Source organism: Achromobacter sp. (assembly GCF_050285565.1).
Lineage (GTDB): Bacteria > Pseudomonadota > Gammaproteobacteria > Burkholderiales > Burkholderiaceae_B > Achromobacter.
Genome location: NZ_JBLZXG010000002.1, coordinates 604973 through 662643, shown reverse-complemented (window position 1 = coordinate 662643; position 57671 = coordinate 604973). Strand labels below are relative to the sequence as shown.

The 57671-nt window shown below is 68.6% G+C and carries 47 protein-coding genes (1 of these 47 cut by a window edge); 14 read left to right on the top strand and 33 right to left on the bottom strand.

The genetic code is table 11. The annotated features are described in order from the left end of the window. The 4 genes from ACN6O8_RS06045 to ACN6O8_RS06030 form a co-directional block, all read right to left on the bottom strand. Window positions 1-420, bottom strand: partial view of a DUF1177 domain-containing protein gene (locus tag ACN6O8_RS06045; protein WP_427990146.1) — the 5' portion only. The gene continues 510 nt to the left of window position 1, outside the view; only the first 420 of its 930 coding nucleotides appear in the window; its start codon is at window positions 418-420; the stop codon falls past the left edge of the window. Then, window positions 417-1121, bottom strand: coding sequence for a dipeptidase PepE (pepE, locus tag ACN6O8_RS06040; RefSeq protein ID WP_427990145.1), 705 nt, complete (start codon window positions 1119-1121; stop codon window positions 417-419). The genes ACN6O8_RS06045 and pepE overlap by 4 nt, the downstream gene beginning before the upstream one ends. Window positions 1122-1209: 88 nt before the next feature. After that, a complete protein-coding gene (locus ACN6O8_RS06035; protein WP_427990144.1) occupies window positions 1210-1977 on the bottom strand; it encodes an IclR family transcriptional regulator in 768 nt (255 codons plus the stop codon). A 191-nt stretch (window positions 1978-2168) separates the two neighbouring features. Beyond that, the gene (locus ACN6O8_RS06030; RefSeq protein WP_427990143.1) at window positions 2169-3209 is read right to left on the bottom strand and encodes a metal-dependent hydrolase; all 1041 of its coding nucleotides are present in this window, start codon (window positions 3207-3209) and stop codon (window positions 2169-2171) included. A gap of 105 nt (window positions 3210-3314) precedes the next feature. Between ACN6O8_RS06030 and ACN6O8_RS06025 the strand changes: the two genes are divergently transcribed. The 3 genes from ACN6O8_RS06025 (at window position 3315) to ACN6O8_RS06015 (ending at window position 5253) form a co-directional block, all read left to right on the top strand. Next, the gene (locus tag ACN6O8_RS06025) at window positions 3315-3953 is read left to right on the top strand and encodes a DedA family protein (RefSeq protein ID WP_427990142.1); all 639 of its coding nucleotides are present in this window, start codon (window positions 3315-3317) and stop codon (window positions 3951-3953) included. Between the two features lie 11 nt (window positions 3954-3964). After that, window positions 3965-4507, top strand: a complete 543-nt coding sequence (locus ACN6O8_RS06020; RefSeq protein ID WP_427990141.1) for a hypothetical protein — start codon at window positions 3965-3967, stop codon at window positions 4505-4507. 119 nt (window positions 4508-4626) lie between these two features. Further along, window positions 4627-5253, top strand: a complete 627-nt coding sequence (locus ACN6O8_RS06015; RefSeq protein WP_427990171.1) for a dUTP diphosphatase — start codon at window positions 4627-4629, stop codon at window positions 5251-5253. 60 nt (window positions 5254-5313) lie between these two features. On the opposite strand, the gene ACN6O8_RS06010 is transcribed toward ACN6O8_RS06015, so the two are convergent. From ACN6O8_RS06010 to ACN6O8_RS05980, 7 genes are all read right to left on the bottom strand, one after another. Next, window positions 5314-6426: an NADH:flavin oxidoreductase/NADH oxidase gene (locus ACN6O8_RS06010; RefSeq protein ID WP_427990140.1), complete on the bottom strand. Its 1113-nt coding sequence runs from the start codon at window positions 6424-6426 to the stop codon at window positions 5314-5316. Between the two features lie 123 nt (window positions 6427-6549). Continuing rightward, window positions 6550-7320: an ectoine/hydroxyectoine ABC transporter ATP-binding protein EhuA gene (gene ehuA / locus ACN6O8_RS06005; RefSeq protein ID WP_427990139.1), complete on the bottom strand. Its 771-nt coding sequence runs from the start codon at window positions 7318-7320 to the stop codon at window positions 6550-6552. After that, window positions 7317-7988 carry an ectoine/hydroxyectoine ABC transporter permease subunit EhuD gene (ehuD, locus tag ACN6O8_RS06000; RefSeq protein WP_427990138.1) on the bottom strand — a complete coding sequence of 224 codons (672 nt, stop codon included), beginning with the start codon at window positions 7986-7988 and terminating at the stop codon, window positions 7317-7319. The genes ehuA and ehuD overlap by 4 nt, the downstream gene beginning before the upstream one ends. Further along, window positions 7985-8638, bottom strand: coding sequence for an ectoine/hydroxyectoine ABC transporter permease subunit EhuC (ehuC, locus tag ACN6O8_RS05995; protein ID WP_427990137.1), 654 nt, complete (start codon window positions 8636-8638; stop codon window positions 7985-7987). The genes ehuD and ehuC overlap by 4 nt, the downstream gene beginning before the upstream one ends. Window positions 8639-8647: 9 nt before the next feature. Further along, window positions 8648-9559, bottom strand: a complete 912-nt coding sequence (gene ehuB, locus ACN6O8_RS05990; RefSeq protein ID WP_427990136.1) for an ectoine/hydroxyectoine ABC transporter substrate-binding protein EhuB — start codon at window positions 9557-9559, stop codon at window positions 8648-8650. Between the two features lie 178 nt (window positions 9560-9737). Continuing rightward, on the bottom strand, window positions 9738-10910 hold the full coding sequence (locus tag ACN6O8_RS05985) for an ABC transporter substrate-binding protein (RefSeq protein ID WP_427990135.1): 1173 nt from the start codon (window positions 10908-10910) through the stop codon (window positions 9738-9740). A 37-nt stretch (window positions 10911-10947) separates the two neighbouring features. Then, window positions 10948-11892, bottom strand: a complete 945-nt coding sequence (locus ACN6O8_RS05980) for an ornithine cyclodeaminase family protein (RefSeq protein WP_427990134.1) — start codon at window positions 11890-11892, stop codon at window positions 10948-10950. A gap of 249 nt (window positions 11893-12141) precedes the next feature. On the opposite strand from ACN6O8_RS05980, the gene ACN6O8_RS05975 reads away from it, so the two are divergent. Both ACN6O8_RS05975 and ACN6O8_RS05970 read left to right on the top strand, forming a co-directional pair. After that, entirely contained in the window at window positions 12142-12567 is a 426-nt protein-coding gene (locus ACN6O8_RS05975; protein ID WP_049073122.1) for an OsmC family protein, read from the top strand. Window positions 12568-12690: 123 nt separating this feature from the next. Continuing rightward, window positions 12691-13980, top strand: a complete 1290-nt coding sequence (locus ACN6O8_RS05970) for an Nramp family divalent metal transporter (protein ID WP_427990133.1) — start codon at window positions 12691-12693, stop codon at window positions 13978-13980. A 68-nt stretch (window positions 13981-14048) separates the two neighbouring features. On the opposite strand, the gene ACN6O8_RS05965 is transcribed toward ACN6O8_RS05970, so the two are convergent. Together ACN6O8_RS05965 and ACN6O8_RS05960 are read right to left on the bottom strand one after the other, a co-directional pair. Next, on the bottom strand, window positions 14049-14270 hold the full coding sequence (locus tag ACN6O8_RS05965; protein ID WP_427990132.1) for an XRE family transcriptional regulator: 222 nt from the start codon (window positions 14268-14270) through the stop codon (window positions 14049-14051). A 194-nt stretch (window positions 14271-14464) separates the two neighbouring features. Then, window positions 14465-15085, bottom strand: coding sequence for a TetR/AcrR family transcriptional regulator (locus tag ACN6O8_RS05960; RefSeq protein WP_427990131.1), 621 nt, complete (start codon window positions 15083-15085; stop codon window positions 14465-14467). 132 nt (window positions 15086-15217) lie between these two features. Between ACN6O8_RS05960 and ACN6O8_RS05955 the strand changes: the two genes are divergently transcribed. After that, the gene (locus ACN6O8_RS05955) at window positions 15218-16501 is read left to right on the top strand and encodes an MFS transporter (protein ID WP_427990130.1); all 1284 of its coding nucleotides are present in this window, start codon (window positions 15218-15220) and stop codon (window positions 16499-16501) included. A gap of 66 nt (window positions 16502-16567) precedes the next feature. Here the strand turns inward: ACN6O8_RS05955 and ACN6O8_RS05950 are convergent, their stop codons facing one another. From ACN6O8_RS05950 to clpS, 13 genes are all read right to left on the bottom strand, one after another. Continuing rightward, entirely contained in the window at window positions 16568-17305 is a 738-nt protein-coding gene (locus ACN6O8_RS05950) for an ABC transporter ATP-binding protein (protein WP_427990129.1), read from the bottom strand. Next, window positions 17302-18102, bottom strand: a complete 801-nt coding sequence (locus ACN6O8_RS05945) for an ABC transporter ATP-binding protein (RefSeq protein WP_427990128.1) — start codon at window positions 18100-18102, stop codon at window positions 17302-17304. The genes ACN6O8_RS05950 and ACN6O8_RS05945 overlap by 4 nt, the downstream gene beginning before the upstream one ends. Beyond that, window positions 18099-19187 carry an ABC transporter permease subunit gene (locus ACN6O8_RS05940; RefSeq protein ID WP_054507238.1) on the bottom strand — a complete coding sequence of 363 codons (1089 nt, stop codon included), beginning with the start codon at window positions 19185-19187 and terminating at the stop codon, window positions 18099-18101. Before ACN6O8_RS05940 ends, ACN6O8_RS05945 begins: the two co-directional genes overlap by 4 nt. After that, complete coding sequence (locus tag ACN6O8_RS05935; RefSeq protein WP_427990170.1) at window positions 19184-20035, bottom strand: branched-chain amino acid ABC transporter permease; 852 nt, start codon at window positions 20033-20035, stop codon at window positions 19184-19186. Before ACN6O8_RS05935 ends, ACN6O8_RS05940 begins: the two co-directional genes overlap by 4 nt. 234 nt (window positions 20036-20269) lie before the next feature. Then, on the bottom strand, window positions 20270-21415 hold the full coding sequence (locus tag ACN6O8_RS05930) for a branched-chain amino acid ABC transporter substrate-binding protein (RefSeq protein WP_427990127.1): 1146 nt from the start codon (window positions 21413-21415) through the stop codon (window positions 20270-20272). Between the two features lie 191 nt (window positions 21416-21606). Further along, window positions 21607-25428 carry a trifunctional transcriptional regulator/proline dehydrogenase/L-glutamate gamma-semialdehyde dehydrogenase gene (putA, locus tag ACN6O8_RS05925; RefSeq protein ID WP_427990126.1) on the bottom strand — a complete coding sequence of 1274 codons (3822 nt, stop codon included), beginning with the start codon at window positions 25426-25428 and terminating at the stop codon, window positions 21607-21609. A 163-nt stretch (window positions 25429-25591) separates the two neighbouring features. Continuing rightward, window positions 25592-26284: a PqiC family protein gene (locus ACN6O8_RS05920; RefSeq protein ID WP_427990125.1), complete on the bottom strand. Its 693-nt coding sequence runs from the start codon at window positions 26282-26284 to the stop codon at window positions 25592-25594. A gap of 4 nt (window positions 26285-26288) precedes the next feature. Beyond that, window positions 26289-27953: an intermembrane transport protein PqiB gene (locus tag ACN6O8_RS05915; RefSeq protein ID WP_427990124.1), complete on the bottom strand. Its 1665-nt coding sequence runs from the start codon at window positions 27951-27953 to the stop codon at window positions 26289-26291. A 56-nt stretch (window positions 27954-28009) separates the two neighbouring features. Continuing rightward, window positions 28010-29326: a paraquat-inducible protein A gene (locus ACN6O8_RS05910; protein WP_427990123.1), complete on the bottom strand. Its 1317-nt coding sequence runs from the start codon at window positions 29324-29326 to the stop codon at window positions 28010-28012. Between the two features lie 4 nt (window positions 29327-29330). Continuing rightward, window positions 29331-31640 carry an ATP-dependent Clp protease ATP-binding subunit ClpA gene (clpA, locus tag ACN6O8_RS05905; RefSeq protein ID WP_427990122.1) on the bottom strand — a complete coding sequence of 770 codons (2310 nt, stop codon included), beginning with the start codon at window positions 31638-31640 and terminating at the stop codon, window positions 29331-29333. A gap of 55 nt (window positions 31641-31695) precedes the next feature. Then, entirely contained in the window at window positions 31696-33918 is a 2223-nt protein-coding gene (pbpC, locus tag ACN6O8_RS05900) for a penicillin-binding protein 1C (RefSeq protein WP_427990121.1), read from the bottom strand. Continuing rightward, window positions 33915-39053, bottom strand: coding sequence for an alpha-2-macroglobulin family protein (locus ACN6O8_RS05895; protein ID WP_427990169.1), 5139 nt, complete (start codon window positions 39051-39053; stop codon window positions 33915-33917). The genes pbpC and ACN6O8_RS05895 overlap by 4 nt, the downstream gene beginning before the upstream one ends. 233 nt (window positions 39054-39286) lie before the next feature. Further along, complete coding sequence (gene clpS, locus ACN6O8_RS05890; RefSeq protein ID WP_427990120.1) at window positions 39287-39601, bottom strand: ATP-dependent Clp protease adapter ClpS; 315 nt, start codon at window positions 39599-39601, stop codon at window positions 39287-39289. Between the two features lie 226 nt (window positions 39602-39827). Here clpS and ACN6O8_RS05885 point away from each other — a divergent pair, with 226 nt between their 5' ends. Together ACN6O8_RS05885 and ACN6O8_RS05880 are read left to right on the top strand one after the other, a co-directional pair. Continuing rightward, window positions 39828-40073: a cold-shock protein gene (locus ACN6O8_RS05885; protein WP_006220277.1), complete on the top strand. Its 246-nt coding sequence runs from the start codon at window positions 39828-39830 to the stop codon at window positions 40071-40073. Between the two features lie 100 nt (window positions 40074-40173). Beyond that, window positions 40174-40686, top strand: a complete 513-nt coding sequence (locus ACN6O8_RS05880; protein WP_427990119.1) for a DUF192 domain-containing protein — start codon at window positions 40174-40176, stop codon at window positions 40684-40686. Window positions 40687-40797: 111 nt separating this feature from the next. Here ACN6O8_RS05880 and pcaF read toward each other — a convergent pair whose 3' ends face one another. The 6 genes from pcaF to xseA form a co-directional block, all read right to left on the bottom strand. Then, complete coding sequence (gene pcaF, locus ACN6O8_RS05875) at window positions 40798-42003, bottom strand: 3-oxoadipyl-CoA thiolase (RefSeq protein WP_427990118.1); 1206 nt, start codon at window positions 42001-42003, stop codon at window positions 40798-40800. 120 nt (window positions 42004-42123) lie between these two features. Beyond that, a complete protein-coding gene (locus ACN6O8_RS05870; RefSeq protein ID WP_427990117.1) occupies window positions 42124-43545 on the bottom strand; it encodes a chloride channel protein in 1422 nt (473 codons plus the stop codon). A gap of 92 nt (window positions 43546-43637) precedes the next feature. Next, window positions 43638-45365 (bottom strand): methyl-accepting chemotaxis protein, encoded by a 1728-nt coding sequence (locus ACN6O8_RS05865; RefSeq protein ID WP_427990116.1) that lies wholly within the window; start codon window positions 45363-45365, stop codon window positions 43638-43640. A 288-nt stretch (window positions 45366-45653) separates the two neighbouring features. Further along, window positions 45654-46232 (bottom strand): superoxide dismutase [Fe], encoded by a 579-nt coding sequence (gene sodB / locus ACN6O8_RS05860; RefSeq protein WP_427990115.1) that lies wholly within the window; start codon window positions 46230-46232, stop codon window positions 45654-45656. A gap of 130 nt (window positions 46233-46362) precedes the next feature. Beyond that, window positions 46363-49629, bottom strand: coding sequence for an ankyrin repeat domain-containing protein (locus ACN6O8_RS05855; protein ID WP_427990114.1), 3267 nt, complete (start codon window positions 49627-49629; stop codon window positions 46363-46365). Between the two features lie 53 nt (window positions 49630-49682). Further along, on the bottom strand, window positions 49683-51047 hold the full coding sequence (xseA, locus tag ACN6O8_RS05850) for an exodeoxyribonuclease VII large subunit (RefSeq protein ID WP_427990113.1): 1365 nt from the start codon (window positions 51045-51047) through the stop codon (window positions 49683-49685). Window positions 51048-51402: 355 nt separating this feature from the next. Between xseA and ACN6O8_RS05845 the strand changes: the two genes are divergently transcribed. The 3 genes from ACN6O8_RS05845 to lpxK are packed head-to-tail and all read left to right on the top strand — an operon-like array spanning window position 51403 to window position 53461. Continuing rightward, on the top strand, window positions 51403-52020 hold the full coding sequence (locus tag ACN6O8_RS05845) for a MotA/TolQ/ExbB proton channel family protein (RefSeq protein ID WP_427990112.1): 618 nt from the start codon (window positions 51403-51405) through the stop codon (window positions 52018-52020). Further along, window positions 52017-52430, top strand: a complete 414-nt coding sequence (locus ACN6O8_RS05840) for an ExbD/TolR family protein (protein WP_427990111.1) — start codon at window positions 52017-52019, stop codon at window positions 52428-52430. The genes ACN6O8_RS05845 and ACN6O8_RS05840 overlap by 4 nt, the downstream gene beginning before the upstream one ends. Next, complete coding sequence (lpxK, locus tag ACN6O8_RS05835; RefSeq protein ID WP_427990110.1) at window positions 52427-53461, top strand: tetraacyldisaccharide 4'-kinase; 1035 nt, start codon at window positions 52427-52429, stop codon at window positions 53459-53461. The genes ACN6O8_RS05840 and lpxK overlap by 4 nt, the downstream gene beginning before the upstream one ends. 55 nt (window positions 53462-53516) lie before the next feature. On the opposite strand, the gene ACN6O8_RS05830 is transcribed toward lpxK, so the two are convergent. Next, window positions 53517-55757: an IgaA/UmoB family intracellular growth attenuator gene (locus tag ACN6O8_RS05830; protein ID WP_427990109.1), complete on the bottom strand. Its 2241-nt coding sequence runs from the start codon at window positions 55755-55757 to the stop codon at window positions 53517-53519. Between the two features lie 195 nt (window positions 55758-55952). Between ACN6O8_RS05830 and ACN6O8_RS05825 the strand changes: the two genes are divergently transcribed. The 3 genes from ACN6O8_RS05825 (at window position 55953) to adk (ending at window position 57660) form a co-directional block, all read left to right on the top strand. Then, entirely contained in the window at window positions 55953-56135 is a 183-nt protein-coding gene (locus tag ACN6O8_RS05825) for a Trm112 family protein (protein ID WP_427990108.1), read from the top strand. Window positions 56136-56146: 11 nt separating this feature from the next. Then, window positions 56147-56911 carry a 3-deoxy-manno-octulosonate cytidylyltransferase gene (kdsB, locus tag ACN6O8_RS05820; RefSeq protein WP_427990107.1) on the top strand — a complete coding sequence of 255 codons (765 nt, stop codon included), beginning with the start codon at window positions 56147-56149 and terminating at the stop codon, window positions 56909-56911. Window positions 56912-57003: 92 nt separating this feature from the next. After that, a complete protein-coding gene (adk, locus tag ACN6O8_RS05815) occupies window positions 57004-57660 on the top strand; it encodes an adenylate kinase (protein ID WP_427990106.1) in 657 nt (218 codons plus the stop codon). Window positions 57661-57671 lie beyond the last annotated feature (11 nt).

Genomic DNA, 57671 nt, shown 5'->3' with positions numbered 1-57671 from the left:
TTCGCGCATCGGGAACGGTGAACGCATCATCGGCACCGGGTGGTGCGGACGGGTGCCGGCGCGCGGGCAGATGTGGGTGCGGATGCGCACGGTGCCCGGCAGCACATCGCCCTGGCGCGCCATGGCCATGATCTTGAGCGCGGCGGCAATGGCGACCACGGCGCCGTCGCTGTCGGACACCAGGCCGGTAACGGCTGGCCGCGCGCCGATGCCGCCGAGGCGGCCGACGATGCCCAGTTGCGGCGCGTGGTCGTCGGCGCCCCGGATGACGATGGACAGGAAATCGGTGGCGGCGCCATCGCGCTCCAGCCGCGTGACCTCGACCTCGCAGTCGCCAGCCTGGCGCAGGTATTGCGCCACCGCCTCGCCCGTGATGTGGGCGGAGGACAGCAGTTCGATCGTGTCGATGACCTGCTTCATGCCCCGATCTCCACGGGGCCGGGCGCGAACAGGCGCGGTTCGGCCGCGCCGATGAACAGGGGCGCCGCATGCGGGCCGACCAGCGTGATGGCCGTGTCGCGCACGCGCAGCGCGGCGCCTTCGGGCAGGCCCAGCACCGGAACGGTCGGGTTCAGCGTGCAGAACTCGGCCAGGCGCTGCGCGCGCGTTTCGCCGCGATGGCCGGGCGGGTGGGCGTTGGTGTAGTGCGGATTGATCTGGAAGGACAGCAGGCCGAGCGCATCAAAGCCTTCGGGATCGGTGATCGGCATGTCGTTGGTGGTGCAGATGCTGGGACACGCCAGGTTGGAGCCGGCGCTCCAGCCCAGATAGGCGGCGCCTTCGCGCACGCGGCGGGCGATCACGCTCAGCAGGCCCTGGCGGCGCAACTGGCCGAGCAGGTTGAAGGTGTTGCCGCCGCCGACAATGATGACGGCGGCCTGCTCCAGCGCGGCCACCGGATCGGCGGCGCGGTGCAGCGGCTGGATGTCCAGGCCGGTGTCGGCCAGCGCCGTCGTGACCAGCGTGGCGTAGTCGTCCCAGTTGCGGGTGACGCCCGCGTACGGCACGAACACCGCCGGCGCGCCGGCCGGCAGCGCGGCGATCAGTTCGCGGATGTCGGGCAACGCGTGCGCCAGATAGCCGGCATCGCTGCTGGAATTGCTGAGAAGCAGGAGATTCATGAGTGGAGTTCCGTGGGATCGGTGAAAGCGGGGCGCCGCGCGCGCGGCCGGATAGGGCAATACGGTCAATCGGGTTCGCGGCGGCGCGTCACGCCAGCCAATAGGGATCGTTCAATTCGCGGCCCAGCGCCGCCACCTGCCGCGTCAGCGACTCGCGCAGCGCGGCCACGCGGGCGGCGTCGACCTGGAAGGACACGAAAGACAGGCACAGTCCGCGCAGTTCGCCGCTGTCGGGGTCCCGCACCGCCGCCGCCACCGCGCCGATGCCGGGCATGGCCTGGTCGATGGCGACGCCGTAGTGGTCGGCGCGGGTCTGCGCCACGCGCTGCGCCAGTTCGCCGACCGTGGCCGGGCAATCCTTGCCCTCCATCGGCAGGGGCCGATCCGGATCGGTGCCGTACAGCGCATCGAACTCATCCTGGGTCAGGCGCGACAGCAGCGCGCGGCCCATCGCCGTGCCCGAGGCGGCGCGGCGCGAGCCCGGCGGCGACAGCACCTGCACCGGGTGCGAGCCGTTCAGGCGCTGCAGCACCACGGTCTCGCGCTGGTTCAGGGTGGACAGGTAGGCGGTCAGCCCGCTGTCGTCTGACAGGCGCGCCAGCACCTTGCGGCAGGCCTCGTCCAGTGGTGTCGCGGCCTGGCCGGCGCGCACCGCCTGCGCCAACAGGGCGCCGGCGCGATAGCGGCGCGTGGCGGCGTCCTGGTCGAGCAGGCCGTAGTGCTGCATCTGGTTCAGCAGGCGCGAGGCCGTGCTCTTGGGCAGCGCCAGGCGCTGCGCCACGTCGGTGAAGCTCAGTTCCGCCGCGCCTTCCGCGTAGAGCGCCAGCACGCGCTGGACACCGTCGAGAATACTCATCTTTGTTCCATAAAACGGAACCATAGTTCCTTAATATCGAACAAGAATAATGCAACGGCCGATTTCAGGTCAATACGGGACGGCCCGGGTCATGCGCTTCACGCCGACGGCTCCGCTGCCTGTTCCGCGCCAGACGAAAAAAAGCCCGCCGACACTCGGGCGGGCTTGCCTGGAGGCGACGCGCAACCCGGCTAGCGCGTCGCGGTCTGGGCCCATTGCGCTAGCGGCAGCGGCGGCTGCGCGCGCAGGATGCGCGCCAGCACCAGCTTGAATTCCGCCCAGCCACCGCGTTCGCCCGCCCAACTGGACGGGGTCACCGGCCGCCAGCCGCCGTCGGCGTCGCGCTCGGCCATCTTGAAGCGGAAGTTGTAGTGCCCGGCCACGCCCATGCGCAGGTCGGTCACCACCAGCGCATCGCCCATGGCGTCATAACGCAGCCAATCATCGGTGAACCAGCGCAGGCGCTGAAGCAGCGGCGTGTCGGCCAGTGCCTGTCCCAGTTCCGGATGGAGCGGCAGGCGCAGCCATTCCGGCGGCTCGCGGTCGAACCAGCCGCTGACCGCCTCGTAGTAATGGCCATCGGGGGTCTTGGCTATGACGCGCCACAACAGCGTGTTGAGCGGCATCGGAATGGCCCGCAGTTCGGTGAAGGCGATGCCCTGCGCCAGCATCGCCTCGCGCACCCGGTGTTCGGCGGCGATGCGGCCGGTCAGGCCGAACCCCAGGTAGGCGGTGCTGAAGATCAGCGCCCCGGCCAGGAAGCGCCGGGCGTTGCGCGTCATGCCCGCGATCACCGCGTACACCGCGCCCAGCAGCAAGGGCACCGTATAGACCGGATCGATGATGAAAATGGCCGACCAGCTTTCCGGAATCGACGGCAGCGGCCAGAACAACTGCGTGCCGTAGACGGTGAAGGCGTCCAGCACCGGATGCGTCACCAATACCAACCACAAGGTGAGGAACAACCGCCTCGCGCTGTATTGCGCCTGCGGCCAGTACTTGCGTATCAGCCAGGTCAGCAGCGCCGCCAGGCCGGTCAGCACGAAGATCGAATGCGAAAAACCGCGGTGATAGGTCACCAGCGACACTGGATCCGGATAGCGCATCAGCACGTCCAGATCCGGCACCGTCGCCAGCGCCGCGCCGTAGATCAGCGCCCGCCGGCCCTGCACGCGCCCCAGCAGCGCCCCCTGTATGCCCGCGCCCAGCACGGCTTGTGTAACCGAATCCATAGAACTCCGACGATAGCCTTCGGTGGCGCGCCGCTTTCACGCGACGTCCACCATGCAGGCGTTAAGATACCCGATTGCGTTCAGCTAATTTTCAACTTCCGCCTCATGAACCAATACATCGACAAGATCGGCGTGCTGATCGAGACCAATCAGGCCTGGGCCGGCCCCATCACCTTCCTGCTCACGCTGGGGGAATCGATGGTGCTGCTGGGGCTGTTCATCCCCGCCACCGCATTGATGCTGCTGACCGGCGGTCTGATCGGCGCGGGCACGCTCGACCCGTGGCGCATCATGGCCTGGGGCATCGCCGGCGCCATCGTCGGCGATGCGCTGTCCTATGCGCTGGGCCGTTGGGCCGGCCCCAACGTGCTGCGGCGCTGGCCGCTCAAGCAGCAGCGCACCGCCGTGGCGCGCGCGCGGCTGTTCTTCTACCGGTACGGCTTCGCCTCGGTGCTGATCGGCCGCTTCCTGGGCCCGATCCGCTCCACCATTCCGACGGTGGCGGGCGTCATGGGCATGGCCCATGGCCGCTTCCAGATGGCCAACGTGCTCTCGGCGATTCTGTGGATGCCGCTGATGCTGGCGCCCGGCTACATCACCGCGCGCAGCCTGGGCGCGGCCGAAAACGCGCAACAGATCGCCATGATGATCGGCGCGGGACTCTCGGTGCTGCTAGGATGCGGACTCCTGATCGCGATGATGCGCAAGCGCCGGCAACCGGCGCGCATCCGTCGCGGCAATTAGCGGAGAACGGCATGGCCATCGACATGGAGCCGAAGAACGGCGACTTTGCGCGCTACATCGAGAATCTGTCGGGCGCGGGCGGCGCCACGCCCGGCCGGGTGCCGAGCAAGGCGCAGGCCAAGCGCCGGGCGGCGGCGCCAGGCGCCACGCCGATGCCGGCGCCCGTTCCGGGCCAGGACTCGCTCAATGACCTGACCTGGGGCAAGACGGCCCCGCCGCCGCTGCAGTCGCGCCGCGCCGACAGCGTGCCGCCCACGGTCGCCCCCGGCCAGACCGAGGCCGAGGCGGTTTCGCTGGCCAAGCGCGCGCGCCAGCGCAAGCAGGGCATCTTCCTGACCATCGCCGGCGCCGTGGCCGGGTGGGCGGCAGTCAACATCGCCTTCACGGCGCTGCGCGCGCCGCGCTTCGACCTGGACGACTTCATGCCGGCGGTGTTCCTGGGCTTTTTCGCCCTGATGCTGTTCAAGGCGGCCAGCGGCGCGCGCGACCCGCGCAAGCGGCCGCTGGAGAAGCTGCCGCCGCTCAAGACCTCGTCGTACCGCAAGGACGGCTGAAGCGGCGCCGGCCGCGGCGGCAATGGTGCTAACATTTCCGCCGCTGTCGAACAGACCCCACGAATACCGGAGTGAAAGTGAATAACGTTGTCGGATTGAACCAGGCCCAGGCGGCCACGATGCTGAAGCTGCAAGGCGACCTGAACAGCATGATCAATCCGGACTGGATCAACGGCGGCGCCCGCTTCCTGCGCGCCGCCTTCGTCGAATCGGCCGAGGCCCTGGAGCACTACGGCTGGAAGTGGTGGAAGAAGCAGACCATCGACCTGCCGCAGGTGCAGATGGAGCTGGTCGACATCCTGCATTTCTATCTGTCGCACACCATCGTGCAGGCCAAGGGCGACGTCAACGCCGCCGCCGCCGCGCTGGTGGCCGATCTGGCCGGCCCCGCCTCGGTCACGCTGGATGGCAAGAGCTACGCGCTAGCCAGCCTGGACGTGCCCGAGCTGCTGGAGCTGATCGGCGGCCTGGCGGTGTGCGGCCGCGCCAGCTTCAAGCTGCTGGAACAGAGCATGAGCGCCTGCGAAATGCGCTGGAACGATGCCTACACCCAGTACGTCTCCAAGAACGTGCTGAACATCTTCCGCCAGCGGCACGGCTACAAGGAAGGCACCTACATCAAGATCTGGCATGGCGAAGAGGACAACGTGGTGCTGGCGCGTCTGCTGACACAGCACGACGTCGCCCGCGCCGACTTCGCGGACATCCTGCACCGCGAACTGGAAGCGGCCTACTCGCGCCTGTAGGCGCGTAGCCGCCGCCCATGAAAAACGCCGCGTGATGCGGCGTTTTTCATGGGACGCGCGCTAGCGTTGGCCGAAGCGCGTCTCGCCGAACAGTTCCTTCAATTCGCGCGGCTGCGAACGCCAGTACTGGCGCGGCGCATTGACCTGGCCGCCCAACTGCGCGGCGGCGTGCCAGGGCCAGCGCGGGTCATACAGCATGCCGCGGGCCAGCGCCACCATGTCGGCCTGCCCTTGCTTCAGGATTTCCTCGGCCTGCTGCGCCTCGGTGATCAGGCCGACGGTGATGGTGGGCAGGCCCACCGCGCGCTTGATGGCATCGGCGAACGGCACCTGGTAGCTGGGGCCCACCGGGATCTTCTGCAGCGGCGACACGCCGCCGCTGGAGACATCGATGAACTCACAGCCCAGCGCCTTGAGCCGCAGCGCGAACGCCTCGGTCTGCGCCGGGTCCCAGCCGCCCTCGACCCAATCGGTGGCCGACACCCGCACGCCCAGCGCCACCGACGACGGCGTCACCGCGCGCACCGCGCGGAACACTTCCAGCGGGAAGCGCATGCGGTTCTCCAGCGAGCCGCCGTAGTCGTCGTCGCGCTGGTTGGCCAGCGGCGACAGGAACTGGTGCAACAGGTAGCCGTGGGCGGCGTGCAGCTCAATGGCGTCAAAGCCCAGGCGAATGGCGCGGCGCGCGCTGTCGACGAAGGCGTCGCGCACCCGCGCCAGGCCGGCCGCGTCGAGCGCGCGCGGCGCCGGCTCGGACGCGTTGTGCGGCAACGCCGACGGCGCCCAGCCCTGCCAGCCGCCCTGCTCCGGCGGCACCAGTTGACCGCCCTCCCAGGGCGCGTGGCTCGACGCCTTGCGGCCGGCGTGGCCTAGCTGGATGCCGAGCTTGATCGGCGAATAGCGCCGCACCGCCTGCACCACGCGGCCCAGCGCGGCCTCGGTCTCATCGGACCAGAGGCCCAGGTCGCCCGGGGAAATGCGGCCGTCGGCCTCGACCGCGGTGGCTTCGGTGAACAGCAGCGCCGCGCCCGACAGGGCCAGGTGCCCCAGGTGGATCATGTGCCAATCGGTGGCGCGGCCCTCGTCGGCCGAGTATTCGCACATGGGCGCGATGACGATGCGGTTGGCCAGTTCGACGTTGCCGACTGACGTGGGACTGAAAAGATGACTCATGCGTAAGGCTCCGGGCGATGGACGCGGATGCACAGCATAGCGCCGACCTTCTCGCGCGCGCCGCCAATCCCGACGCCCGCGTGGGGATTTAGGCGCGGCGGCGCCGGTCTTGCCACGCCTGGCTCATTGCCCCTCGATCACGCTGTCCAGGAACTGCCGGGTGCGCGCCTGCCGCGGATCGCTGAACAGCGTCGGCGATGGCGCGTCCTCGACGATGTTGCCCTGGTCGAAGAACAGCGTGCGGTCAGAACTGCGCTCGGCGAACTTCATCTGGTGAGTGACGATGATCATGGTCATGCTCTTGCGCGCCGACAAGTCGCGCAGGATTTGCAGGATACCGCCCACCAGTTCCGGGTCGAGCGCCGAAGTGACCTCGTCGAACAGCATGATTTCCGGGCGCATCGCCAACGCGCGGGCGATGCCGACGCGCTGCTTCTGACCGCCCGACAACTGCGCCGGATAGACGTCGAGCTTGTCGCCCAGCCCCACCATCTCCAGGTACTCCACCGCGCGCTCGCGGGCCTGGTCGCGCGACAGACCCAGCACATGCAACGGCGCTTCCATCGTATTGCCCAGCGCGGTCATGTGCGGGAACAGGTTGAAGTGCTGAAACACCATGCCGATCTTGCCGCGCACCTTGCGCAGGTGCTCGGAATTGGGGCCCACCGGGCGGCCCTGGGCGTCGCTCCACATCGGCTCGCCGTCGATCTCGATCTCGCCGCTGCTGGGCGGATCCAGCGTCATCAGCACGCGCAGCAGAGTCGACTTGCCCGAACCCGACGGCCCGATCACGGCCACGGTCTGGCCGGCCGGAATTTCCAGATTGATGCCCTTGAGCACCTCCAGCTCGCCATAGCGCTTGTGCAGGTTCTTGATGGTGATGCTGGAACTCATCGCTTTCCTCCATATCGTTGCAAGCGGGCCTCCAGGCCGCGCACGCCCCACGCCGCGATCAGGCTCAGCGCCAGGAACAGCACGCCGACCAGTGTCAGGGGTTCGGTGTAGCGGAAGGTGGTGGCGCCGATCATCTTGCTCTGCTGCAGCAGCTCGACCACCGTGATCGCCGACAGCAGCGGCGTGTCCTTGAACATGGCCACCAGGTAATTGCCCAGCGCCGGCACCACCGGCGGGATCGCCTGTGGCAGCACCACGCCCACGGCGGTGCGCCAGGGTGACATGTTCAAGGCGCGCGCCGCTTCCAACTGACCGCGCGGCACCGCCTCGATGCCGGCGCGGTAGACCTCGGCGCAGTAAGTGGCGTAGTGCAGGCCGAGCGCCACGATGCCGGTCGTCAGCGGCGACATCTGCACGCCGGTCAGGGGCAGCACGTAGAACAGGAAATACATCTGCACCAGCAGCGGCGTGCTGCGCACGAACTCGATCACGAAGGCCGTGGGCAGCGACACCAGTGCCAGGCGCGAGCGCCGCAACAGCGCCAGCGCCAGGCCCAGCGTCACGGCCACCAGCATGCCCAGCACCGTGGCCTGGATGGTGATGACCAGCGCCGAGCCCAAGGTGGGCAGGATCTCCAGCGCGAAGGACCCGTCGAATATCGGTTTCATCGGACGCGGACCCTCCGTTCAAGCAGGCGCACGCCGGCGGTGATCAGCAGCGCCACCGCGAAATACAGCAGCAGCATGAGCGTGAAGATCTCGGTGGTGCGCAGGGTTTCGCTGCGCAGCAACTGGCCGCGGAAGGTCAGGTCGGTGATAGTGATGAGCGACACCAGCGCGGTGTTCTTGAGCAGTTCGATCAGCAGGTTGCCGGCCGGCGGCAGCATGGCCGGGATAGCCTGCGGCACCACGATGCGGCGCATGATCTGGCCGCGCGTCAGGTTCAGGGCCACGCCGGCCTCGCGCTGGCCCGGCGGCACCGCGCGGATCGCGCCGCGCACCACCTCGGCGCCATAGGCGCCGGCATTGAGCGCCAGCACCACGATACCCACCAGCATGGCCGGCAATTGCACGCCGAACAGCGGCAGCACGAAGTAGAACCAGAACAGTTGCACCAGCGCCGAGGTGCCGCGGAACACCTCGACGTAAATCGAGGCCAGCCAGCGCACCGGCCGCAGGGTCGCCAGGCGCCCGACCCCGGCCGCGAGCGCCAGCGGCACCGCCAGCACCACCGCGCCCGCCATGATTTCCAGCGTCACCGCCAGGCCTTGCAGCAGCGGCGGCACCAGCTCGGCGATATGTTCGGATATGAGCGGCATCGGCGCCTCCTATTGCGCGGCGCAGAGCTTGGCGGCCGTGACGTCGTGGGGCAGTTCCTCGGGCGTGAAGCCGAACGGCGCCACCAGTTGCTGGTGTTCCTCGGTGCCGATGAACTTGGCCAGCTCGGCGTTAAAGGCGTCGGCGAAGGCCTTGTCGTCGGTGCGGAAGGCATAGGCGCCGTAGCCGCGCACCCCCTTGCCGTCGATCAGCGGGTCGGTGAACGGCTCGGCCTTTTCCAGGCCGCTGCCGGCGTTGGTCTTGCCCATCAGGTCGTTGACCGTCAGCGCGGTGGCCGCGTAGGCGTCGGCGCGGCCGGCCTGCACGCCCGACAGCGCGCTGACCGCATCCGGGAACACCACGATCTGGCCTTGCGGCACCTTGACCTTGGCGGCGTATTCGGCCTCGATGGCGCCCACCACCACGCCCAGCCTGGCGTCGGGGTTCTTAACCACGTCCTCGTAGCTGTGCAGGTTCTTCGGGTTGCCCTGCTTGACCAGGAACGCCTGGCCCACGCCGTAGGTCGGGTTCGAGAACGCCACCTGGCCGCAGCGCTCGGGCGTGACGTACATGCCGGCCGCGATGATGTCGAAACGCTTGGCCTGCAGGCCCGGAATCAGCGAACCGAACTCGGTCAGCACCCCTTCGACCTCGTTGATGCCCATGCGCTTGAGCACCACCCGGGCAATCTCCACCGACTCGCCCGTGACCTTGGCCTCCTTGCTGTCCATGAAGGCGAACGGCGCCTCATTGGCGTAACCGATGCGGATCTTGCCGGCGGCCTTGGCGGCCGCCAGCGTGTCGCCGCCGGCAGCGGGCGCGCTGGCCCCCTGCGCGGGCTTGTCCGAGCCGGAGTCGGAGCAGGCGGCCAGCAGGCCCAGGCTCAGGGCCAGCAGGACGCGGCGGGTGCGTTGGACGATCATGGTCTATATCTCCCGGATTTATTTCTAGGTACATGGCTTCGCTAAAAATGATACGACATTAAATCATTTCACCTCTAATGATATGGACAAAAAAAGCAGGCCGAAGCCTGCTTTTCGCCATGTCCCGCCCTATGGCGGGTGAGCACTCGTTACGAACGGTAGACGACTATGTCGTCCCCTATTTTTTATCCGTCGCCGCTTCGGCGTACGAGAACTTGCCGTTGCGCACCACGCCCATCACCCGGGCGCGCTCGTCGAAGCCCTGGTGGTTGTCCTTGGAGATATTCAAGACGCCATTGGGCACGATCAGGTCGCGGGTGTTTTCCAGCGCGTCGCGCAGCGCGGCGCGGAATTCCGCAGTGCCGGGCTTGGCGCCGCTCTTGAGCGCGCGCGCCACCGCCGAATCCAGCAGCATCCAGGCGCCATAGGCATCGCCCGCGAACTGCGTCAAGGTGTGGGCGCCGTACTGGCGCTCGTACTTGTCGGCAAACGCCACCGCCACCTTCTTGACCGGGTTCGAATCGGGCAGCTCGCGCGCCACCACGCCGGGTCCGGTGGGGAACAACGTGCCTTCGACGTCGCGCCCGCCCACCTGCAGGAATTCCAGCGTGCCGATGCCGTGGGTCTGGTAGATGGTGCCGGTGTAGCCGCGCTCAAGCAGCGTCTTTTGCGGCAGCGCCGACGGCGTGCCGGCGCCGGCGATCAGCACGGCGTCCGGCTTGGCGGCGATCACCTTGAGCACCTGGCCCACCACCGACGCGTCGGTGCGCTGGAAGCGTTCCTGCGCCACGACCTTGACGTCGCTGCCGGCGGCGGCGGAGAACTCCTTCCACCAACTGTCGCCATAGGAATCGGCGAAGCCGATGAAGGCCACGTTCTTGAAGCCCTTCTTCTTCATGTCCTCGACCAGCACGGTCGCCATCAGCGAATCGTTCTGCGGCATCTTGAAGGCCCAGGCGCGCTTGGGGTCGGACAGCGGCTCGACGATCACGCTGGAGGCCGCCAGCGCGATCATCGGCGTGCGGGTCTCGGCCAGCACGTCCAGCGCGGCCAGGGCGGCGGCGGTGGTGTTGGGGCCGACGATGGCGTCGACCTTGTCTTCCGAGGTCAGCTTGCGCAGGTTCTTGACCGCGCGGCTGACGTCGGTGCCGTCATCCAGCACCACGTAGCGCGCCGGCTCGCCGCCCAGCGTGTTGGGCCACAGGCGGATGGCGTTGTTGGTCTGGATGCCGATCGCCGCGGCCGGGCCGGTGGTGGAGACATCCACGCCGATCACGATCTCGGCATGGGCGGACAGGGCGGGAACGGCCAGCGCGAGCGCGCAGGCGTAACGAAGAAAGAAGCGGGACATGACGACAGCTCGCAAGAGGGAAAAACAGCGGATGGCGTTATTTTGCCTGAGCGCCGCGAGCCTCGTAGACCAGCGCGGCCAGCGTCAGGTCTTCGAGCGCGCTGCCGACCGCCTTGAACACCGTGATTTCATCCGCGCCCGCACGGCCCGGCGCGCGTCCCAGCACCAGGTCGGTCAGCGTGCCGCGGATCTCGTCGCGCGTCAGCACGCCGGCCTCGAACGCGGCCAGCAGGTCGCCGGCCTTGGTGGGCGCCTCGTCGGTGTCCACATAAACCGTGGTGCCGTCGAAGCAGGCCGTGTCGGTCTCGATCATGTCGGGCTTGAAGCTGCCGATCAGGTCCAGGTGGGCGCCGGGGCGCAGCCAGTCGCCGCGCACCAGCGGCGCGGTCGACAGCGTCGCGCAACTGACGATGTCGGCCTGGCGCACGGCCTGTTCCAGGTCGAGGGTGCCGCGGGCATCGAAGCCCTGCTCGCGCAGCGCGGCCGCCAGCGTTTCGGCCCCGGCCGGGCGCACATTCCAGACCCACACCTTGTCGATCGGCCGCACGGTGCGCATGGCCTGCGCCACCAGCCCGGCGATGCGGCCCGAGCCCACGATGGTGAGCACCCGCGCGTCCGCGCGCGCCAGGTAGGACGCGCCCAGCGCCGCCGCGCCGGCGGTGCGGAACACCGTCACCAGATCGCCGTCCACTTGCGCCAGCGGCACACCGGTGCGGGCGCTGTAGAGGTTGTAGGTGGCATGCAGGCCGGGCAGCGACTGGCGCGTGTTGTCGGGAAAGATGTTGATGACCTTGACGCCAAAATAGCCCTGCTCGTTCCAGGCCGGCATGATCAGCGTTGTTCCGTGCGCGCCGCCCGACTCGATCGCGTGGACGTGGCGCGCGGGCACATGGGCGCCTTGGCGGAACGCCTCGCGCAACGCCGGAATCACCGCGTCGAACGACAATGCGCGGCGGGTTTGTTCGGTGTCGATCACTACCATCTGTATCCAATGCCTGTGCGGGTTGAGCCAGGGGCGAAGTGTGACGGCGCGGCGCGGCGCTGGCAAGGCGGCGCTGGCGGCGGTTACATCGGCTTGCCGGATGCGGGCGGCCGCCAGGCGACGCCCCGCCGCGCGCGCCGTATCATGGTTCCTGCCCCTTCCGGCAACGCGCGCCGCCATCAGGCGGGCCGCGCGCTCCCCTAACCGGACGCGTCCGTCGCGGGCGCGTTCCCTCAACAGGAGTCACGCATGAAGAAAACCGCAACCGCCGCCTGGTCGGGCGATCTGAAGACGGGCAAGGGTACGATTTCCACACAGAGCGGCGCGCTCAAGAACCAGCCCTACGGCTTCAACACGCGCTTTGGCGACACCCCGGGCACCAATCCCGAGGAACTGCTGGGCGCCGCGCACGCCGGCTGCTTCACCATGGCGCTGTCCAATATCCTGGGCGAAGCCGGCCTGACGGCGCAAAGCCTGGACACCAAGGCGGAGGTCACGCTCGACAAGGTCGAAGGCGGCTTCGCCATCACCGCCGTGCACCTGACCGTGGAAGCGGTGATCCCCGGCGCCAGCGCCCAGGCCTTCGAGGACGCCGCGCGCAAGGCCGAAAAGGGCTGTCCGGTCTCCAAGGTGCTCAACGCCAAGATCACCATGGACGCCAAGCTCAAGTCCTGAGCGCTCGCCGCCGCATCCGGCCACGGGCGGTGCCATTGGCCCGCCCTATCCGGGCCTTGCTGAAAATCAATTTGACGGTCATGCCTGTCGCATGGAAAATGAGAACCATTCTCAGGAACAACCATGACCCGATTCATCTACGCGATTTCAGGCGGCAAGGCGGCGTACCCCCAGGACGCCCAGATCACGGCCAACCTGCGCCGGGTGGTCGGCTCGGGCATCCTGGTGGCGGTGGGCTACATCGACCCGGGCAACTGGGCCACCGACATCGCCGGCGGCAGCGGCTTCGGCTACGGCCTGCTGCTGGTCGTGATCGCCTCGGCCATCCTGGCGCTGGGCTTCCAGATCCTGGTGTCGCGGCTGGCGCTGGCCACCGGCGAAGACCTGGCCACCCTCACCGCCCGCCACCTGTCGCCGCGCACCGCCAAGACCGCCTGGCTGGCCGGCGAGGCCGCCATCCTCGCCACCGCGCTGGCCGAACTCATCGGCGGGGCCATCGCGCTGCGCCTGCTGTTGAACCTGCCGCTGCTGGGCGGCGTCGCCGTGACGGGCGTCGGCACCTTTGCCGTGCTGGCCTTGACGCGTGGCAACGCCGACCGCCACGAACGCGTCATCGCCGTGCTGCTGTCGGTGGTGGCCGCCTCGTTCGTGTTCCTGCTGTTCAAGGCCAACCCGGCCTGGGCCGACGTGGCGCACGGCATGACGCAGACCGGCCACGCGCTGCGCGATCCGCAAGGTTTCCTGATCGCGCTGGGCATCCTGGGCGCGACCCTGATGCCGCACAACCTCTATCTGCACTCCGGTTCGCTGGCGCAACGCGCCCGCGTGCTGCCGGCCGAGGCCCGCGACCTGGCCATGCGGGTGGCGCGCAACGACACCGTGGTGTCGCTGGGCGTGGCCATGCTCATCAACTCGGCCATCATGATCGTCGCCGCGGCCTCGCTGTCCGGCTCCGGCATCATCGTCTCCAGCCTGGATGACGCCCATGCCGTGATCGGCCAGACCCTCGGCATCGGCGCCGCGATCGTATTCGCGGTGGCCCTGTACGCGGCCGGGCAAAGCTCCACCATCACCGGCGTGCTGGCCGGCCGCATCCTGTCGCAAGGCTTCCAGATCCACAGCGGCTGGTCCGACCGCCGCCGCGCGCTGGCCACGCGGCTGATCGCCGGCACCGTGGCGGCCGCCCTGCTGGCCTTCACCGGCGGCCAGGACCCCGACCAGTTGCTGGTGCTGAGCCAGGTCATCCTGAGCCTGGCGCTGCCCTTCGCGCTGGGCCCGCTGGTGGTGCTGGCCCGCCGCAAGCAGGTGATGGGCCGCCACGTGTTGCGCGGCACCTGGGCCTGGGCGGCGGTGGTGGCCACCGTCGGCATCATCCTGCTGGACGGCTACCTGCTGGTGGACATGGTGGTGTGATCCTCGCCACGGCACGGCATAAAAAACGCCAGCAATCGCTGGCGTTTTTTCTGGCGCGGGCCGGCGGCTCAACGGTGGGCGGAGATCACCGGGTGCTGGCGACGGCCCGCATCCATGTCGTGCAGCATTTCGCCGACGGCGCCGCCGAAACGGCCGAGGCGCCGCTTGAGCCGGCGCCAGCCCGCGCGCGAGAACGGGCCGGACAGGGTTTCCGCTTTGATGGCCTCGCGGATCAGGGACCGCTCCAGCGCATCCGACATGCGGGCATTTTTCAACGCGGTATCGCTCATGATTCTCTCCTTGAGAAAGCGCGATGGGGAACAACACGAATTCATGTTAGACCCGCGTTTGCTGCGTTGCAATAAAAATTGCCTAGCATTATTTTTGCCGTTGCGGAATGGGTACAAACACCACCACAACGGTGCACGAGGCACCATGTCCGGCACCGTTATTGTGCAGCGCAAAACAGCGCCCGGCAGCCCGCTCAGCGTTGCAGATGGGCCGCGATGAGTGTGTCGGCCATCTCGGCCACCCGTCCCGCCGGCCCGCCCTCGTGGAACAACTGGCTCGACACGAAAGCGCCTTCGATCAACAGCAGCAGGCCATCGCCCAGCGCCTGGGGATCGGGCGCGCCCATCTCGGCCGCCATGGCCGCCAGGCGCCGGCGCAGCTCGACCTTGTGCTCGACCGCGACCACGCGCGCCGGATGGCCGTCCTCGGGATATTCCACCGCCGCATTGGTCAGGCCGCAGCCGCGATAGCCGTTCTGCACCGCGCGCACGCCCAGGCCCGACAGATAGGCCCGCAGACCCGCCCTGGGGTCGCCCGGATGCGCGTCGCAGGCGGCGTTGAAGCGCCCCCAGAACTCGGCGTCGTAGTCGCGCAGGTAGGTCGCGGCCAGTTCGTCCTTGGACGAAAAGCTGCGGTACAGGCTGGGCTTGGTGACGCCGGCCTGGTTGACGATGGCGTCCACTCCCACCGCCCGGATGCCGTCGCGGTAGAACATTTCGCGCGCGGTCTTGCGGATGCGATCAGCCGCCAGAGGCGGTTTCGCGGCGGCGGTGGCGGTGGCGGTCTTGCCACCCGCTGCGGATTTGCTGGCCATAACGGAGACTCCTCACTAAGACCGGCCGGCCAGGCCGGCCGCCCTGAAGACAGGTTCGTCCAAAATATTTCTTGACGATGTTACCAACCGGTACGTACCATTCGCAAACCAAATTACGTACCGGTCAGTAACATGAGTATAGCCCACCTGCCCATCCCCTTCCGCCGCGCCGGCCAGAAGTACGCGTTCGTCGTGGTCGCGGTCGTGTTCCTGGCTCTGCTGGTATCCGCCGGCCTGCGCTCCTCGCCCAGCGTGCTGCTGGTGCCGCTGGAGGAAAGCTTCGGCTGGAACCGCGGCACCACTTCGTTCGCCGCCGCCGTCGGCATCTTCCTGTACGGCCTGGTCGGGCCGTTCGCCGCGGCCGCGATGGAACGCTTCGGCCTGCGCCGCGTGCTGATCGCGGCGCTGTCGCTGATGGCCGCCTCCAGCGCGGCCAGCGCCTACATGACCCAGCCGTGGCACCTGCTGATGACCTGGGGCGTATTCTCGGGCATCGGCTCGGGCGCCGTGGCCGTGGTGATGGGCGCGACCGTGGTCAACCGCTGGTTCACCAAGCACCGCGGCCTGATGATGGGCCTGCTGACCGCCAGCACCGCCACCGGCACGCTGATCTTCCTGCCGCTGCTGGCAGCGCTGGCCTCGTCGGGCGACTGGACCCGGGTGGTGTGGACCGTGGCCGGCGCCGCCGCCGCGCTGGTGCCGCTGGCCTGGTGGCTGGTGCCCGACCGCCCCGCCAGCGTCGGCCTGGCGCCATTCGGCAGCGATCCGCACGCGCCGCCCGCGCCCGCGGCGCCGCGCACCGGCATGCTCGCCGCCACCTTCGGCGCCCTGGGCCGTGCCGCCAAGACCCGCACCTTCTGGTTCCTGTTCGCCACCTTTTTCATCTGCGGTTTCACCACCAACGGCCTGGTCGGCACGCACCTGATCGCGCTCTGCGGCGACCACGGCATGCCTGAAGTGCAGGCCGCCGGCCTGCTGGCGATCATGGGCATCTTCGACCTGTTCGGCACCACCGCCTCGGGCTGGCTGACCGACCGCTACGATCCGCGCAAGCTGCTGTTCGTCTACTACGGGCTGCGCGGCCTGGCGCTGATCTACCTGCCCTACTCCGACTTCTCGTTCTACGGTCTGGCGATCTTCGCGGTGTTCTTCGGCCTGGACTGGATCGCCACCGTGCCACCCACCCTGCGCCTGGCCACCGAGGCCTTCGGCGACCGCGAGGCGCCGATCGTGTTCGGCTGGATCGTGGCAGGCCACCAACTGGGCGCGGCCAGCGCGGCCTGGATGGCGGGCGTGGTGCGCCAGTCGCAAGGCAGCTACCTGATGGCCTTCGTCGCGGCCGGCGCCACCGGCCTGATCGCCGCGATCATCGCATTGCTGATCAGGCGTGAACGGGCCGTGGCGCAACCTGCGTAATGTCCGGCGTCATGTAAAAGAAAAGCCCGGCATGCCGGGCTTTTCCCTGTCGCCAGCGGAGCGGGCCTACGCCTCTTCCACTTCGCCCAGGTACGCCGCGCGCACCTTGGGATCGTGCAGCATGTCGGCGGCGGGGCCCGACAGCGTGATCTCGCCGGACTCCATCACGTAGCCGCGATGGCTGTTCTCCAGCGCCAGGCGGGCGTTCTGCTCGATCAGCAGGATCGTCACGCCTTCGCTGGCGATGGTGCGCACCACCTCGAAGACCTTTTCCACCATCAGCGGCGCCAGGCCCATCGAGGGCTCGTCCAGCAGCAACAACCTGGGGCGCGCGATCATGGCGCGGCCCATGGCCACCATCTGCTGCTCGCCGCCCGACAGCGTGCCGGCGGCCTGCTTGCGGCGTTCGGCCAGGCGCGGGAACAGCGTGAACACCCGGTCGGTGTCCTGCCGCACCTGCGCGGCGTCGCGCCGGATGTAGGCGCCCATCGCCAGGTTTTCCTCGATGGTGAGCTGACCGAAGATGCCGCGGCCCTCGGGCACCATCACCAGCCCGTCGCGCACCAGCTCGTGAGACTTGCGGCCGCCGATGGACTGGCCACCGTAGACCACTTCGCCGCCGGCCAGCGGCACCAGGCCGCAGATGGCGCGCAGGGTCGTGCTCTTGCCGGCGCCGTTGGCGCCGATCAGGCACACCAGTTCGCCTTCGTCCACGCGCAGGTCGATGCCGCGCACCGCGCGGATGCCGCCGTACGCGACCTGCAGGCCGCGCAGTTCCAGTAGGGGTTTGCTTGCCGTCGTCATGCCGGGCGCTCCTGATGAATCAGCGGATCCTGGGCGGCGCCCGCGCCCAGATACGCTTCAATGACCTTGGGGTCGCGCTGCACCTGGGCGGGTTTGCCCATGGCCAGCACCTTGCCGTATTCCAGCACCAGCACCCGATCGCACAGGCCCATGACCAGCTTCATGTCGTGCTCGATCAGCAGCACCGTGACGCCGTCGTCGCGGATCTTCTCGATCAGCTTGCGCAGCACCACGGTTTCCGAGGCGTTCATGCCGGCGGCCGGCTCGTCCAGCGCCAGCAGCTTGGGATCGGTCGCGAGGGCGCGCGCGATTTCCAGGCGGCGCTGGTCGCCATAGGGCAGCGAGCGCGCCACATCGTTGGCGCGGTGGCCGATGCCGACGTAGTCCAGCAGTTCCTGGGCGCGGGCCTCGATGGCGGCTTCCTCGGCGCGCGTGCCGCGGGTGCGGAACACCGCGCCCAGCACGCCGGCGCGGGTGCGCATGTGGCGGCCGATCATGACGTTCTCGATCGCGCTCAGGTTGGCGAACAGGCGGATGTTCTGGAAGGTCCGCGCCAGGCCGGCATGCGCCACCTCGTGCGGCTTCTTGCCCGACATCGAGACCCCATCGAAGGTGCAGCTACCGTCTTCCGGGATGTAGAGGCCCGTGAGCACATTGAACAGCGTGGTCTTGCCGGCGCCGTTGGGGCCGATCAGGCCGTAGATTTCGCCTTGCTCGATGTCGAAGCTGACGTCCGACAGCGCCTGCAGGCCGCCGAAGCGTTTGCCCAGTCCCTGGGCTTGCAGCAGTTTGCTCATGCCGCGCCTCCCTGGGTCTTGGTCGACAACTCGCGCTTGCGCACGGCCGAGGGCCACAGGCCGGCCGGCCGGAACAACATCACGCACACCATCGCCAGGCCGAACAGCAGCATGCGAATGCCCTCGGGATCCAGCACCACCGCGCCGAACAGCATCTGCTGCACCGGCTCGACCACGGCGCGCAGGAACTCCGGCAGCGCGGCCAGGATCAGCGCGCCCAGGATCACGCCCGGGATATGGCCCATGCCGCCCAGCACCACCATGCACAGAATGGAAATGGACTCCATCAGCGAGAAGCTCTCGGGGCTGACGAAGCCCTGCATCGACGCGAACAGCGCGCCCGCCACGCCGCCGAACGAGGCGCCCATGGCGAAGGCCAGCAGCTTGATATTGCGGGTGTTGATGCCCATCGCCTTGGCGGCGATCTCGTCTTCGCGGATGGCTTCCCAGGCGCGGCCGATGCGCGAGTTCTGCAGGCGCACACATACCAGGATGATGATGAGCGTCAGGGCCAGCAGCAGGTAGTAGTACTTCTCCGGCCCGGTCACGCGGATGCCCAGCAGGCTTTCGGTGCGGCCAAACGCGAACTCGCCCACCTTGAAGGTGTCGATGCGGTTGATGCCCTGCGGGCCGTTGGTGATGTTGACCGGCGCGTTCAGATTGTTCAGGAAGATGCGGATGATCTCGCCGAAGCCCAGCGTCACGATGGCCAGGTAGTCGCCGCGCAACTTGAGCGTCGGCGCCCCCAGCAGCACCCCGAACAGGCACGCCACCGCCAGCGCGATCGGCAGGATCGCCCAGAACGGCAGGTGCAGCCCGAAGTGCGGCGAGGCCAGCAGCGCCCAGGTATAGGCGCCCACCGCGTAGAACGCGATATAGCCCAGGTCCAGCAGGCCGGCAAAGCCCACCACGATGTTCAGGCCCAGCGACAGCATCACGTACAGCAGCGCGAAGTTCAGGATGCGGACCCAGCTCTGGCCGGCCATGCCGATCACGAACGGCAGCACCGCCAGCACGATGCCGATCAGCGCGATGCCGATCAGGTTGCGGGTCGACAGCCCGCTGTTTTTCAGCGTCGTGCTCATGCGCGGTCTCCCACACGTTCGCCCAGCAGGCCGGACGGACGGAAAATCAGCACCAGCACCAGCACGAAGAACGCGAACACGTCCTGGTAATGGCTGCCCAGGAAGCCGCCGGTCAGGTCGCCGATATAGCCGGCGCCCAGCGATTCGATGATGCCCAGCAGCAGGCCGCCGGCCATGGCGCCGACCAGGTTGCCGATGCCACCCAGCACCGCGGCGGTGAAGGCCTTCAGGCCCAGCATGAAACCCATGGTGTACTGCGACACGCCGTAGTAGGTGGCGACCATCATGCCGGCCACGGCGGCCAGCGCCGAACCGATCAGGAACGCGGCGGAAATCACGGTGTTGATGTTCACGCCCATCAGGCCGGCCACTTCGCGGTTCTGCGCGGTGGCGCGCATGGCCGTTCCCAGGCGCGTCTTGTGCACCACGGCCAGCAGCCCGCCCATGATCAGCGCGGCGATCACGACAATGGCGATCTGCAGCGTGCTCATGCGGGCGCCGAACACCTCGAACACGCGCGGCGACAACACCTGCGGGAAGTTCAGGTAATTGCGGCCCCAGCCCATCATCGCCACGTTCTGCAGGATGATCGACACGCCGATGGCGGTGATCAGAGCGGCCAGGCGCGGCGCGCGGCGCAGCGGCCGGTAAGCCACGCGCTCGGCGGTCCAGCCCACGGCCATGCACAGCGGCACGGACACCAAGAGGCCCAGGCCCAGCACCACGAAGGCGGAGGCGGACGGGTCGCCGCCGACCAGCGAGATGGCGATCGTGGTCGCCGCCATCGCGCCGATCATGACGACATCGCCATGCGCGAAGTTGATCAGCCCGATGATGCCGTACACCATGGTGTAGCCGAGGGCGACCAGGGCGTACACGCTGCCGAGCGTGACGCCGTTAATCAGTTGTTGAATGAAGATATCCATAGGGGCCGCGGAATAAGCCTGGAAAAATCGCGCGAAATCGCATGTGGCGCGGCCCGGGGGGCCGCTTTCGCGCCAATCGCCGCCACGCCGGACGGCGCGCGCGGGGTCAAGATGGCCAGGGGCGGCGGCGCCGCCTCTTGGCCGGGTCAGGCAGCCTTAGTTGGCCTGGCTGACCATCGTTTCAACCATCTCCCACTTGCCATTCTTGACTTCGTAGATGGTGACCGAGATTTCCTTCAGATCGCCATTCTTGTCGTAGGCGATGTGCTCGCTGGTCGCGCCCTTGCGGTTCAGCTTGGCCAGTTCCGGCAGGTACTTCTCGGGCTTGGCCGAACCGGCGGCTTCGATGGCGCTGATCATGTTCCAGGCGCCGTCATAGGCGTACGGCGCGTAGACGCCCGGGGCCTTCTTGAAGCGGGCCTGATAGCGCTGCTCGAAGTCCTTGCCCGCGGCCATCTTGTCCAGCGGCACGCCGGCCAGCGAGGCGAAGGTGCCGTCGGCGGCGTCGCCGGCCAGCTTGATGAAGGTGTCGCTGCGGGTCATTTCGCCCGAGACCAGCGGCGCCTTCAGGCCGAGCGTGGCCAGCTGGCGCTTCATCGGGCCGGACTGCGCGTCCAGGCCGCCGTAGAAGATGGCGTCGGGCGCCGAGCCCTTGATGTTGGTCAGGATGGCCGTGAAGTCATTGGCCTTGTCGGTGGTGTACTCGCGGCGCACCACCTGGCCGCCGGCGGCCTTGACGGCCTTCTCGACCTCGTCGGCCAGGCCCTGGCCGTACGCGGTACGGTCATCGATGATGGCGACCTTCTTGGCCTTCAGGCTCTGCACCATGAACTTGCCGACCGCGGCGCCCTGCTGGGTGTCGCTGGTCATCATGCGGAAGGTGGTTTCGTAGCCCTGCTTGGTGTATTCGGGCGAGGTCGCCATGGCGATCTGCGGCAGGCCGGCTTCATGGTAGACGCGCGAGGCGGGGATCGTGGTGCCCGAGTTGAAGTGGCCCAGGATGCCGACGACGTTCTCGTCGACCAGTTGCTGCGCCACCTGCACGCCGACGCGCGGGTCGGCCTGGTCATCGCGCGACACCAGCACGAACTTGGCCGGCTGGCCGTCGACCTTGATGCCCTTCTTGTTGGCTTCTTCCAGGGCCAGGTTCAGGCCGTTCTGCATGTCCTCGCCGTAGTGCGACTGCGGGCCGGTCAGCGGCGCGGCAAAGCCGAACTTGACGTCGGCGGCGTGCGCGGCGGCGGCCATGCCAACGGTGGCGATGCTGGCGGCGACAAGCTTCAAAGTGGTGCGAAACTTCATGGGAATCCTCCGGTATGTCGGATGTGGCTTTGTTATCTATACCTGGGCTTTTGGGCCAGATGATCTATTTAAGTGCGATTGCCGGGTTGCCACAATCGAACTTCAGGTGCGACCGGATTTTGCTTCGAGTGCAACCTCACTCGATATTGGAGATAACCCTTGGTTGCCCAAGGGTTACCCCTCGGTCACGCTCAGCCGATGGTCATGAGGCTGGCGTTGCCGCCGGCCGCGGCCGTATTGACGCTGATGGAACGCTCGGTCAGCAGGCGTTCCGGCACATAGGAGGCGCCCGCCGCCAGCGCGTCCGAGGTCAGCCCATGCACCGCCAGGATCGCGCCGGGACGCTGCGCGATGCGCTGGTTCAGCGCGCGCAGCGCGTCGCCATCGCCCTCGAACAGCACCGCGTGATAGTCGGCCTGGTCGACCTCGGCATCGGCCAGGATGCCCGCCTGGCCTTGCTGCTCGGCGTCCAGGGTGGCCAGCAGCGCCTGCGCCGCCGGCGTATCCGCGAACCAGGCGTGATTGCCCGTCAGGCGCGCCGCGGCCCACTGAGCGCGGGCGCCGGCCTCGGTGGCGGCCACGCAATAGACCGCGCCACGCGGCTCGACCACATACGTGTTGGTCTCGCCCGTGGGACCCGGCAGCGCAATGCGCTGCGGCAGCGGTGCCGCCGCGTCCAGCGCCGGCGGCAGGCCCTCGGGGCGCGTGCCCAGCAGCCGGTACAGGTATAGCGGGCCGCCGGCCTTGGGGCCGGTGCCCGACAGGCCCTCGCCGCCGAAGGGCTGCACGCCGACCACCGCGCCGACGATGTTGCGGTTGACGTAGACGTTGCCGGCATGGATCTGGCCGGTCACGTGGACGATGGTTTCGTCGATGCGGGTATGCACGCCGAAGGTCAGGCCATAGCCGGTGGCGTTGATGGCCTCCAGCAGCGCGTCGAGCTCGTCGCGGGCGTAGCGCACCACGTGCAGCACCGGCCCGAACACCTCGCGGGTCAGTTCGCCGATGTGGTCGATCTCGATGATGGTGGGCGCCACGAAGGTGCCGTGGCGGCATTCGCCGTTCAGCTCGACCTGGTCCACCCGATGGCCGGCCGTGCGCATCGCGTCGATATGGCGCTGGATGTTGTTGCGCGCCTCGGTATCGATCACCGGGCCGACATCGACCGACAGGCGATCCGGATTGCCCACGCTCAGCTCGCGCATCGCGCCGCGCAGCATGGTCAGCACGTGGTCGGCATTGTCTTCCTGCACGCACAGCACGCGCAGCGCCGAACAGCGCTGGCCGGCCGAATCGAAGGCCGAGCTGAGCACGTCGAACACCACCTGCTCGGACAGCGCCGACGAATCCACCACCATGGCGTTCTGGCCGCCGGTTTCGGCGATCAGCGGGATGGTGTGGCCGTCATCGTCCAGGCGGTCGGCCAGCGTGCGCGCGATGATGCGCGCCACGTCGGTCGAGCCGGTGAACATCACGCCACGCACGCCGGGACTGGCCACCAGTTGGGCGCCCACGGTTTCGCCGCGTCCCGGCAGCAGTTGCACCGCGCCGGCCGGCACGCCGGCGGCGCGCAGGATCGCCACCGCCTGCGCCGCGATCAGCGGCGTTTGCTCGGCGGGCTTGGCCAGCACTGTGTTGCCGGCCGCCAGCGCGGCCGCGACCTGGCCGGTGAAGATCGCCAGCGGGAAGTTCCACGGGCTGATGCACAACACCGTGCCCAGCGGACGGTGCGTGTCGTTGCTGAATTCGCGGTCGGCCTGGTCGGCGTAGTAGCGCAGGAAGTCCACCGCCTCGCGCACTTCGGCGATGGCGTTGGGCAACGATTTTCCGGCCTCGCGCACGATCAGGCCCAGCAGGGTCTGCATCTGCTCTTCCAGCAATTGCGCGGCGCGGCGCAGGCATTGCGCGCGTTCGGCCACCGGGGTCGACTGCCAGATGGGCGCGGCGTTGGCGGCGGCGCGCAAAGCGGCCTCGGCTTCCTGGGCGTTGGCCTCGATCACATGGCCGACCACGTCGCGCAGATTGGCCGGGTTGCGCACCTCGATGGCGCGGGCCCCGTCCCAGGCGCCGTCGCCCTCGCCCAGCATGGGCGCGGCGCGCCAAGGCGTGGCGGCGCTGGCCAGCAGCGCCGCCGACAGCGAGCCGAGGCGATGCTCGTTGCTCAGGTCCAGCCCGGCCGAGTTGGCGCGCGCGCCCTGTTGCGGGCTGCCGTAGAGCTCGCGCGGCAGCGGGATCTTCTCGTGCGGCGCGCCCAGCGGCACGATGCGCGCGGCGGCCTCGACCGGGTCGGCCACCAGCGTCTCCACCGCAATGCTGTCGTCGCCGATCAGGTTCACGAACGAGGTGTTGGCGCCGTTTTCCAGCAGGCGGCGCACCAGGTAGGCCAGCAGCGTTTCGTGGGTGCCGACCGGCGCGTAGATGCGGCAGGGGCGGTTCAGCTTGCCCTGCGCCAGCGGCCCCACCACTTCGTCGTACAGCGGTTCGCCCATGCCGTGCAGGCACTGGAACTCATACTGCCCGGGGTAGTAGTTCTGGCCGGCCAATTGGTAGATCGCCGCCAGCGTGTAGGCGTTATGGGTGGCGAACTGCGGATACACGGCCTCCGGCGCGCCCAACAGCTTGCGGGCGCAGGCCAGGTAGGCCACGTCGGTATAGACCTTGCGGGTGTAGACCGGATAGCCCTCCAGGCCGTCGACCTGGGCGCGCTTGATTTCGCTGTCCCAATACGCGCCCTTGACCAGGCGCACCATCACGCGATGGCGGCTGCGGCGGGCCAGGTCGATGACGTAGTCGATGACGAACGGCGCGCGCTTCTGGTAGGCCTGGATGACGAAGCCGATGCCGTTCCAGCCTTCCAGCTCGGGCGTGAAGCACAGCGCCTCCAGCAGATCCAGCGAGATCTCCAGGCGGTCGGCTTCCTCGGCGTCGATATTCAGGCCGATGTCGTAGCTGCGCGCCAGGATCGTCAGCGCCTTCACGCGCGGCAGCAGCTCGGCCATGACGCGCTCGCGCTGGGCGCGGCAATAGCGCGGGTGCAGCGCCGACAACTTGATCGAGATGCCCGGGCCCTCGTAGATGCCCCGGCCGGCGGCGGCCTTGCCGATGGCGTGGATGGCCTGTTCGTACGACGCGTAATAACGCTCGGCGTCCTCGGCCGTGGTGGCCGCTTCGCCCAGCATGTCATAGGAATAGCGGAAGCCGCGGCTTTCCATCTTGCGATTGTTGGCCAGCGCCTCGGAGATAGTCTGGCCCGACACGAACTGCTCGCCCATCATGCGCATGGCCATGTTCACGCCCTTGCGCACCAGCGGTTCGCCGCCCTTGCCGATCAGGCGCGTCAGCGCCTTGGACAGCGACTGCTCGCTGCTCACCGCCACCAGCTTGCCGGTGATCATCAGGCCCCAGGTGGCGGCGTTGACGAACAGCGATTGCGAGCCGCCCATGTGCGATTTCCAGTCGCCGCGCGCGACCTTGTCGCGGATTAGCGCGTCGCGCGTGGCGCGGTCGGGAATGCGCAGCAGCGCCTCGGCCAGGCACATCAGCGCCACGCCTTCCTGGCTCGACAGCGAAAATTCCTGGATCAGCCCTTCGACCCCGCCGCCGGTGCGCTTGCCGCGCAGCTTCCTGACCAGGTCGGAGGCCATCGCGTGCACTTTTTCCAGATTGGGCATGCGGGCCTGGCCCAGCAACAGCGGCACGCATTCCGGCTCGGGGCGGCGATAGGCGGCGGTAATGGCGGCGCGCAGCACCGATTGCGGCTGCACGTCCTGGCCGAACTCGTAGAACGGCGGCGTGGCGGCGGCCTGTTGCTCGCCATTTTCGTCATCGCCGCCCTCTTCCCCTGCCAGATGCGACATCTCGGCCGGCAGGTGGCCGCGCTCGATCTTGTCCAGGTAGGCGAGGATCGCCTGCTTGTGCAGCCAATGCGGCGTGCAATTGAGTTTTTGCGCGGCGGCCTTCAGGCGGTCGCGCAGTGCGTCATCGACCTTGACGCCGAGGGTGGTACTGGCCATAAGAGATTGCTTCCTGTCGCATGGCAGAGGTCATACCGGGCCCACGAGGGGGCCCGGTATCGGTAGAACCGTATGCTAGTCAGGTTGCAACCAGGTTTGTATTAAGGTTAACCCTAGGGTTAACCGATTGAGATCGCGGCGGCTTTTGCCGCCCCGCCCCCGGTCAGGCCGGGTCGGATTGCGGCAGCGGCGAGCAGCCCAGCATCCGCACGGCGCCGCCGCTGTCCGGCGTCTGCCCGCGAATGGCCGACGCCATGGCGCCGGCCAGCGCCGCCACCGCGCGCTGCTGCGCCGACACCAGCGCGGGCACGCCCGCCCCGGAGACCGATTCGGTGACGACACTACGGCACAGCAGGCCGTTGCCTTTGAGGTTGACCGGCCGCACCCGCCAGGTCACGTCCAGTTGCGCCTCGCGGTCGGCCACCAGGTCGAAACGCTGCACGTCGGTCTGCACCCGCCAGACGGGCGCGGTGGGGCCGGGCTTGACCACCTGCACGTCGAGAGCGCCCAGGTCGTGCTTGAGCGCATCGGACAAGGCGCCGCGGATCTCGTCGCCCAGCGGCGCGGACCAGCGCTCCGAATACAGTGCCGCCACGCTGCCGTCGCCGGTACGCACCATCAGCTGCGGCTGGTCGGCCTGGCTCGTCACGTTGACGTCCTGCACCTCCAGCAGGAACGGCGCGGCCGCGCGCGGCACGGCCGGAGCCTGCGCCGCGGGCCGTTGCAGGGTGTAGTAGCGCACCGGCGGCGACGAGGCGCAGGCGGACAGCAGCAGCGGCAGCGCCAGCAGCGCCAGGCCACGGCCAGTGGCGCCGGGTCGGGAGGTCGGAAAGGGACGCAAGCGGAGTCGGGTCATGAGGTCAGTTCCTGACGGGGCCGGCGCCGGGGATCGGGTCGTTGCCCCGGCCGCGCAGCAGCGATTCGGGATTCGATTGCAGGAAGTCGGCCAGCGCGCGCAGCGAACGGGCGGCGCGGCTCAATTCCTGCATGGCCTTCTCGGCATTGACCGGCAGCGAGGCGTCCGAGGCCACCAGCGCATTGAGGCTGGCCAGGGAGTCGCGCGCCTGCTTGAGCACGCCCTGCGCTTCCGGCGCCACCTGCTTGTCCAGGCGGTTCATCAGTTTGGAGGTGCTGGCCAGCGTGGTGCGCAGATCCTCGCCGATCTTGTCGAACGGAATCTTGTCGATCTTGGCGACGATATTGCTGACCTGCTGCTGCAATTGGTCGAGCTGGCCCGGCATGGTCGGGATCATGGCCGGGCTGGACATCTTGAACTCCACCGGCTTGGCGTTGGGGAAGTTGTCCAGAACCACGTACAACTGGCCGGTCAGCAGATTGGCGGTGCGCAACTGGGCGCGCAGGCCATGCTTGATCATGATGGCCAGCAGGCGTCCGCCGGCTTCGTCACCGTCCTTGATGGCGTGCTCGCGCACGTCGTCGTAGACCCGGCCCAGGCGTTCCGGATACAGCGTCGCGTCCACCAGCGCGAAGAAGCGCTTGCTGACGGGATCGAAATCCATATTGATCTGCGTGACGTTGCCCAGCGTGATGCCCGAGAAATCGATCGCCGCGCCCACCGTCAGGCCGCGGATCGACTGGTCAAAGCGCATGCGGATCGGGAAGGCTTCGCCATCGGGGTTGGCCTTGGCGGCCGTCTCGGTGGGGTACAGCTCGAAGTGCGTGTCGGCCGCCGCCGGCGCGCTGGCGTCGCGCGCGCTGTAGACCGGCTCGAACGCCACGCCGCCCACCGCCATCGACACCAGCGACTGGGTGCGCACCTTCAGGCCCTCGGCATTGACGCTGAAATCCACGCCGCTGGCGTTCCAGAAACGGGTGCCGTTGGTGACGAAGCGGTCGTTGGGCGCGTCCACGAACACCTCGACGTTGACCGCATTGCCGGTCTTGTCCAGGGCATAGCCGATCACGCGGCCCACATTGATGCGACGGAAATACACAGGCGAACCGATATCCAGCGAGCCCAGGTCGGCGGCCTTGAGCTTGAAGCGCTTGCCGGCGCGGTCATGCGTCACGGCCGGCGGCGTCTCCAGGCCGACGAAGTGCAGCTTGGTCGCCTTCTTGGCGCCGTTCTTGCCTTCGACCGCGTCCACGCCGATGTAGGCGCCGGACAACAAGGTTCCCAGGCCCGACACGCCGCTGACGTCCAGGCGCGGACGCACCACCCAGAAATTGGTGCCTTCGCGCGCCAGGTCCGCCACGTCCTTGGACAGTTCGGCCTGCACCACCACCTTGCTGCGGTCGGCGTTAAAACCGATCGATCTGACGGTGCCGACGTTCACGTCCTTGTAGCGCAGCTGGGTCTTGCCCACTTCCAGCCCCTCGGCCGTATTGAATTCGATCGACACGTCGGGACCGGCCTGCATCCAGGTGCGCACCACCAGCGACAGGCCCATCAGGGCCGCGACGACGGGCACCAGCCAGATCCATGAAATCCGGCTCTTGCGCTTGCGCGAGATCGTCGGTGATGCGTACTTCTCGTCACCAGATCCAGGTGCTTGGTCGGACATCGGTTTTTCCTTTTCTGCTTCAACAACGCCTGGCGCCGGCCGATCCCGCGCCGGACTCAGCCGGCGTCCACGGCGGCGGACGCCGCACGCGGGGATTGCGCCCGCGCCGGGTCGTCCAATTCACTTTCTGATTCCAGATCCCAACTGCGCCGCAGGTCGAAGCTCATCGCGGACAGCATGGTCAGGATGACGACCACGCCGAACGCCGCCGCGCCCGCGCCCGCGCTGATCTCCATCAGACCCTGGAAATCCGCCAGGGCCGCCAGCAGAATCACCACGAACACATCCAGCATCGACCATTGGCCGATGAACTCGACCATTTGATACAACCGGGTGCGCGGACGCAGGTTGGTGGTGCTGCGCCACTGTTCGGTCAACAATAACAAAATCAACGCGAGCAATTTGGTCAGCGGCACCGCCACGCTGGCGATGAACACGATCAGCGCGATATCCCAGGAGCCCATGTCCCACAGTTCCACCACGCCGCCCAGGATGGTGTGAGCGCTGTCGCCCAGCACCGAACGGACTGTCATCACCGGCAGCACGTTGGCGGGAATATAAAACACCACGGCCGCCAGCAATAGCGCCCAGGTGCGCGCCAGGTGGTCGGGCTTGCGGTAGTGCACCACCGCGTGGCAGCGCACGCAGTGGTGGTCTTCTTCCGGATCGGCGGCGCGCGGCACCGCCTGCACCTGGCCGCAGACGTGGCAGCCGGTCAGCACCGCCTCGGGGCCGGCCTCGGGCACGCGCACCGGCACTACGCCGTCGCTCTCGGCATAGCGCCACAGCACGTGCGGCGTCAGGCGGCCCAGCATGGTCAGGAAAACGGTGAGGATGCCATAGGCGAACAGACCGATGCCAGGCGCGACCGCCGCCATGCCGGCCAGCTTGACCACCGCCACCAGCACGCCCAGCAGGAAGACCGGCACCATGCACCACGGGCGCAGCAGGCCGAGCAGCCGCATCGCCGCGCGAAAACCCGCCGGCTCGGCGCCCCGCGACAAAGGCCCCAGCACCCACAGCAGCACGGCCAGTTGGAACAGCGGCAGCACGAAGCCCGCCAGCCCGGTCATGATGGCCACGGTGTAATGCCCCTGGCGCCAGGTGATGCCGATGGCATCGAGCAGCGAGGCTTGCTGCACCATGCCCTGCACCGACATCGAAGCGACCGGATAGGCGTTGGCCACGCCGAAAATGATCAGCGCGGCAATGGCAAGCGCCAGCCAATTGGACAAAGTAAGCCCGCTGTAGCGCCAGAGTATGGTGCCGCAGCGGGCGCAATTGGCGGTCTCGCCAGGTTCGAGCTGATGTCGGCGATAGATGCTCGCGCAGTGTTCGCACTCGATCAGCGGCTGGCTCTCCGCGGTCGTCATAAGCCTATTCGACGAGCTCGACTTCCTGCTTGTCGGGCGCCGCCGAAGGCGGCTTGCCGTGATCGTCGAAGTCCAGCGTGACCTTGCCGGCCTCGTCCAGGTCCACCGTGACGGTGCCGCCGTCGACCAGCTTGCCGAACAGCAGCTCGTCGGCCAGCGCGCGCCGGATGGTGTCCTGAATCAGGCGCTGCATCGGCCGCGCGCCCATCAGCGGGTCGAAACCTTCCTTGGCCAGGTGCTCGCGCAGGGCCGTGGTGAACACGGCCTCGACGCGGCGCTCGTGCAGTTGGTCTTCGAGCTGCATCAGGAACTTGTCGACCACCCGCAGGATGATCTCGCGATCCAGCGGCGCGAACGGGATGATCGCATCCAGCCGGTTGCGGAACTCGGGCGTGAACATGCGGCGGATTTCCGCCATTTCGTCGCCCACCACGCGGGAGTTGGCGAAGCCGATGGACGGCCGGTTCAAGGTCTCGGCGCCCGCGTTGGTCGTCATGATCAGGATGACGTTGCGGAAGTCCGCCTTGCGGCCGTTGTTGTCGGTCAGCGTACCGTGATCCATGACCTGCAGCAGGATGTTGAAGACATCCGGGTGGGCTTTTTCGATTTCATCGAGCAGCAGCACGCAATGCGGCTGCTTGGTGATGGCCTCGGTCAGCAGGCCGCCCTGGTCGAAACCGACGTATCCCGGCGGCGCGCCGATCAGGCGCGACACCGCATGGCGCTCCATGTATTCGGACATGTCGAAGCGCAGCAGCTCCACGCCCAGCGTGAAGGCCAGCTGGCGCGCGACTTCGGTCTTGCCGACGCCGGTGGGGCCGGAGAACAGGAAGGCGCCGATCGGCTTTTCCGGCTTGCCCAGGCCCGAACGCGCCATCTTGATGGCGGCCGACAGCGCCTCGATGGCGGTGTCCTGGCCGAACACCACGGTCTTGAGGTCGCGGTCGAGCGTGGCGAGCTTGCTGCGGTCGTCGTTGGAGACGGACTGCGGCGGAATGCGCGCGATCTTGGAAACGATGTTCTCGATGTCGACCTTGCCGATCACTTTTTTCTGGCGCGAACGCGGCAGCAGGCGCTGCGCGGCGCCGGCCTCGTCGATCACGTCGATGGCCTTGTCCGGCAGGTGGCGGTCGTTGATGAAACGCGCCGACAGCTCGGCGGCGGCCGACAGCGCGGCGGCCGAGTAGCGCACGTTGTGATGCTCTTCGAAGCGGCTCTTCAGGCCGCGCAGGATCTGCACGGTCTGCTCGACGCTGGGTTCGGGCACGTCGATCTTCTGGAAGCGGCGCGACAGCGCGTGGTCTTTCTCGAAGACGCCGCGGTATTCGGTGTACGTGGTGGCGCCGATGCACTTGAGCTGGCCCGAGGACAGGGCCGGCTTGAGCAGGTTGGAGGCGTCCAGCGTGCCGCCCGAGGCCGAGCCGGCGCCGATCAGCGTGTGGATTTCGTCGATGAACAGAATCGCATCCGGGTTGCCGCGGATCTGCTTGAGCACGCCCTTCAGGCGCTGCTCGAAATCGCCGCGGTACTTGGTGCCCGCCAGCAGCGCGCCCATGTCCAGCGCGAACACTTGCGCGGCCTGCAGGATCTCGGGGACTTCGCCGCGCGTGATGCGCCAGGCCAGGCCCTCGGCGATCGCGGTCTTGCCCACGCCGGCCTCGCCGACCAGCAGCGGATTGTTCTTGCGCCGGCGGCACAGCACCTGGATCACGCGCTCGACTTCGTGCTCGCGCCCGATCAGCGGGTCGATACGGCCGGCCAACGCCGCGGCGTTCAGGTCGGTGGCGTACTGATCCAGCGGCGATTGGCGTGATTCGCCCTGCTCTTCACCATTGGTCTGCTGCTCTTTCTGCACGGCGGCGGACTCCACCTGTGGCTGTTTGGTAATGCCATGCGACAGGAAATTCACCACGTCCAGCCGCGTCACGCCCTGCTGCTGCAGGTAGTAGACAGCGTGCGAATCCTTTTCGCCGAAAATGGCCACGAGCACGTTCGCGCCGGTGACCGGCTTCTTGCCGGTGCCACCCGCGGAGACATGCATGATCGCGCGCTGGATGACGCGCTGGAAACCCAGCGTGGGCTGGGTGTCGACTTCCGCGCCACTGGGGATCACCGGCGTGTTTTCCGAAACGAACTGACGCAGGTTGCGGCGCAGGTCATCCAGATTGGCGGCGCAGGCGCGCAACACTTCGACGGCCGAAGCGTTATCGAGCAGCGCGAGCAACAGGTGCTCGACGGTAATAAATTCGTGCCGGGCCGAACGGGCCTCGACAAAAGCCATATGCAGGCTGACTTCAAGCTCTTGGGAAATCACGCTTCCTCCGTAACGCATCGAAGCGGGCAAATACACGATTCATATTCTATGCCGATCAGGGCGTAACGCCAGCGATTTCAAAAACCACGCTGTCATGACGGCCTTGCGCGTCCATGACGGTAAGCGTATACCGTCCGTCCCGCGTCAGCACCAGATTAAACGGACGACCCGAGGCGGCCTGACCCACCACGCGACCATCGAGCATCCACCAAACTTCGCCTTCGGCGCCCTGCACATCCACATCCACCGCCACCTGCGCACTGCCAGGCACCGGCCGCAATACCGACCCGGCGGCCACGCCGCCCAGGCGCAACGGCCCCTGCGTGGCATCGGCATAGCCGGCGAACGACGGCGGCACCGTGTCATTCAAGGCCCAGGCCGCGCGCTGCTCGGGGCATTCCCCGGACGGCACGCTGCCCAGCCGGTAACCCAGCGGCCAGCAGGTCACGACCGGCTGCACCGTGGCGGGCCGCACGCGCACGTGCTGGGCGCCTTCCGGCAGGGCCGCCACGATATCCTGCAGTAGCGGCGCCGCCACATTCGCCCCGAAAAAGCCGGGATTGGGGGTGCCGTCCGGCCGGCCGACCCACACACCGATCGTCCAACTGTCGGTCACCCCGACCGCCCAGGCGTCGCGGAAGCCGAAACTCGTCCCGGTTTTCCAGGCCAGTTGCCGCGCCGGGCTGCCCGACTGGTAGAAGGGCCGGTCCGGGTGGCCGCCGCCTTCCAGGATGTCGCGGACAATCCAGGCCGCGCCAGCACTCATCATACGGGACTCGACCCGGGGCTGCTCCGGCCGCAGGCGCGCACGCCCGGAAATCCCCCCGCGCGCCAGGGCCCGATACGCCCCCACCAGTTCTTCCAAGGTGGTGCCGCCCCCGCCCAAAATCAAGCTCAGGTTGGGTTCCGCACCGGCCGGCAAACGCAACCAGACCCCGCCCGTCAGCATAACCGAGGCGAACCGCGTCGGCCCGACCCGGTCCAGCAGATCCACCGCCGGCACGTTGAGCGAACGCTGCAGCGCCTGCGCCACACTCACCGGCCCGGAAAACGCCGCCTGGAAATTACCCGGCGCGTAGCCGCCGAACGACAGCGGCGCGTCGATCAGCAGGCTTTCCGAGTGGATCAGGCCGTCATCGAGCGCCTGGGCGTACAGGAACGGCTTGAGGGTCGAGCCCGGCGAACGCACGCCGCGCACCATATCCACATGGGCGTAGCGGGAATCATCGGAAAAATCGGCGGAACCGGCGTAGGCCTTGACCTCCAGCGTGTCGTTGTCCATCACCAGCACCGCCATGGAGACCTTGGGCGGCAGGTTGTCGACCCGGTCCAGCAGCATGCGCTCGACCGCCGCCTGCATGTCGGCGTCCAGGGTCGAGGTCAGCAACGGCGGGCGGCTGCCGGGACGGCGCGCCCCCGCCTGCGGCCGGCCAGCTTCCTGCAACAGCCGCTGCGCCGCCAGCGGCGCCAGCCAGCGGGCGCGCAGCGGCGGCGCGACGACCTGCTCGATCTTGGCGTCGGCGACCTCGGCCGGCGTCCAGCGGCCCAGTTCCACCATGCGGTCCAGCACCTTGTCGCGGGCGGCCTGCGCGGCCTCGGGATGGCGGTCCGGCCGCAAGCGCGACGGGGCCTGCGGCAAGGCGGTCAGCATGGCCGCCTCGGCCGGGCTGAGATCACGCGCCGGCTTGCCCAGCCAAAGCCGCGAGCCCATCTCGACGCCCTCGACGATGCCGCCCATGGGCGCGTGGGTCAGGTACAGCGACAGGATCTCGTCCTTGCTGTAATGCATTTCCAGCTGCACCGCGCGCCAGGCCTGGCGCAGCTTGGCGCTCATCGAGCGCGACGGCTTGCCGGCCAGTTGCGGGTCGATCAGGCGCGCCACCTGCATCGTCAGGGTCGAGCCGCCCGAGACGATGCGGCGGTTGGTGGCCCATTGCCAACCGGCGCGCGCCAGCGACACGGGATTGACGCCGGGGTGCCAGTAGAACCAGCGGTCCTCGTAGGTCAGCAGGGTATCGAGGTAATGCGGCGACACCTGCCCGGGCTTGACCGGGTAGCGCCAGATGCCGTCGCGGCTGGGATAGTTGCGCAGCGGCGTGCCGTCGGCGGCGACCACCACGGCCGCGCCGCCGGAATCGATGGGGGGCAAGGGATAGAGGCGGTCGAACACGAATAACAACGCGGCCAGCGCTAAAAGCACGCTGGCCGCGTAGAGTCCGCGCCGCCGCCAGCGGCGGGCGCGCGAGGCGCCCACCGGCGGGGTGGCGGCGGGGTTCAAGGACGCTGCTTGGCGCTGCGATCGCGGATTTCGACCGTGCTCCATTGCTCGCCTACGCCCCGGATCTCAGGCCGGTACATGTCTTCGGCCACGGTCGACGGCACCGCGTAGCGGCCCGGCGTCACGACCCGCACCAGGTAGAACACGTCGACCTTGCCGCGGCCCAGCGAGACCGCCGCAACATACCGGTCATCGCGGAATTCGCGGTGCTTGATGTTGGGGTCGGCCATCGCGTCGGCCACGCGGCGCCCGCCGATGCTCCAGTCCTGCATTTCCGGGCTTTGCGACAGGTTCAGGTTCTCGACCTCGAAACCGGCCGGCACGCGGTCCACCAGCAGGCCATCCGGGATGTTCTGGTTGGCGCTGGCCTGAACCCACACCACCAGCATGTCGCCGGTCTGCAGCGTGCCGCCATCCCACGGCTTACCGTCCGGACGGTACCAGCCGCGCTTGAGCTGGATCACGTCGTTGCGCGGCGCGGGCACCGTGGTCGGGCTGCCCTGAATGTCGTACTCGACGAACAGCGACTGGCTGCCGGTGTTGGTCAGTTGGGTGCCGGCCAGTTGGGCGGCGCTCAGCGACACGGTGCGGTCGGACTTGCCGCCTTCCAGCTCCTGGCGCGCGCCATTGACGGTCAGCGCCGCCTGCCACGGCGTGGCCTTGTCGCCGCCCGCGGCGCGCGCGGCCAACAGCAAGGCCATCTGTTCCTGGGTCGACAGGTACGAACGGTTGCCCATGCGCGCGGCCAGTTGCGTCATCAGGTTCTCGACGCGGTCATGGCGCAAGTCGTACTGGTTGGCCAGCGCGTAGGCCAGCGCGTAGTCACGCACCGCGCTGCCGTAGTCGCCGAGCCAGTCGTCGTAGTAACTGTTGGCGCGGCGGGTGATGCCGTACTCGCGCGTCAAGGCCAGATCGAGCGCGCGCTTCATGCGCCCTTCGTCGCCCATCAGCTTGAACGCGGCGGCCAACTGGATCAGGGGCAGCGGCGAACGCGCGCGGTCCTGATAGTTGTCGAACAACTGGCGCACCGTCGACAGCGGCGCCTTCTTGTCGCGCGCCAGCGCCAGGGCGGCGGTGGCCAGGCCGGCGAAGCGGCGGTGGTCTTCGCGCAGCACGCTCAGCCCGCTGCTGTCCAGCCGGCCCGACTCGAAATCGCGCTTCAGGTTGGCCGACCAGGTGCCGAACGAGCCGCTGCTCTGCTGCACCTGCTCCAGCAGCCACTGGCGCGAACGCTCCAGCGAGGCTTCGGGGATGGCGAAGCCCTTGTCGCGCGCATCCTGCAGGAAGCCCACGGCATAGGCCGTCAGCCACACGTCGCGCGCCGACGAACTGCTCCACAGATTGTAGGAGCCGACAGCGTTGCGCATGCCCGACAAGCGGCCGATGGCGCCGGCGACCTTGGCTTCACGCTCGGCCTGGGTGCGCGGCTTCAGACCAAACTGCTTGGCCGCTTCCTCGTCGATCAGCACCCACGGCAGGGTCGCGCTGATGGTCTGCTCGGTGCAGCCGTAGGGGTAGTTGAGCAGGCCTTCGACCACGCGGTTGACGTTGATCGGCGGACGGTTCGAGACCGTCATGCTGACCGTGGTGGAGTCCGGATAGTACGAGGCCACCCACGACGCCTGCGGCGTGTTGGATTCGCCCGGGTTCAGGCGCAGGCGGCGCACCTGGCGCTCGGCCGCATAGGCCGGCTGCACCTGCAACACCGATTCGCGCACGATGTGGATCGGCTTGGCGCCGCCCTGCCCGTCCACGGTCAGGCGCATCAGGCCCAGGCCGTAGGAACCGGTGGTGCTGGCGGTAAAACGCAGCGTGGTGCGTTGCTTGTCCTTGAGCGTCACGGTGCGGGTGCCGTCGACGATGCCGACCGGATCCAGCGCTTCCAGCTTGACCGTCACCTTCTGGTCGGCGCCACTCAGATTGGTCACGTCCAGCGCGATCGCGGCCTGGTCGCCCGGGGTGATGAAGCGCGGCGTGTTCAGCTCGGCCACGATCGGCGCCGCCACCACCATTTCGGTGTCGGTGCTGCCGAAGTTGTCGGCGGTGAACGCAACGGCCATCAGGCGCAGCGTGCCATTGAAGTCGGGCAGGTCCAGCGGAATGTCGGCCTCGCCCTTGTCGTTGAGCTTGACCGGACCCGAGAACAGGTCGACCAGCTTGACCTTCTTGGGCAGGCTCTTGCTGTCGCCGCGCATGGCGGCGTCGCCGCCCCACTTCAGCTTGCCCTTGGTGCCGTCCATCTTCTCGATCAGCTTGCCGTACATGTCCAGCAATTCGGGCGCGTAGCGGTGCTTGCCGAAGAAGAAGTCGAGCGGGTCGGGCGTGCGGTACTGGTTGATGTTGAGAATGCCGACATCGACCGCCGACAGCGTCACCATGGCCTGCTTGCCCTGGGCGCCATCGACCTTCACGCGGACCGTGGTCTTGGTCTCGGGTTCGGTCTTGGCGGCGGCCGTCAGCTTGACGTCGAGCTTGCGGTCGGCGCTGGCGATCGGCAGGAACGTCAGGCCCAGCGCGCGCGCCGGAGTCACGCGGTCGCCTTCGCTGCCGGGGCGGAACACCGCCGCGGCCACGTACAGGTCATGGCGCTTCCAGCTCTTGTCGATCGGGATTTCCACTTGCGTGCCGGTCGCCTTCACGGCCACCCAGGTCGACCACAGCATGCGGTCGCCTTCGACGGTGATCAGGGCCTGGCCATCATGCGGCGGCGTCAGGGTCAGCTTGACGCTGTCGCCCGGCTTGGCCGGCACGCCTTCCAGCTTCATCTGCACACGGTCGGGGCGGTTGCCCATGGCGTCGGCATCCTGGGCGTCCCAGCCCGCGTAGAAGCGGTAGCGCAGGGTCTCGCCGGTCTCGGGATCGGCGATTTCCAGGCGGTAGCGGCCCCACTTGACCGGCACCGTGAACTGGCTGCGGTCCTTCAGCGCGATCTCGCGCGAGTCGAGCAGTTCCTCGGTTTCGGTGTAGCCGCTGTTCCAGCCGCGCTGGTCGTCAAAGCGCCAGTAGTACTGGCGTTCCTCGCGGTACAGGCGCATCTGCGCCTGCGCCAGCGGCGCGATCTTGCCCTGGGCGTCCACGCGCAGCACTTCGAACGAGGCCGGCGCGCCTTCGCGGGCGACGTCGCTGTCGAACTGCGGCCGCACGGCGATCAGCTTGTCGGCCGGCCAGACGCTGCGCTCGATCGAGCGCACCACCGGGCGGCCGCCCGATTCCAGCAGGCTGGCCGAGACCCGCACCTTCATCGGCGAATGGGTACCCTCGGTGCGCGGTTCGATTTCCAGTTGGGCGGCGCCGGTCGAATCCAGCGCCGCTTCCGGCAGCTCCTCGAAATGGCGGCGCGAATCGTCGGCCACATCGCCGAAGATGAAGCCGGGCCATTGCTGCGGCAGCGCGTAGCGGTCGCGCTTGACCTGGAAGCTGGACAGCAGGCGGTTGCCGGCGGCGGGCGCGCCATACAGATAGTCACCCTGCACATCGACGGTCAGGGTGTCGTTCGGCGACAACACATCCTGGTCGGAGGTCAGCGCCATCTTCATGCGTTCGGGCAGGAATTCCTCGACCTGGAACTTCCAGGAAGCGTCCGGGGCGCGCGAAGCCGGGTCGACCCGCAGTTCCAGCATCCAGGCGCCGGTCTGGGCGTCGGGCGGCAGGTCGATGGCGCGCTCGACGTAACCTTGCAGATCCTTGGCGGGCTGCCACAGGTTGGTCGAGACCACGCGGCCATCGGGACGCTTGAGCGTGGCGGTCAGCGGCGCCGGCGGCATCACGCGGCCGTCGAGGTCGCGCGGCAGCACCGAGACGTGGAAGGTTTCGCCGGGGCGGTAGAGGTTGCGGCCGGCGTAGACGAACAGGTTATTGGGGCGGGAGATATGGCCGCCGGTATCGAATTCGGACAGGTCCAGCGCCGGCTCGGCCAGCGCCAGCACGGTCATTTCCTTGTCGCGCGAGGCCCGGATCACGCGGGCGTTGGTGAAGCTGCCATCAAAACGCACGTGGCCCTGGCCGTCAGCCTGGGCCTTGGCCAGCACCTTGCCGGCGCCGTCCACCAGTTCGAACAGCGCGCCGGAGATCGCCTGGCCGCTCTTGAGCGACACCGAATAGGCCTCGATGCGGTCGCTGTAGCGGCGCGCGTGCAGGCCGATGTCGCTGACGTAGAAGTACGTGACCTGGTACTCGTAGCGGAAACGGCCGGGCTGGCTCATCACCGCGACGTAGATGCCGGGCTCCTGCAATTCCTTGATGCCTTCGACCGGCAGGAAGGTGACGTGGCGGCGGTTGGGCTTGTCGTCCGTCAGGAAGCGGCCCTGGTAAACGCTGGTGGTCAGCGTGTTCAGGCGATCCAGATCCCAGTTGCTGACCGAGCCCTTCAGGCTGCGGTTGCCGGAATAGCGCCAGCCATCTTCGTCGTCGTAGCCGCCGGATTCGTCATCGTCCGACGTGTCGGTGCTGCGGCCGATGCCCAGGACGGTCTCGAACAGTTCCGGCACGCGCTCGGGCGCGACGCGCAGGAACTGCACGTCGACCTCGGGCAGGTTGACGGTCGCCACCGGCAGACCGCCGTTCTGACCGGCCGGCAGCACCACGCCGCGGCTGGCGAAGTAGAACGACGGCGGCATGGCGTCGGTGGTCACCTCGCAATGCGAGGCGGTCGCCAACGCGACCTTGTCGCCGGCGCCGGGCAGGCCGGCGCGCACCGAGATGGCGTACGAACGCTGCGGCTGGACGTAGGGGAAATACACCATGCGGGGGTTCGACCCGACCACCCAGTTACCCTGGACGATCTTGCCCTTGGGCGCGGCGTCGCCGGGCTTGACCGAGGCCGGCTGATCGCCGGCGCGGGCGGCCTGTTCGCTATCCTGATCGGGCTTGCCGGAGGCGGCACCGGTATCGACCACCTGCAGGAACTTGCTCAGGTCGGCCTTGGCGTCGACCGGCTGAGTGAAGGTGATCGCCAGCGACAGCGAATCGTTGTACTGGCGCGGCTGGCAGTTGAGCGTCGCAAACGGGTCGGCGGAACCGACCGTGGCCGCAGCCGGCAGGGCCTCCGGCTTGGCGCCGCCGGCAGCCGGTGCCGGTGCAGGCGTACTGGCGGCAGACGGCGCGGCGGGCGCGGCCGGCTGGCCGCCCTTGCCCATCCACCATCCCACACCGATGGCACCGGCCACCACGATCGCGCCGGCTACCGCCAGCCAGGTCTTGCTGTTCTTTCCACTCACGGCAAACCTCCCCGCCTACTCGAATGCGATGCTCCTTTGCGGCGGAGCTGCCGACCTGATGTTGCCGCGCGCTTCTCGGTACGCGGTTCCTGCCTTGCTATGCGGTACAGCAGAACACCGCCTGTCGCGGCGGCGCTTTCTTTCTATTCAGTTCAGACCGGTTCCATCACGCACTGCAAGGGGTGCTGGCGTGCCCGCGCGTACTGCGCCACCTGGGCAATCCGGGTGGCGGCGAGGTCGCGCGGATAGACGCCGCAGACGCCGCGGCCTTCGTGATGCACCTGCAACATGATGCGCGTGGCCTCTTCGTGGTTCTTGTTGAAGAACTTCTGCAGCACCTTCACGACGAACTCCATCGGCGTGTAGTCGTCGTTGAGCAACAAGACCTGGTACATCGGCGGCGGCGCAGCGCGGGCCGGTGCCTTTTCGACGACCAAATCGTGCTGGGTATCCAAGGTAGAACTCATAGGGCGGCTATTCTATTTAATCAGGGGACGGCTTGCATGTAACTTACGCAAAATTACACGTAGAAATGCGTAGTTTCCATACTTGACTCAGCAAAGAAAAGCGGCGCATTATCCACGCATTCTGGGGTTTTCAATTCGTCGAAAACCTGCCAGGAGGCCGGAGGGGGGACAGGGGTCTAGACCGCGATGCCCTTCTGTCAACATACGATTCAATGAGGCAGTCCGCATGTCTGATACGACCGCAACCGCCGTCCAAGGGGACAATCCCAAATCGACGGGCACCGTCAAATGGTTCAACGATGCAAAGGGGTTTGGCTTCATTACGCCCGACGATGGCGGTGAAGATCTGTTCGCCCACTTCTCGTCCATCCAGATGAATGGTTTTAAAACCCTGAAAGAAGGCCAGAAAGTGGCTTTCGAGATTATCCAGGGGCCCAAAGGCAAACAGGCGCTCAATATCACGGCTGCCTGAGTTACCCTTACAGCGCAACGGTAAGGTTGCGCCATTATCAGGCGGGGCTTTCGGGCCCCGCCTTGTTATTTTCTAATTACTGCGATTATTGCGTGTGGTTATGCTGAAGAATGCTGCGTTGTTTCGGGTCGGTCGTGCGTTGTTCAAAACGGCGTTCATTCAGGCGGCATCGCGCAGGACGAGCGCGGTATTGCTGAGCGCCGCCGCGCTGGCCCTGCCGCTGGCGGCTGGCGCGCAAAGCGGCCCGCAGGCGCCCCTGCCCACGACGCAGCTGGCCGCGGGTATCCATATTATCCGCGCAGAAGTCGCCAATACGGAAGCCACCCGCCGCGACGGCCTCATGTTCCGCAAGGAACTGGCCGGCAACGACGGCATGCTGTTCGTGTTCGAGCAGCCCGACGTGCAGTGCTTCTGGATGCGCAACACCTTGCTGCCGCTGTCGATCGCCTTTATCGCCGACGATGGCACGATCGTCAACATCGAGGACATGGCGCCCCAGACCGACGACGCCCATTGCTCCAAGAAGCCGGTGCGCTATGCGCTGGAGATGGCGCAGGGCTGGTACGCAAGCCACGGCATGACGGCCGGCCGCAAGATCGACGGCCTGCCCTGAGCCAACGCCCGGCCCGCGGCAACATGACGAAGGGAGCCCGCGGGCTCCCTTTTTGCTTGGCCGGCCGGCTTCGCCATGCGCGCCGCGGCCCCGGGCCGGGGCCGCGCGGAATCAGACGCGCTCGATGATCAGGGCAATGCCCTGGCCCACGCCGATGCACATGGTGCACAGCGCGTAACGGCCGCCGGTGCGATGCAACTGATTGATCGCGGTGGTGGCCAGGCGCGCGCCGCTGGCGCCCAGCGGGTGGCCCAGGGCGATGGCGCCGCCATTGGGGTTGACGCGCGGGTCGTTGTCGGCGATGCCCAGCTGGCGCAGCACGGCCAGCCCCTGGGCGGCGAACGCCTCGTTCAGTTCGATCACGTCCATCTGGTCCAGCGTCAGGCCAGTCTGGGCCAGCACCTTGCGGGTGGCGGGCGCCGGGCCGATGCCCATGATGCGCGGCGCGACGCCGGCGGTGGCCATGCCGACCACGCGTGCGCGCGGGGTCAGGCCGTGGCGGGCGGCGCCCTTTTCATCGGCCAGCAACAGCGCGGCGGCGCCGTCGTTCACGCCCGAGGCGTTGCCCGCCGTGACCGTGCCGCCTTCACGCACCACGCCCTTGAGCTTGGCCAGCGCCTCGATGCTGGTTTCGCGCGGGTGCTCGTCCTTGGAGACGATGATGGGATCGCCCTTCTTCTGCGCGATCGAGACCGGCACGATCTCGGCGTCGAACAAGCCCTCCTTCTGGGCGCGGGCGGTCTTTTGCTGGCTGGCCAGTGCGAACAAGTCCTGGTCTTCGCGGTTGATCTTGAAATCGTCGGCGACGTTCTCGGCGGTTTCCGGCATGGAATCGACGCCGTACTGGGCCTTCATCAGCTTGTTGATGAAGCGCCAGCCGATGGTGGTGTCGTAGATCGCGGCGTTGCGCGAGAAGGCGCTGTCGGCCTTGCCCATGACGAACGGCGCGCGGCTCATGCTTTCGACGCCGCCGGCCAGCATCAGGCCGGCTTCGCCGGCGCGGATGGCGCGCGCGGCGCTGCCGATGGCGTCCAGACCCGAACCGCACAGGCGGTTGACAGTGGCGCCGGGCACTTCGACCGGCAGGCCGGCCAGCAGCGTGGCCATGCGCGCGACGTTGCGGTTGTCTTCGCCGGCCTGGTTGGCGCAGCCCATGATGGCGTCGTCGAGTTCCTCCCAGCGCACGCCGGGGTTGCGCGCCACCAGCGCCTTGATGGCGACGGCCGCGAGGTCGTCGGGCCGCACGGAAGCCAGCGCGCCGCCATAGCGGCCGAAGGGGGTGCGGATCGCGTCACAGATAAAGGCATGCACGGTCATGGGATGCTCGGATCGAAGTAGAGAAAGGGAATGCGGTCGATCTTAACGCAGCGGTTTTCGCGCCAAGTTGGTGCATTCCCTGGATGTCCGCCACACGGACGGTGTCCAATAGCTGTTCACTCACCGTACGGCGGACGACCCTGCCGGCGCGCCGGCCTGCGCCGCCCGCCCGGCCTCGACGATGGCCTGGCGCCGGAACCGGCCGGCGGCCAGGTGATAGAACGGCTGCGGGCAGAACTGGCGCGACACGCCCGACGCCAGCAGCGAACCGACCAGCAGCCAGAACAGCATGGGCTGGCTGCCGGTCATTTCCATCACCACCACGCTGGCGGTCAGCGGCGCCTGGGTGGCGGCGGCCAGGAAAGCCGCCATCGACACCAGCACCAGCACGCGTTGGTCCACGCCCTCGCCCGCCAATTCCCAGATATGGTGGCCGATGCCGGCGCCGGTGGTGAGCGCGGGCGTGAAGATGCCGCCGGGAATCCCGGCCCAGTAGGACGCCACGGTGGCGGCCAGCTTGGCCAGGCCGAAGCCTGCGGGCAGCGTGTGCTGGGTCTCGCCCGACAGCAGATCGGCCGCCGCGCCATAGCCGGTGCCGTAGACACTGCCGGCGGTGGCCAGGCCGATCAGCGCCAGCGCCAGGCCCATGGCGAAGGCCGTCCAGATGGGATGCGCGCGGATCCAGGCGCGCCACGAGGCCGGCGCCATGGCCGCCGGCCCCTTGCCCAGCAGGCGCGCGAAAATGCCGCCCAGCGCGCCATTGAGCGCGGCGCAGATGAGCACCCACCACAACATGCCATGGGCCAGCGGCGCGCCGGCGAAGGTGCCGAAGTACGGGTTGTTGCCCTGCACCGCCACCACCAGGAAGCCGGACGCCAGCACGCCGATCAGCACCAGCCGTTGCCAGCGCAGCACGGTGCCGCGGCCGAGTTCCTCGATGGCGAAGATGACGCCGGCCAGCGGCGCGTTGAACGCCGCCGCCAGGCCGCCCGCCGCGCCCGCGGCCAGCAGTTCGTTGGCATGGAAGCCGCGCAGTTGCAGGCCGCGCCGCTTCCAGAAATCGCCCCAGGCCAGCATGACGGCGGCGCCGACCTGGACCGACGGCCCTTCGCGGCCGATCGAGGCGCCGGCCAGCATGCCGAAGAAGGCCAGCGGAATCTTCCACAGCGCCTGCGCCAGCGACACCAGGCTGCGCTGGCCGGGGCCGGGCGGCAACGACAAGGCGCCGATGACCTGCGGAATGCCGCTGCCGGCGGCATTGGGCGCGAACCGCAGCGTGGCCCAGCGCAGGGCCGCCAGCGCGCAAGGCAGCACCAGCAATGCCAGCCAGCCGGCGCGGCCGACCCATTCGCGGTTCCACGCCAGCGCCAGGTCGGCCAGGTAGGCAAAGCCCAGCGACACCAGCGACACCAGTGCGGCGCCCCCCAGCAGCAGGGCCATCGGCAGGCTCTTGCGCGACAGGCGGTTGGTTTGGCGCGCCTTGCGGCGCAGGAGATGGCGCGAGCCGGTGACGACTCGACGCAAGGGAGTGGGCAGGGGCATGATCGAGGCCAGCCGATGAGGCGAGGCGGAACCAGACGTGGCTACACCTTACCATCGCCGCCTGACGGCCAGCCCACAACCTGCCGCGTCCGTCAGAATGACGACCAGTCGTCGTCGTCCGCGGCGTGGTTCAGAACCGGGCGCGACACGGCCGGCTCCTGACGCGGCGCCGCGGCCGGCGGATGCGGCGTGGCGCGGCCGGTCTCGATCAGGCGCGCCTGCGGCCCCGCGCCCAGCGCCACCACGCCGGCATCGAGCTTGAAGCGGCGCACCTGCTGCGACAGGCGGCTGGCCTGGTCCTGCATGCTGCCGGCCGCGGCGGCAGCCTGTTCGACCAGCGCGGCGTTCTGCTGGGTCACGGTATCCATCTGCGCCACGGCCTGGTTGACCTGGCCGATGCCGGTGGATTGCTCGGCCGAGGCGCTGGCGATCTCGTGCACCAGGATCGCGGCCTGGCGCACGCTGTCGACCACCTCGCGCATGGTGCTGCCGGCCTCGTCGGCCTGGCGCGTGCCCCCTTCCACCCGGTGCACGGACTCATCGATCAGCGCCTTGATTTCCTTGGCCGCGACCGCCGAACGTTGCGCCAGGGTGCGCACTTCGCCCGCCACCACCGCGAAGCCGCGGCCCTGCTCGCCGGCGCGCGCGGCCTCGACCGCCGCGTTCAGCGCCAGGATGTTGGTCTGGAAGGCGATGCCGTCGATCACGCTGGTGATGTCAGCGATCCGGCGCGAGCTTTCGGAGATCGCGCTCATGGTCTGCACCACAACGTCGACCACCTCGCCGCCGCGGGCCGCCACCGCCGAAGCCTGGGTGACCAGTTTCTCGGCCTCGCCGGCATTGCTGGCGTTCTGCTGCACCGTGCTGGTGAGTTCTTCCATAGAGGCCGCGGTCTGCTCCAGCGATGCGGCCTGCTCCTCGGTGCGTTGCGACAGGTCGGCGTTGCCCTGGGCGATCTGCGAGGAGGCCGAGGCGATGCTCTCGCAGCCATCGCGCACGTCGCGCACGATGCGCGACAGGTTTTCGTTCATGGCCTTGAGCGCCGCCATCAGGTCGCCGGTCTCATCGCGCGACGTGACCTGGATGTCGCCGCTCAGGTCGCCGTTGGCGACACGGCGCGCGGCGTTCACGGCCAGACCCAGGGGACGCGTGATGCCGCGCGTCACCAACCAGCCGAGCAGCAGGCCCAAAGCCACGCCGGCCAGCGACAGCAGGATCATGATGAGCCGGGTGCTGCGATACAGTTCGGTCACTTCCTGCACCGCGCGGTCGGCCGCCTGTTCCTTGGCCTGGGCCAGCTCGGTCATCAGGGCTTCGGCCTTGCCCGACGAGGCGGCGGCGCGCTTGGTGATGTTGACGATGCTGGGATCGATCTGCGCCAGCGGCTGCGCCTGCGCCGCGTCGAAGAACTCGGCCGCCTCGCGCTTCCAGACTTCCTCGGCCTCGGTGAATTGCGCCAGCAGTTGCTTGCCCTGCTCGCGAATGAAGGTTCGTGCCGCCTGGGCCCGCAGACGTTCGAGGTTCTCGACGTCCCGGTCGAACTCGGCGCGCAGCGCCTGGCGCTCTTCCGGCGTCGTTGCCGCCAGGAAACTCTTGCGCGCCCTGCCTGCCGCGATCAGGCTGATGTTGGCCTCCTTGATGTCGGACAGCCCGCGAAACTCGATCTGGGCGATCTGGTCGTTCATGTCATTGATGCGGGCCAGTCCCCACACCCCGAACGCACCGACCAGGCCTCCAAGCAACGCCACCAGCAGGAACGCTCCCGACAGGCGCACGCCGATGCGCGCGCCGATATGCAAGCCAGAAAAAAACCGCAACATACTTCCCTTCCCGTTAGTCGCCACGGTGCTTTGGCGGGCGTGCCGCAGTCGTCGGCTCCATGGCTCAGCCTCAGACCAGCGTCAACGATAGCGGCGCGGCCGCGCGGGAATACCCGCAAAGAAAGGGAGATTCATTCTCATTTTCCACAAAATGGATTCGACAATATACAAAATATGACCATGTAATACTGCATTACACCGCCCTTTCGGGACGCCGAAAAACAAAAGGCCCCTCGCGATGCGAGGGGCCTTGCGGGCCTGGCGACAGCGCGCGAACGCGCCGCGGGATCAGGCGAAATTCTTGGCGGCGAAGTCCCAGTTCACCAGCGCCCAGAAGTTTTCCAGGTACTTGGGACGGGCATTGCGGTAGTCGATGTAGTACGCGTGTTCCCAGACATCACAGGTCAGCAGCGGCTTGTCGGCCGTGGTCAGCGGGGTGGCGGCGTTGCTGGTGTTGACGATGTCGACGGAACCGTCGGCCTTCTTGACCAGCCAGGTCCAGCCCGAACCGAAGTTGCCGGCGGCCGACTTGTTGAAGGCTTCCTTGAAGGCGTCGAAGCTGCCCCACTTGGCGTTGATGGCGTCGGCCAGCTTGCCGCTCGGCGCGCCGCCGGCCTTGGGAGCCAGGCTGTTCCAGTAGAAGGTGTGGTTCCAGATCTGCGCGGCGTTGTTGAAGATGCCACCCGAGGACTTCTTGACGATGTCTTCCAGCGACAGGTTCTCGAACTCGGTGCCCGGGATCAGGTTGTTCAGGTTCGTGACGTAGGTCTGGTGGTGCTTGCCGTAGTGGTACTCCAGCGTCTCTTTCGAGATGTGCGGAGCCAGCGCGTCCATGTCGTAAGGCAGGGGGGGAAGAGTATGTGCCATGTGTCGGTTCCTTCTGTTGAGTGCACGATCAAGCCGTTCAATTGTATCGGCAACTCTGCGAGGATACCGCGTTAACCCCGCCGCGGCGCGGGGTTAACGGGCATGTGTTCATGCCCTGCGCGCATAAACGCTACTCTTTCTCATAGCGCAGCTCGCGCCCGCCCTGCGCGGCCACCAGCGCGCCGTCCGCGCGTACTGCCAATGTCATATGCAACGGTGTGCGACTGGCGGATTCTGGCAGTTCCAGATCGATGCGCAAGGCGCGCGCCGTGATATCGGACTTGCTCACATCGACGCTGTGCCAGCGCGCGCCCGACGGCAGCGGCACGAACACGGCCAGCGCCTTGAGCTCGCCCGGCGCGATCGGCGCGCTGACGCCGTCGGCCCCTTCCGACTGCTTCGGCGTGCCGGCGTAATCGGCGCTGGCCGAGGACATGGCCACGTCGACTTTCACCGGCCGGCCCTGGTAATACACCCGCACCGTCAACTGCCCGCCGTCGGCCGCGCGCGTATCCGCGCCGACCTTGCCGATCGCCGAAAACGGCTGGATCGGCGGCGTGTCCAGGATCACCTGCTTGCCATCGCTGCGCCAGGTGCCGCTGGCCTGGATGTCCACGGCGCCGTAGCTCATCAGGTAATCGAAGCGGCCGTCGGCCGACAGCAGCAACTCGCTGCCCACTTCCCGCACGCCGCGCAGAGAGTAGTGGCCGGCGACGCGGGCGGCCGATCCGGCCGCCGCGCCGCCCGCGGCCGGCGCGCGCGGACAGGCCTGCTTGAGACTGACGCCGGCCGCCTGCAAGGCGGCCGCGAAGGCCGGCGCTGCCTGGCACGCCAGCGTCTGATTGAAGGACTGCCCCGCCGGCGCGGCGGCGCCATCGAAGCGCGCCCGGTGCCGCGCCAGCAACGCCAGCATCTCCGGCTGGCCGCTGGCGAGCGCCACCCAGGCAGGGCTGCGCCCCTGCGCATCGGCCGCGTCCGCGCTGGCGCCCGCGGCCAGCATGGCCTCGGCCAGGTCGGCGCGGCCCAGTTCGATGGCCGCGCCCAGCGTCGTGGCGCCGCGTTCGCCTTGCGGCGCATCCAGGTCCGCGCCCATTTCCTTCAGACGCCGCAGCACATCGACCACGGTGTCGCGGCGCGCGACCGCCAATTGCCGGTCGCCCAGCAATGCCGACAACAGGCGCCGCGGCAAGGCGCCTTCCTGGCGCGCGCAATCCGTGTGCGCGCCGCGATAACCGGCCGCCTGCAGTTGCGCGAAATAGCCCGGCGTGTCGAGCAAGGCGTATTCGCCTCCCGCCGGCAGGCAGGCGGCGGCGGGCGATTGCCCGCTGCCTTGCGCCACGCGCGTGACGCGCGCCATGTCGGCCGAAGCCAGCGCCGCGTTCAACAACGCGTAGGCGGCCGGGGCGCGCGGCAGGCGCGGGTCGTCCAGCCTGGCACCGGCGCGCAACAGCCGTTCGAGCATGGCGTCGTCGCCGCTGGCGATGGCCGAGTACAAGGCGCTGCGGCCGTCCGGCGCCAGACCGAGCGGATCGGCGCCCTTGGCCAGCAAGGCGTCGACCATGGCCGGCTGGTCCGAGGTCACTGCCACCAGCAACGGCGGCACGCCCTTGCGGTCAAAATCGTCCTGCGGCGCGGCGGCGGCGGGCGCCGGATTGACCGGCACGCCCGCGTCGATCAGGTAGGTGGCCATCGCCGCGTCGCGGCTCTCCAGCGCCTGGCGGATGGCGTCGGCATCGAGGGTCTTCAGATCCAGGCCGGCATCGGCCAACTGCCGCAGCATGGCGGCGCCCTGCTTGCCGGGGCGGCGCAGCGCCAGCGCCAGCGGCGAATGCGCGGGATCGGCCAACAGCGCCTGCAGCGCCGCGCGCGGCGTGGCCGCCAGCAGGTCGCGCAGCAATGCCGCGTCGCCGGCCTCGACCGCGAGTTCAAGCGCCGATTTGCGGTCATAGCCCTGTCGCACCACGGCCGGATTCGCGCCCCCGGCCAGCAACGCGCGCGCCGCATCGGCCTGACCCGCCCGCACCGCGTCCGCCAGCGGCGTATCGCCATACGGATCGCCAGGATTGCCGTCGACCGGCGCGCCCAATGCCAGCAAGCGTTGCAGTGTCGCGCTGTCGCCCTTGGCGGCGGCCAGATTCAGGATGGGCCGCGCCTCGGCTTGCATCCGCACGAAGACCGCGGGATCGGTGCCGGTGCGCGGACCGCGCTGATCGAACGGCATGCCGGCGCGCAGCAACGGGGCGGCGATGTCGCCATGGCCAGCGACCACCGCGGCCTGGGCCGCGTCCAGCCACAGGTCGAGGTCGCCGGTGGCGCCGTAGGCCTGGTCGGGCACGCTGCGCGGGCCCAGCTCGGCCAATGCCGTCACCGCGCCGGCGTTGCCGGTGTAGGCGGCCAGCGCCAGCGGACTGGCGCCATCGTCGTAGGCGGGCCGGGTGCCGGTGGCGGCCAGGGCGCGCACGACTTCGGCGCCTTCGGTCAGTTCGACCAGCGGGCCCCAGGCGAGATAATCCGCGGCCTTGCGCGGTTGGCCCTGGGCATCCTTGAAGGCCTCGCGGGTGGCGTCGTCGGCCTGCGCGTCGATGCCGGCGAACGGCCGCGCGGCGCCGGCCTTGAGCAGCGCCAGCACCATGCGGGTGGTCTCCTGGCGATCGGGCAGCCGCGGCAGATAGGTCATGCGCACCGCGAATTCGAAATCGCGGTTGAGCAGGAATTCCAGCGGGGTCTTGTTCTCGTCGCCGCGCTGGTCGGGCCGCGCGCCGGCGGCCAGCAGCATGTCCAGCATTTCGGGCGAGCCATACAGCAGCGCCAGTTGCAGCGACGGCCGGCGCGATTCGTAGGTGATGTCGTCGAGCGCCGGCTTGGTCGCCAGCAGGGCCGCCAGCATGCGCGTGCGCGCCGGCAACGCCGCGCGATACGCCTGGCGCAGCCGCGCCACCTCGTGCGTCGGCATATCCCAATACACATGCTTGCCGCGCTGGCCCGCGGGGATCAACAACGCGTGCAGCAGCGGCACGCCTGCGAGGGCGTAGTCGCCCGGCCGCGCCACCTTGACCAGGGCCGCGCTGAACCCCGCTTCGTCGCCGGCGGCCACCGCGCTGAACAGCGCGCGGGTCTCGGGCGTGTCGGCCGCCTGGTAGTCGCGGTAAGGCGAGGCGCAATCGCAGCCGGCCTTGGCGGCCGGCACCGGCGGCGCATCGATCCGCGCGTCGGCCGGGGCCGCGGCGCTGGCGGGCGTCGCGGCCCTGCTCTTGGTTTGCGCCTTGGTCGCGGCCGGCCGTTCGGCGCGCGCCGGCGGCGCGGCCACGACCGATACGGTCAGCAAAGCCGCCCACAAGACGGCCCGCCCGGCCATGGGGCGCGCCTGGCGCGCAAGCTTGCGTGTGTTCAACCGCATTGTTCCACCCTTACCGGCCAGCCCCGTGCGGGCCGTGTTGACCTTCCCGCGCCTCAGAGATCGCGCGTCGCGCGCACCTGTGTGACCTCGACGCGGGCGCCGCCCTGCGCGAAGCTCAGATCCAGACCCTGCCCCGCCGCGAGGCGGGCGCCATCGCGCACGATGCGGCCATCGGCATCCCGGGCGATCGCATAGCCGCGCGCCAGCGTATTGCCGGGATCGAGGGCGCGCAGTTGCGCGCCGGCCGCGGCCAACTGGTCGCGGCGCCGCGCCAGCAGGCGCGCGTGCGCCTGGCCCAGTTGGCGCGTCAAGGCCGCCAGGCGTTCGGCGCCCCGGCGGATCTCGGGCGCGCGGTGCGCCAGACGCTGCGCCAGCAAGTTGACGCGGGCGCCGCGGCGGGCCTGCGGGCCGGCCCAGGCCGACGCCAGGCGGTAGCTCAGGCTGTTCAGGCGCTCGCGCTGGTGTTCCAGGCGCTGGGCCGGCGACACCAACTGCGCGGTGGCGCGATCCAGCCGTTGCGCCGCGCGTTCCAGGCGACGCTGCTGGCCGCGCACCAGCGTCTCGGCCGCGTACATGACACGGCCCAGCAGCTCCGAGCGCGGCACGCAGGCCAGTTCGGCGGCCGCGGTGGGCGTGGGCGCGCGCACGTCGGCGACGAAATCGGCGATGGTGAAATCGGTCTCGTGGCCGACGCCGCTGATGGTGGTGATGGCGCTGGCGTCGATCGCGCGCGCCAGCGCTTCATCGTTGAAGCTCCAGAGATCCTCGATGCTGCCGCCGCCGCGCACCAGCAGCAGCGTGTCGACCTCGCCGCGGGCATTCGCCAGGCGGATCTGCGCGGCCAGCCGGCCGGCCGCGTCGGCGCCCTGCACCGGCGCCGGATAGACGATCACCGGCACCTGCGGCGCGCGCCGCGCCAACGCCGACAGCACATCGCGCAGCGCGGCGGCGTGCAGCGAGGTGATCACGCCGATCGCGCGCGGCAGCGGCACCGGCTCGCGCTTGCGGGCCGGGTCGAACAGGCCTTCCGCATCGAGCTGTTCCTTCAGGCGCAGGAAGGCCTCGTAGAGATTGCCCAGGCCGGCGCGGCGCATGGCGTCGACCTGCAATTGGTAGTCGCCGCGCGGCTCGTACAGCGACACCCTGGCCCTGATTTCGACCTGATCGCCGGCGCGCGGCACGAAGCCCACCGCGCTGGCGCGCCCCCGGAACATGACCGCCCGCACCGCGGCGCGGCTGTCCTTGAGCGTGAAATACCAATGCCCGGAAGCCGCCTGAGTGAAGTTGGAAATCTCGCCGCGCACCCACAGCGCCGGGATGCTGCGTTCCAACAACTGCCCCACTGCTTGGTTCAGCTGGGCAACCGTCAGGATATCCCGCGCAAATACGTTGTTTGTGACTGCAAGTTCAATTGTCATAAGGCTTTCCGATGCGTACCTGTCCACAGGGCATACGTAGCGGGCCGCAATGATACCGCGTCCGGGCATTGTTGCCGCGCCTGCCCCGAAAGCCAGCAAACTCAACCTATTTCATTGATTTTTATGGAATTTTTAGCCAAACCATGCTGCTCGAAATGGGAGCAAACAAGCGCAAGCCCTGTGTCCGCAAGCGTTCCGGGGAAGTTTTGCACAGAATTATCCACAAATTCTGTGGATAGTTTCGGCGGCCGGCCGCCCTTGCCACTTCCCCGCCGCGCCGTTACAGTTTCGGCTTGATCAGATGCGCCGGCGCGCGGCCCGACTGCCCCCCGGCCCTCCCCTGGAGTTGACCGTTTTGCTTTCCATCTTGCGCGAGGCCGGCTGGCCGATCTGGCCCCTGCTGGCGACTTCCGTGCTGGGCCTGGCGCTGATCTTCGAGCGCTTTCTGTCGCTGCGCCGCAGCCAGGTCATGCCGCGCGGCCTGAACGAACAGGTGGCCGAGATGCTGCGCAACCGCCAGGACAGCCCCGAGGCCCTGAACCGCCTGGAACGCAATTCGCCGCTGGGCCGGGTGCTGGCCGAGGTCATGCGCCACCGCCAACTGCCGCGCGAGGAACTGCGCCGCGTGGTCGAAGACACCGGCCGCGCCGTCGCCCACGACCTCAGCCGCTACATCCCGGCCATCGGCACCATTGCCGTGGTGGCGCCGCTGATGGGCCTGTTCGGCACCGTGGTCGGCATGATCGAGATATTCGGCTCGTACACGCCGGGCGGCGGCGATCCGGCCCAGCTGGCGCGCGGCATTTCGATCGCGCTGTACAACACCGGCTTCGGCATCCTGATCGCCATTCCCGCCATGATCGCCCATCGCTACCTGCGCGGCCGGGTCGACGGCTACCTGAACGCCATGGAAATCTCGGCCGCGCGCCTGGCGCGCGCCGTCGCGCCCGCCGGACGCGAGGATCACCCATGAATTTCCGGGGCTCCCGGGGCGAGCGCGACGAGCTGGACATCAATCTGATCCCGCTCATCGACGTCCTGCTGGTCATCCTCATCTTCCTGGCGGCCACCACCTCCTTTGCCCGCTTCACGCAGTTGAAGGTCACGCTGCCGCAGGCCTCGGCCGAACAGGAAACGCCGCCGGCGCTGGAAGTGGCCATCAGCCAGGACGGCCGCTACGCGCTCAACGGCACCCTGATCGACGTCTCCACGCCGCCCGAGATCGCCGATGTGCTGCGGCAGGCGGCGGCCGGCAAGACCGAACCGCTGGTGGTCATCAACGCCGACGCCCAGGCCACCCACCAGTCCGTGATCAACGTGATGGAAGCGGCCCGCCTGGCCGGCATCGGCCGCGTCAACTTCGCCGCCCAGACCGCCCGGTGAGCGCGCCGTCCCCCAAGGCCCCGCTGCTTGCGCGCCAATGGCAGCACGGCGGCTGGCTCTCCACCCTGCTGCGGCCGCTGGCCGCGCTGACCGCGCGCGTGGTGGCGCGCAAGCGCGCCGCCTATCGGGACGGCCGCAAACCGGCCTACCGCGCCCCCGTGCCGGTCGTGGTGATCGGCAACATCTACGTCGGCGGCACCGGCAAGACCCCGATGGTGATCGCCACCGTCGAAGCACTGCGGGCGCGCGGCTACACACCGGGCGTGGTCAGCCGCGGCTATGGCGTCAAGCTGGGACCGCAGGCGCGGGTCGGCCAGGGAACACTGGAAGCGGCGCAATTCGGCGACGAGCCCGCCCTCATCGCACGCGCCACCGGCGCGCCGGTGGCGATCCACCCGCGCCGCGCGCTGGCCGCCCAGGCTCTGCTGCGCGCGCACCCTCGGGTGGACGTGATCGTCTCGGACGATGGCCTGCAGCACCTCGCGCTGGCGCGCGACGTCGAGATCGTGGTGCAGGACCGGCGGGGCGTGGGCAACGGCCGGCTGCTGCCCGCCGGCCCGCTGCGCGAACCCGCCAGCAGGCTGCGCGAGGTGGACGCGGTGGTGACCAACATCGGCACGGCCGCCGGCGACGCCGCGCCGCCTCAGCCGGCCGGCCCGCGCCAGGTGGCCATGTGGCTGGAGCCGGCCGAGGCGCGCCGCATCGAGGACGGGGCCATGCGGCCGCTGGCCAGCTTCGCCGGCCAGCCCGGCGTGGCCGCGGCCGCGGGCATCGGCAACCCTGAACGCTTTTTCACCACCCTGCGCGCGCAGGGCATCACGCTGGCGGCAACGCTGCCGCTGCCGGATCACCACGATTACGCCCGCTCGCCCTTCCTGGCGCTGGCGGCGGCCGCCATCCTGGTGACCTCCAAGGACGCCATCAAGTGCGCCGCCCTGCACGACGCGCGCTTGTGGGAGGTGCCGGTGCGGGCCCGGTTCTCCGACCCGCACCTGTTCGACTGGCTGGCGCGGCGCCTGCGCCAGACCTAGTGCGCCTGCGCCAGGCCTGACGCGCCGCCACGCGCGGACGCCGGGCGCCAGCGGCTCAGAAAAACGGCGACGCCGCGGGCGCCGGACGCCGGGCGTATTCCGCCAGGGCGCGGCTGCGCGCGGCCGCCGCGCGCAGCCGCAGCAGGGCCAGCGGCAGATGGATCGCCAGCAACGACACCGCCAGCACCAGCCACAGCACGCGCGCCAGCGACGGCCACGGATCATCCAGCGCGCGGCGCGCGTCGATGTCGATGACCGTGTCGCCCGACGCGTCGCTGGCCACCGCCGTGACGATGCCGCCAACCTGGAACGGCAAGGCGCCATCGGCCGCCAGCATCGCCGCCTGCCGGGTCCACGCCTGCAACACATCGGAGTTCGGGTTGGCATCCGGTTGCGGCAGCGGCAATTCGGCGTAGGGCCCGGGCCACACCCGCAGCACCACGCCGCCGCGCTGGCGCGCCATCAGATCCTGGCCGGCCTGCGCCACCGCGGCGCGCACCAGCGGTTCCATGCTGGCCTTGGCCTGGCCGCGCAACAGGTCGGCGTGGCGCGAAATGATGACCCCCTCATCCGAATTGCCCTGCTGCTTGAAGGCACCGGCCTGCGCCAGCCGCAACAGTTCCAGCCAGTTGGCGGGCTCGTCGCGCGCCAGCATCAGCTTGTCGACCAGCTCGGCCTTGAGGCGGTCGCACTCGGCGATGGCCTCGCCGGTGGCGGCGTCGCAGGCCAGCTCCGTGGTCAGGACCAGGTCGGTGACGCGGTTGACCGTCATCGCCGACACGTTGCGGGCGTTGTAGGCGGCCAGCGGGTTGCCGGCCAGCGCGCCGTAGACCTGGCTGCGCACCAGCATGTCCATCATCGGATTGGGCCGGGTCTTGAGAAAGCCGCCCGAATAGAGTTGGAGCACGGCCGGCGCCAGGCGCAGCTCGCCGGCCTGGACCGCATCGCCCTGCCAGCGCATGCGCTCGCAATCGAAGCGCACCTGGCCGGGACGGTACGGATCCGGCTGGAACTGGCAGCGGCCCGCGCCTTGCAGGGCGACCAGCGCGCCCGGCGCGGGCGGATCCTGCGCCAGGGCCGCGGCCGATTCATAGGCGCGGGGCTGCGCGCCGCGCGCCCAGGCGGCGGCCAGCGCGATATCGCTTGGCAACTGCTGGCCCGCCCCCAGGCCCAGCGTGGCGCCCGCCACCAGGCCGGCCAGCGCCAGCGTCACATGACGCCCCCAGAACACCCGCGGGAAGCGGCGCTGTTCCTCGTCCACCGAATAGCGCTGCCCCAGGCGCAGCACGGCGTAGTCTTCGACCCGCAGATCGACGTCGACGCGGCCGTCCTCGGGCAGTTCCAGGCCGGCGCGCCAGTGCTCGGGCAACGTCACGGGAATCTTGTCGCCCAGGAACAACTGGGTCGACACGGCCTGGGCGTTGGCCGGATTGGTCAGCACGATCGCATTGAGTTCGCCGCGCGCGCGGTTGACCCGCCGCGGCGCGCCCAGCGGCCGGCGGCGCCAGGTCAGCCACAGCGCCAGCAACGCCCACGGCGCCGCGCCCGCCAGCCAGGGCCAGCCGCCGCCGGCGGCGGCCACGCCCAGGCAGACGAAGGCGGCCAGCCACAGCATGGCCGGCCAGAAAGCGATGCCGGCCGAGTACCGCGCGGCGATCTCGGCGGGCGTCTCGTCGCGCTGGCTCAGGATCTCGACCCGCATGGCCTGCTCGAACTCGCGCTCGGCCTGGGGATCGGCCGCCTGATCCGCCTGCGAGCCGGACAGGTCATCGACCTCGACCACGTTCTGCAGCGCGCCCAGCTTGCCGCTGGCCCATTGCTGGTTCTGCTTCTGCCGGCGCGCCTCGCGCTCGCGCCCGCCGGCCAGGTCGAACCCGCCGTTCAGCGCCACCACGATGGCGAATTTATCCGTCATCACCACTTCGGCCTGGTTGTCCTCGCGCAGATAATCGCGCGCGTCATAGGGCAACACCACGTCGACGCCGCCCAGGGTGTCGTGCAGGGTGGCGGCGCCTTGGCCCGATTCCAGCCCGTGGCGCACGAAGGCCCCGCGCAGGGGAAACACGCCGTCATTCAGCAGCGCGACGCTTCGGGTCGGCTTGGCCGGCTGCACCAGGAAAGGCTGCACCAGCGCCTGTTCCTCGGTGCTCAGGCGGCGCAGCGGCTCGCCTTCCTGCTTGAGCTGACGCAACGCGCCCTTGTTGCCGCTGCGGCGCACCATGTAGGTAATGCCGCTGATGACCGACCAGACCAGGACGATGAGCATCAACCCGATGCGTAGGGTGTTGGAATCCATGGTTCTGCTTTTCCTCTTTCCTTGTTTCGCGGCGGATCATAGGCCACCATCCGTCCCGACATTTCCAGCACGCGCGTCAAAATATGACAATAATTAACAACTCAAGAAACCCGGCGGCGCGCCGCGCCGGATTTCCGGCGCCCGGCGCGAGCGCTCGCGGGCTGGGTCCGGCGAAACTGTTTTAGAATCCCGGTCATGGAATCCCGCCTTCTCGACATCCTCGTCTGCCCCCTGTGCAAGGGCCGCCTCGAACACGACCGGACCCGGGCCGAACTGGTCTGCCGCGCCGACCGCCTGGCGTTCCCGCTGCGCGACGGCATTCCCGTCATGCTTGAATCCGAGGCGCGTTCGTTGGACGACGCCCCCGCCGCCTCCTGATCCGCCCCATCGTGAGCTTCATCGCCTTGATCCCGGCACGGGCCGCCTCGACCCGCCTGCCCGACAAACCGTTGGCGGACATCGCCGGCAAGCCGATGGTCGTGCGCACCGCCGAGCGGGCCGCGCAGTCCGGCGCCACGCAGGTCTGCATCGCCACCGATGACGCGCGCGTGCGGGACGCCGCGCGGGCCCATGGCCTGCGCGCCCTGATGACCCGCGGCGACCACCCCACCGGCACCGACCGGCTGGCCGAGGCCGTCGAACAACTGGGGCTGCCCGACGACGCCATCGTGGTCAACGTGCAGGGCGACGAACCGCTGATCGAACCCGAACTCATCGACGCGGTGGCCGCGCGCCTGGCCGCCAGCCCGCAGGCGGACATCGCCACCTGTGCCTGTCCGCTGGCGGACGCCGAGGCGCTGTTCAATCCCAATGTGGTCAAGCTGGTCTGCGCCAACGACGGCCGCGCGCTGTATTTCTCGCGCGCGCCGATCCCCTGGGCGCGCGACGCGCTGGCCAGCGGCGAACGCGTGCTGGCCGCGGGCCTGCCGGCCTGGCACCACATCGGCCTGTACGCCTACCGCGTGTCGTTCCTGCGCCGCTTCCCGACCCTGCCGCAGGGCGCGCTGGAACGCTTCGAATCGCTGGAACAGTTGCGCGCCATGGAACACGGCCATGTCATCGTCGTCCATCAGGCGTCGCACCCGCCGGCCGCCGGTGTCGACACTCCGGCCGACCTGGAACGCGTTCGCTTGATCTACAGCAATCGTATATAAGGGTTATTTCGCATGGCGCGGCCCCGCAGAGGCTGTTGCGTTGCGGCATAATCGCTCGGATCACAAAAAATAAACCCCATTCAGGAGCACTCATGCGTCTCATCTTGCTCGGACCTCCCGGCGCCGGCAAAGGCACTCAGGCCGCGTTTCTCACCCAGCACTTCGGCATTCCCCAGATTTCCACCGGCGACATGCTGCGCGCGGCGGTCAAGGCCGGCACGCCCCTGGGCATCGAAGCCAAGAAGGTCATGGACGCCGGCGGCCTGGTCTCGGATGAGATCATCATCGGCCTGGTCCAGGATCGCCTGAAGCAGCCCGACTGCGCCAACGGCTACCTGTTCGACGGTTTCCCGCGCACCATTCCGCAGGCCGACGCGCTCAAGAGCGCCGGCGTCAAGCTGGACTACGTGGTCGAGATCGAAGTCCCCGAGGAAGACATCATCGAACGCATGAGCGGACGCCGCGTGCACCAGCCCAGCGGCCGCAGCTACCATGTGCGCTTCAACCCGCCCAAGGTCGAAGGCAAGGACGACGTCACCGGCGAAGACCTGATCCAGCGCGACGACGATCGCGAGGAAACGGTGCGCAACCGCTTGAACGTGTACCGCCAGCAGACCCGTCCGCTGGTCGACTACTACTCGTCGTGGGCGCAGCAGAGCCCGGCCGAGGCGCCGAAGTACCGCAAGATCTCCGGCGTCGGCGCGGTCGAGGAAATCAAGTCGCGCCTGTTCGACGCCGTCAAGAGCTGACCGGCGCTGCG

Bases quoted from the DNA above. Each gene is read 5' to 3' on its own strand.
- pepE (WP_427990145.1), bottom strand. From the start codon at position 1,121: ATGAATCTCCTGCTTCTCAGCAATTCCAGCAGCGATGCCGGCTATCTG.
- ACN6O8_RS06035 (WP_427990144.1), bottom strand. From the start codon at position 1,977: ATGAGTATTCTCGACGGTGTCCAGCGCGTGCTGGCGCTCTACGCGGAA.
- ACN6O8_RS06030 (WP_427990143.1), bottom strand. From the start codon at position 3,209: ATGGATTCGGTTACACAAGCCGTGCTGGGCGCGGGCATACAGGGGGCG.
- ACN6O8_RS06025 (WP_427990142.1), top strand. From the start codon at position 3,315: ATGAACCAATACATCGACAAGATCGGCGTGCTGATCGAGACCAATCAG.
- ACN6O8_RS06020 (WP_427990141.1), top strand. From the start codon at position 3,965: ATGGCCATCGACATGGAGCCGAAGAACGGCGACTTTGCGCGCTACATC.
- ACN6O8_RS06015 (WP_427990171.1), top strand. From the start codon at position 4,627: ATGCTGAAGCTGCAAGGCGACCTGAACAGCATGATCAATCCGGACTGG.
- ACN6O8_RS06010 (WP_427990140.1), bottom strand. From the start codon at position 6,426: ATGAGTCATCTTTTCAGTCCCACGTCAGTCGGCAACGTCGAACTGGCC.
- ehuA (WP_427990139.1), bottom strand. From the start codon at position 7,320: ATGAGTTCCAGCATCACCATCAAGAACCTGCACAAGCGCTATGGCGAG.
- ehuD (WP_427990138.1), bottom strand. From the start codon at position 7,988: ATGAAACCGATATTCGACGGGTCCTTCGCGCTGGAGATCCTGCCCACC.
- ehuC (WP_427990137.1), bottom strand. From the start codon at position 8,638: ATGCCGCTCATATCCGAACATATCGCCGAGCTGGTGCCGCCGCTGCTG.
- ehuB (WP_427990136.1), bottom strand. From the start codon at position 9,559: ATGATCGTCCAACGCACCCGCCGCGTCCTGCTGGCCCTGAGCCTGGGC.
- ACN6O8_RS05985 (WP_427990135.1), bottom strand. From the start codon at position 10,910: ATGTCCCGCTTCTTTCTTCGTTACGCCTGCGCGCTCGCGCTGGCCGTT.
- ACN6O8_RS05980 (WP_427990134.1), bottom strand. From the start codon at position 11,892: ATGGTAGTGATCGACACCGAACAAACCCGCCGCGCATTGTCGTTCGAC.
- ACN6O8_RS05975 (WP_049073122.1), top strand. From the start codon at position 12,142: ATGAAGAAAACCGCAACCGCCGCCTGGTCGGGCGATCTGAAGACGGGC.
- ACN6O8_RS05970 (WP_427990133.1), top strand. From the start codon at position 12,691: ATGACCCGATTCATCTACGCGATTTCAGGCGGCAAGGCGGCGTACCCC.
- ACN6O8_RS05965 (WP_427990132.1), bottom strand. From the start codon at position 14,270: ATGAGCGATACCGCGTTGAAAAATGCCCGCATGTCGGATGCGCTGGAG.
- ACN6O8_RS05960 (WP_427990131.1), bottom strand. From the start codon at position 15,085: ATGGCCAGCAAATCCGCAGCGGGTGGCAAGACCGCCACCGCCACCGCC.
- ACN6O8_RS05955 (WP_427990130.1), top strand. From the start codon at position 15,218: ATGAGTATAGCCCACCTGCCCATCCCCTTCCGCCGCGCCGGCCAGAAG.
- ACN6O8_RS05950 (WP_427990129.1), bottom strand. From the start codon at position 17,305: ATGACGACGGCAAGCAAACCCCTACTGGAACTGCGCGGCCTGCAGGTC.
- ACN6O8_RS05945 (WP_427990128.1), bottom strand. From the start codon at position 18,102: ATGAGCAAACTGCTGCAAGCCCAGGGACTGGGCAAACGCTTCGGCGGC.
- ACN6O8_RS05940 (WP_054507238.1), bottom strand. From the start codon at position 19,187: ATGAGCACGACGCTGAAAAACAGCGGGCTGTCGACCCGCAACCTGATC.
- ACN6O8_RS05935 (WP_427990170.1), bottom strand. From the start codon at position 20,035: ATGGTGTACGGCATCATCGGGCTGATCAACTTCGCGCATGGCGATGTC.
- ACN6O8_RS05930 (WP_427990127.1), bottom strand. From the start codon at position 21,415: ATGAAGTTTCGCACCACTTTGAAGCTTGTCGCCGCCAGCATCGCCACC.
- putA (WP_427990126.1), bottom strand. From the start codon at position 25,428: ATGGCCAGTACCACCCTCGGCGTCAAGGTCGATGACGCACTGCGCGAC.
- ACN6O8_RS05920 (WP_427990125.1), bottom strand. From the start codon at position 26,284: ATGACCCGACTCCGCTTGCGTCCCTTTCCGACCTCCCGACCCGGCGCC.
- ACN6O8_RS05915 (WP_427990124.1), bottom strand. From the start codon at position 27,953: ATGTCCGACCAAGCACCTGGATCTGGTGACGAGAAGTACGCATCACCG.
- ACN6O8_RS05910 (WP_427990123.1), bottom strand. From the start codon at position 29,326: ATGACGACCGCGGAGAGCCAGCCGCTGATCGAGTGCGAACACTGCGCG.
- ACN6O8_RS05895 (WP_427990169.1), bottom strand. From the start codon at position 39,053: ATGGGCAAGGGCGGCCAGCCGGCCGCGCCCGCCGCGCCGTCTGCCGCC.
- clpS (WP_427990120.1), bottom strand. From the start codon at position 39,601: ATGAGTTCTACCTTGGATACCCAGCACGATTTGGTCGTCGAAAAGGCA.
- ACN6O8_RS05885 (WP_006220277.1), top strand. From the start codon at position 39,828: ATGTCTGATACGACCGCAACCGCCGTCCAAGGGGACAATCCCAAATCG.
- ACN6O8_RS05880 (WP_427990119.1), top strand. From the start codon at position 40,174: ATGCTGAAGAATGCTGCGTTGTTTCGGGTCGGTCGTGCGTTGTTCAAA.
- pcaF (WP_427990118.1), bottom strand. From the start codon at position 42,003: ATGACCGTGCATGCCTTTATCTGTGACGCGATCCGCACCCCCTTCGGC.
- ACN6O8_RS05870 (WP_427990117.1), bottom strand. From the start codon at position 43,545: ATGCCCCTGCCCACTCCCTTGCGTCGAGTCGTCACCGGCTCGCGCCAT.
- ACN6O8_RS05865 (WP_427990116.1), bottom strand. From the start codon at position 45,365: ATGTTGCGGTTTTTTTCTGGCTTGCATATCGGCGCGCGCATCGGCGTG.
- sodB (WP_427990115.1), bottom strand. From the start codon at position 46,232: ATGGCACATACTCTTCCCCCCCTGCCTTACGACATGGACGCGCTGGCT.
- ACN6O8_RS05855 (WP_427990114.1), bottom strand. From the start codon at position 49,629: ATGCGGTTGAACACACGCAAGCTTGCGCGCCAGGCGCGCCCCATGGCC.
- xseA (WP_427990113.1), bottom strand. From the start codon at position 51,047: ATGACAATTGAACTTGCAGTCACAAACAACGTATTTGCGCGGGATATC.
- ACN6O8_RS05840 (WP_427990111.1), top strand. From the start codon at position 52,017: ATGAATTTCCGGGGCTCCCGGGGCGAGCGCGACGAGCTGGACATCAAT.
- ACN6O8_RS05830 (WP_427990109.1), bottom strand. From the start codon at position 55,757: ATGGATTCCAACACCCTACGCATCGGGTTGATGCTCATCGTCCTGGTC.
- ACN6O8_RS05825 (WP_427990108.1), top strand. From the start codon at position 55,953: ATGGAATCCCGCCTTCTCGACATCCTCGTCTGCCCCCTGTGCAAGGGC.
- adk (WP_427990106.1), top strand. From the start codon at position 57,004: ATGCGTCTCATCTTGCTCGGACCTCCCGGCGCCGGCAAAGGCACTCAG.